The sequence below is a fragment of the Mesorhizobium sp. M0088 genome (genome assembly GCF_040322895.1).
Lineage (GTDB): Bacteria > Pseudomonadota > Alphaproteobacteria > Rhizobiales > Rhizobiaceae > Mesorhizobium.
Genome location: NZ_JAMYUI010000023.1, coordinates 1 through 53,243, shown reverse-complemented (window position 1 = coordinate 53,243; position 53,243 = coordinate 1). Strand labels below are relative to the sequence as shown.

63 protein-coding genes (1 of these 63 running past the window's edge) are annotated in these 53,243 nt (G+C 62.5%); 30 read left to right on the top strand and 33 right to left on the bottom strand.

Translation table 11 applies throughout. From position 1 onward, the window contains the following. The 4 genes from NKJ67_RS25290 to NKJ67_RS25275 form a co-directional block, all read right to left on the bottom strand. Nucleotides 1-469, bottom strand: the 5' portion of a protein-coding gene (locus tag NKJ67_RS25290) for a hypothetical protein (protein ID WP_352583814.1). The gene continues 86 nt to the left of window position 1, outside the view; 469 of the gene's 555 nt are visible here — the first part of the coding sequence; the start codon lies at nt 467-469; its stop codon lies off the left edge, out of view. A 138-nt stretch (nt 470-607) separates the two neighbouring features. Beyond that, nucleotides 608-1,573: a DUF3592 domain-containing protein gene (locus NKJ67_RS25285; protein WP_352583812.1), complete on the bottom strand. Its 966-nt coding sequence runs from the start codon at nt 1,571-1,573 to the stop codon at nt 608-610. A gap of 119 nt (nt 1,574-1,692) precedes the next feature. After that, entirely contained in the window at nt 1,693-2,301 is a 609-nt protein-coding gene (locus NKJ67_RS25280; RefSeq protein ID WP_352583810.1) for a class I SAM-dependent DNA methyltransferase, read from the bottom strand. Between the two features lie 154 nt (nt 2,302-2,455). Next, on the bottom strand, nt 2,456-3,472 hold the full coding sequence (locus tag NKJ67_RS25275; RefSeq protein ID WP_502905240.1) for a glycoside hydrolase family 25 protein: 1,017 nt from the start codon (nt 3,470-3,472) through the stop codon (nt 2,456-2,458). Here NKJ67_RS25275 and NKJ67_RS25270 point away from each other — a divergent pair. Then, the gene (locus NKJ67_RS25270; protein ID WP_352583806.1) at nt 3,354-3,629 is read left to right on the top strand and encodes a hypothetical protein; all 276 of its coding nucleotides are present in this window, start codon (nt 3,354-3,356) and stop codon (nt 3,627-3,629) included. The genes NKJ67_RS25275 and NKJ67_RS25270 overlap by 119 nt on opposite strands. 72 nt (nt 3,630-3,701) lie before the next feature. Here NKJ67_RS25270 and NKJ67_RS25265 read toward each other — a convergent pair whose 3' ends face one another. The 6 genes from NKJ67_RS25265 to NKJ67_RS25235 form a co-directional block, all read right to left on the bottom strand. Continuing rightward, complete coding sequence (locus NKJ67_RS25265) at nt 3,702-4,490, bottom strand: phosphodiester glycosidase family protein (RefSeq protein ID WP_352583804.1); 789 nt, start codon at nt 4,488-4,490, stop codon at nt 3,702-3,704. Nucleotides 4,491-4,561: 71 nt separating this feature from the next. Further along, complete coding sequence (locus NKJ67_RS25260; RefSeq protein WP_352583802.1) at nt 4,562-5,434, bottom strand: undecaprenyl-diphosphate phosphatase; 873 nt, start codon at nt 5,432-5,434, stop codon at nt 4,562-4,564. A gap of 187 nt (nt 5,435-5,621) precedes the next feature. Beyond that, nucleotides 5,622-5,819 carry a hypothetical protein gene (locus NKJ67_RS25255; protein ID WP_013532087.1) on the bottom strand — a complete coding sequence of 66 codons (198 nt, stop codon included), beginning with the start codon at nt 5,817-5,819 and terminating at the stop codon, nt 5,622-5,624. A gap of 390 nt (nt 5,820-6,209) precedes the next feature. Then, complete coding sequence (locus NKJ67_RS25245) at nt 6,210-7,166, bottom strand: alpha/beta fold hydrolase (protein WP_352583800.1); 957 nt, start codon at nt 7,164-7,166, stop codon at nt 6,210-6,212. A 43-nt stretch (nt 7,167-7,209) separates the two neighbouring features. Continuing rightward, nucleotides 7,210-7,695: an SRPBCC family protein gene (locus NKJ67_RS25240; protein ID WP_352583798.1), complete on the bottom strand. Its 486-nt coding sequence runs from the start codon at nt 7,693-7,695 to the stop codon at nt 7,210-7,212. A 373-nt stretch (nt 7,696-8,068) separates the two neighbouring features. After that, on the bottom strand, nt 8,069-8,317 hold the full coding sequence (locus tag NKJ67_RS25235) for a ParB N-terminal domain-containing protein (protein WP_127269873.1): 249 nt from the start codon (nt 8,315-8,317) through the stop codon (nt 8,069-8,071). A gap of 155 nt (nt 8,318-8,472) precedes the next feature. Here NKJ67_RS25235 and NKJ67_RS25230 point away from each other — a divergent pair, with 155 nt between their 5' ends. From NKJ67_RS25230 to NKJ67_RS25210, 5 genes are all read left to right on the top strand, one after another. Further along, nucleotides 8,473-10,116: a N,N-dimethylformamidase beta subunit family domain-containing protein gene (locus NKJ67_RS25230; RefSeq protein ID WP_352583796.1), complete on the top strand. Its 1,644-nt coding sequence runs from the start codon at nt 8,473-8,475 to the stop codon at nt 10,114-10,116. Between the two features lies 1 nt (nt 10,117). Next, a complete protein-coding gene (locus tag NKJ67_RS25225; protein WP_352583794.1) occupies nt 10,118-11,497 on the top strand; it encodes an aminotransferase family protein in 1,380 nt (459 codons plus the stop codon). A 4-nt stretch (nt 11,498-11,501) separates the two neighbouring features. Further along, on the top strand, nt 11,502-12,431 hold the full coding sequence (gene kce / locus NKJ67_RS25220; RefSeq protein ID WP_352583792.1) for a 3,5-dioxohexanoate:acetyl-CoA acetone transferase: 930 nt from the start codon (nt 11,502-11,504) through the stop codon (nt 12,429-12,431). A 206-nt stretch (nt 12,432-12,637) separates the two neighbouring features. Continuing rightward, a complete protein-coding gene (locus NKJ67_RS25215; RefSeq protein WP_352583790.1) occupies nt 12,638-13,150 on the top strand; it encodes a GNAT family N-acetyltransferase in 513 nt (170 codons plus the stop codon). Continuing rightward, the gene (locus NKJ67_RS25210) at nt 13,147-14,175 is read left to right on the top strand and encodes a histone deacetylase family protein (RefSeq protein WP_352583788.1); all 1,029 of its coding nucleotides are present in this window, start codon (nt 13,147-13,149) and stop codon (nt 14,173-14,175) included. Before NKJ67_RS25215 ends, NKJ67_RS25210 begins: the two co-directional genes overlap by 4 nt. An 18-nt stretch (nt 14,176-14,193) precedes the next feature. Here NKJ67_RS25210 and NKJ67_RS25205 read toward each other — a convergent pair whose 3' ends face one another. The 3 genes from NKJ67_RS25205 to NKJ67_RS25195 all read right to left on the bottom strand — a co-directional run bounded on the left by NKJ67_RS25205 (nt 14,194) and on the right by NKJ67_RS25195 (nt 17,166). Next, complete coding sequence (locus tag NKJ67_RS25205) at nt 14,194-15,462, bottom strand: cysteine desulfurase-like protein (protein ID WP_352583786.1); 1,269 nt, start codon at nt 15,460-15,462, stop codon at nt 14,194-14,196. A 46-nt stretch (nt 15,463-15,508) separates the two neighbouring features. Further along, complete coding sequence (locus NKJ67_RS25200; RefSeq protein WP_352583784.1) at nt 15,509-16,576, bottom strand: aldo/keto reductase; 1,068 nt, start codon at nt 16,574-16,576, stop codon at nt 15,509-15,511. A gap of 119 nt (nt 16,577-16,695) precedes the next feature. Next, nucleotides 16,696-17,166 carry a hypothetical protein gene (locus NKJ67_RS25195; RefSeq protein ID WP_352583782.1) on the bottom strand — a complete coding sequence of 157 codons (471 nt, stop codon included), beginning with the start codon at nt 17,164-17,166 and terminating at the stop codon, nt 16,696-16,698. Nucleotides 17,167-17,565: 399 nt separating this feature from the next. Here NKJ67_RS25195 and NKJ67_RS25190 point away from each other — a divergent pair, with 399 nt between their 5' ends. Further along, nucleotides 17,566-17,730 carry a hypothetical protein gene (locus NKJ67_RS25190; RefSeq protein ID WP_352583780.1) on the top strand — a complete coding sequence of 55 codons (165 nt, stop codon included), beginning with the start codon at nt 17,566-17,568 and terminating at the stop codon, nt 17,728-17,730. A gap of 74 nt (nt 17,731-17,804) precedes the next feature. On the opposite strand, the gene NKJ67_RS25185 is transcribed toward NKJ67_RS25190, so the two are convergent. Further along, complete coding sequence (locus tag NKJ67_RS25185) at nt 17,805-18,311, bottom strand: DUF1993 domain-containing protein (RefSeq protein WP_352583778.1); 507 nt, start codon at nt 18,309-18,311, stop codon at nt 17,805-17,807. A 137-nt stretch (nt 18,312-18,448) separates the two neighbouring features. Here NKJ67_RS25185 and NKJ67_RS25180 point away from each other — a divergent pair, with 137 nt between their 5' ends. After that, entirely contained in the window at nt 18,449-19,501 is a 1,053-nt protein-coding gene (locus NKJ67_RS25180; protein ID WP_352583776.1) for a DUF1176 domain-containing protein, read from the top strand. A gap of 34 nt (nt 19,502-19,535) precedes the next feature. On the opposite strand, the gene NKJ67_RS25175 is transcribed toward NKJ67_RS25180, so the two are convergent. The 7 genes from NKJ67_RS25175 to NKJ67_RS25145 form a co-directional block, all read right to left on the bottom strand. Then, nucleotides 19,536-20,387 carry an alpha/beta hydrolase gene (locus tag NKJ67_RS25175; RefSeq protein WP_352583774.1) on the bottom strand — a complete coding sequence of 284 codons (852 nt, stop codon included), beginning with the start codon at nt 20,385-20,387 and terminating at the stop codon, nt 19,536-19,538. Nucleotides 20,388-20,635: 248 nt separating this feature from the next. After that, the gene (locus NKJ67_RS25170) at nt 20,636-22,246 is read right to left on the bottom strand and encodes an NTP transferase domain-containing protein (RefSeq protein WP_352583772.1); all 1,611 of its coding nucleotides are present in this window, start codon (nt 22,244-22,246) and stop codon (nt 20,636-20,638) included. Continuing rightward, nucleotides 22,243-22,947: an XdhC family protein gene (locus NKJ67_RS25165; RefSeq protein ID WP_352583770.1), complete on the bottom strand. Its 705-nt coding sequence runs from the start codon at nt 22,945-22,947 to the stop codon at nt 22,243-22,245. Before NKJ67_RS25165 ends, NKJ67_RS25170 begins: the two co-directional genes overlap by 4 nt. A 6-nt stretch (nt 22,948-22,953) precedes the next feature. Beyond that, on the bottom strand, nt 22,954-23,292 hold the full coding sequence (locus NKJ67_RS25160; protein WP_263786710.1) for an XdhC family protein: 339 nt from the start codon (nt 23,290-23,292) through the stop codon (nt 22,954-22,956). Nucleotides 23,293-23,353: 61 nt separating this feature from the next. Further along, a complete protein-coding gene (locus NKJ67_RS25155) occupies nt 23,354-24,598 on the bottom strand; it encodes a vWA domain-containing protein (protein ID WP_352583768.1) in 1,245 nt (414 codons plus the stop codon). A gap of 3 nt (nt 24,599-24,601) precedes the next feature. Then, nucleotides 24,602-25,531, bottom strand: a complete 930-nt coding sequence (locus tag NKJ67_RS25150) for an AAA family ATPase (RefSeq protein WP_352583766.1) — start codon at nt 25,529-25,531, stop codon at nt 24,602-24,604. Further along, on the bottom strand, nt 25,528-26,055 hold the full coding sequence (locus NKJ67_RS25145; protein WP_352583764.1) for a flavin reductase: 528 nt from the start codon (nt 26,053-26,055) through the stop codon (nt 25,528-25,530). Before NKJ67_RS25145 ends, NKJ67_RS25150 begins: the two co-directional genes overlap by 4 nt. Nucleotides 26,056-26,234: 179 nt before the next feature. Between NKJ67_RS25145 and NKJ67_RS25140 the strand changes: the two genes are divergently transcribed. Both NKJ67_RS25140 and NKJ67_RS25135 read left to right on the top strand, forming a co-directional pair. Next, nucleotides 26,235-27,308 carry a branched-chain amino acid ABC transporter substrate-binding protein gene (locus tag NKJ67_RS25140; RefSeq protein ID WP_352583762.1) on the top strand — a complete coding sequence of 358 codons (1,074 nt, stop codon included), beginning with the start codon at nt 26,235-26,237 and terminating at the stop codon, nt 27,306-27,308. Beyond that, nucleotides 27,308-28,333 (top strand): P1 family peptidase, encoded by a 1,026-nt coding sequence (locus tag NKJ67_RS25135; protein ID WP_352583760.1) that lies wholly within the window; start codon nt 27,308-27,310, stop codon nt 28,331-28,333. Before NKJ67_RS25140 ends, NKJ67_RS25135 begins: the two co-directional genes overlap by 1 nt. A gap of 8 nt (nt 28,334-28,341) precedes the next feature. Here the strand turns inward: NKJ67_RS25135 and NKJ67_RS25130 are convergent, their stop codons facing one another. Next, on the bottom strand, nt 28,342-28,596 hold the full coding sequence (locus NKJ67_RS25130) for a DUF2171 domain-containing protein (RefSeq protein WP_127269889.1): 255 nt from the start codon (nt 28,594-28,596) through the stop codon (nt 28,342-28,344). 127 nt (nt 28,597-28,723) lie between these two features. Between NKJ67_RS25130 and NKJ67_RS25125 the strand changes: the two genes are divergently transcribed. The 3 genes from NKJ67_RS25125 to purB are packed head-to-tail and all read left to right on the top strand — an operon-like array spanning nt 28,724 to nt 31,337. Beyond that, on the top strand, nt 28,724-29,449 hold the full coding sequence (locus tag NKJ67_RS25125; RefSeq protein ID WP_352583758.1) for a DUF2259 domain-containing protein: 726 nt from the start codon (nt 28,724-28,726) through the stop codon (nt 29,447-29,449). Continuing rightward, complete coding sequence (locus NKJ67_RS25120; protein WP_352583756.1) at nt 29,446-29,970, top strand: hypothetical protein; 525 nt, start codon at nt 29,446-29,448, stop codon at nt 29,968-29,970. Before NKJ67_RS25125 ends, NKJ67_RS25120 begins: the two co-directional genes overlap by 4 nt. A gap of 59 nt (nt 29,971-30,029) precedes the next feature. Beyond that, a complete protein-coding gene (gene purB, locus NKJ67_RS25115) occupies nt 30,030-31,337 on the top strand; it encodes an adenylosuccinate lyase (RefSeq protein ID WP_292137962.1) in 1,308 nt (435 codons plus the stop codon). A gap of 176 nt (nt 31,338-31,513) precedes the next feature. Here the strand turns inward: purB and NKJ67_RS25110 are convergent, their stop codons facing one another. After that, the gene (locus tag NKJ67_RS25110) at nt 31,514-32,326 is read right to left on the bottom strand and encodes a VOC family protein (RefSeq protein WP_352583754.1); all 813 of its coding nucleotides are present in this window, start codon (nt 32,324-32,326) and stop codon (nt 31,514-31,516) included. 249 nt (nt 32,327-32,575) lie between these two features. On the opposite strand from NKJ67_RS25110, the gene NKJ67_RS25105 reads away from it, so the two are divergent. After that, the gene (locus NKJ67_RS25105) at nt 32,576-33,130 is read left to right on the top strand and encodes an RBBP9/YdeN family alpha/beta hydrolase (protein WP_352583752.1); all 555 of its coding nucleotides are present in this window, start codon (nt 32,576-32,578) and stop codon (nt 33,128-33,130) included. A 6-nt stretch (nt 33,131-33,136) separates the two neighbouring features. Here the strand turns inward: NKJ67_RS25105 and NKJ67_RS25100 are convergent, their stop codons facing one another. Together NKJ67_RS25100 and NKJ67_RS25095 are read right to left on the bottom strand one after the other, a co-directional pair. Then, nucleotides 33,137-33,910, bottom strand: a complete 774-nt coding sequence (locus tag NKJ67_RS25100) for an HpcH/HpaI aldolase family protein (protein ID WP_127322704.1) — start codon at nt 33,908-33,910, stop codon at nt 33,137-33,139. Nucleotides 33,911-34,036: 126 nt separating this feature from the next. Beyond that, nucleotides 34,037-34,357, bottom strand: coding sequence for a DUF1476 domain-containing protein (locus tag NKJ67_RS25095; protein ID WP_127322703.1), 321 nt, complete (start codon nt 34,355-34,357; stop codon nt 34,037-34,039). Between the two features lie 275 nt (nt 34,358-34,632). Here NKJ67_RS25095 and purC point away from each other — a divergent pair, with 275 nt between their 5' ends. The 6 genes from purC (at nt 34,633) to NKJ67_RS25065 (ending at nt 38,167) form a co-directional block, all read left to right on the top strand. Then, nucleotides 34,633-35,427 (top strand): phosphoribosylaminoimidazolesuccinocarboxamide synthase, encoded by a 795-nt coding sequence (gene purC, locus NKJ67_RS25090; RefSeq protein WP_013532127.1) that lies wholly within the window; start codon nt 34,633-34,635, stop codon nt 35,425-35,427. 28 nt (nt 35,428-35,455) lie between these two features. Next, the gene (gene purS / locus NKJ67_RS25085) at nt 35,456-35,698 is read left to right on the top strand and encodes a phosphoribosylformylglycinamidine synthase subunit PurS (RefSeq protein ID WP_023810342.1); all 243 of its coding nucleotides are present in this window, start codon (nt 35,456-35,458) and stop codon (nt 35,696-35,698) included. 1 nt (nt 35,699) lies between these two features. Next, nucleotides 35,700-36,368, top strand: coding sequence for a phosphoribosylformylglycinamidine synthase subunit PurQ (purQ, locus tag NKJ67_RS25080; protein ID WP_352583750.1), 669 nt, complete (start codon nt 35,700-35,702; stop codon nt 36,366-36,368). A gap of 84 nt (nt 36,369-36,452) precedes the next feature. Then, a complete protein-coding gene (locus NKJ67_RS25075) occupies nt 36,453-37,118 on the top strand; it encodes a glutathione S-transferase family protein (protein WP_352583748.1) in 666 nt (221 codons plus the stop codon). Next, the gene (locus NKJ67_RS25070; RefSeq protein WP_023810339.1) at nt 37,115-37,522 is read left to right on the top strand and encodes a hypothetical protein; all 408 of its coding nucleotides are present in this window, start codon (nt 37,115-37,117) and stop codon (nt 37,520-37,522) included. Before NKJ67_RS25075 ends, NKJ67_RS25070 begins: the two co-directional genes overlap by 4 nt. A gap of 3 nt (nt 37,523-37,525) precedes the next feature. After that, nucleotides 37,526-38,167 carry a Pr6Pr family membrane protein gene (locus NKJ67_RS25065; RefSeq protein ID WP_352583746.1) on the top strand — a complete coding sequence of 214 codons (642 nt, stop codon included), beginning with the start codon at nt 37,526-37,528 and terminating at the stop codon, nt 38,165-38,167. Between the two features lie 76 nt (nt 38,168-38,243). Here NKJ67_RS25065 and NKJ67_RS35190 read toward each other — a convergent pair whose 3' ends face one another. Continuing rightward, complete coding sequence (locus NKJ67_RS35190) at nt 38,244-38,495, bottom strand: DUF1127 domain-containing protein (protein WP_502905239.1); 252 nt, start codon at nt 38,493-38,495, stop codon at nt 38,244-38,246. Nucleotides 38,496-38,588: 93 nt separating this feature from the next. Here NKJ67_RS35190 and NKJ67_RS25055 point away from each other — a divergent pair, with 93 nt between their 5' ends. From NKJ67_RS25055 to NKJ67_RS25030, 6 genes are all read left to right on the top strand, one after another. Further along, nucleotides 38,589-39,998, top strand: a complete 1,410-nt coding sequence (locus tag NKJ67_RS25055) for an aminotransferase-like domain-containing protein (RefSeq protein ID WP_352583744.1) — start codon at nt 38,589-38,591, stop codon at nt 39,996-39,998. A gap of 119 nt (nt 39,999-40,117) precedes the next feature. Then, nucleotides 40,118-42,349 (top strand): phosphoribosylformylglycinamidine synthase subunit PurL, encoded by a 2,232-nt coding sequence (gene purL / locus NKJ67_RS25050; RefSeq protein WP_352583742.1) that lies wholly within the window; start codon nt 40,118-40,120, stop codon nt 42,347-42,349. Between the two features lie 45 nt (nt 42,350-42,394). Then, nucleotides 42,395-42,916 (top strand): hypothetical protein, encoded by a 522-nt coding sequence (locus NKJ67_RS25045; RefSeq protein ID WP_352583740.1) that lies wholly within the window; start codon nt 42,395-42,397, stop codon nt 42,914-42,916. A gap of 132 nt (nt 42,917-43,048) precedes the next feature. Next, entirely contained in the window at nt 43,049-43,282 is a 234-nt protein-coding gene (locus tag NKJ67_RS25040; RefSeq protein WP_010909092.1) for a BolA/IbaG family iron-sulfur metabolism protein, read from the top strand. A gap of 141 nt (nt 43,283-43,423) precedes the next feature. After that, complete coding sequence (gene grxD / locus NKJ67_RS25035) at nt 43,424-43,759, top strand: Grx4 family monothiol glutaredoxin (protein WP_006332883.1); 336 nt, start codon at nt 43,424-43,426, stop codon at nt 43,757-43,759. A 164-nt stretch (nt 43,760-43,923) separates the two neighbouring features. Beyond that, nucleotides 43,924-45,192 (top strand): multidrug effflux MFS transporter, encoded by a 1,269-nt coding sequence (locus tag NKJ67_RS25030; protein WP_127269497.1) that lies wholly within the window; start codon nt 43,924-43,926, stop codon nt 45,190-45,192. Here NKJ67_RS25030 and NKJ67_RS35185 read toward each other — a convergent pair. The 4 genes from NKJ67_RS35185 to rpsD form a co-directional block, all read right to left on the bottom strand. Continuing rightward, nucleotides 45,189-45,596 (bottom strand): UCP034077 family protein, encoded by a 408-nt coding sequence (locus NKJ67_RS35185; protein ID WP_127269496.1) that lies wholly within the window; start codon nt 45,594-45,596, stop codon nt 45,189-45,191. The genes NKJ67_RS25030 and NKJ67_RS35185 overlap by 4 nt on opposite strands. Nucleotides 45,597-45,657: 61 nt before the next feature. Then, a complete protein-coding gene (locus tag NKJ67_RS25020) occupies nt 45,658-46,485 on the bottom strand; it encodes an inositol monophosphatase family protein (protein WP_352583738.1) in 828 nt (275 codons plus the stop codon). Continuing rightward, on the bottom strand, nt 46,475-47,359 hold the full coding sequence (gene ttcA / locus NKJ67_RS25015; RefSeq protein WP_292700039.1) for a tRNA 2-thiocytidine(32) synthetase TtcA: 885 nt from the start codon (nt 47,357-47,359) through the stop codon (nt 46,475-46,477). The genes NKJ67_RS25020 and ttcA overlap by 11 nt, the downstream gene beginning before the upstream one ends. Nucleotides 47,360-47,467: 108 nt before the next feature. Next, nucleotides 47,468-48,085: a 30S ribosomal protein S4 gene (rpsD, locus tag NKJ67_RS25010; RefSeq protein ID WP_023759539.1), complete on the bottom strand. Its 618-nt coding sequence runs from the start codon at nt 48,083-48,085 to the stop codon at nt 47,468-47,470. 375 nt (nt 48,086-48,460) lie between these two features. Here rpsD and NKJ67_RS25005 point away from each other — a divergent pair, with 375 nt between their 5' ends. After that, nucleotides 48,461-48,670, top strand: coding sequence for a hypothetical protein (locus NKJ67_RS25005; protein WP_127271832.1), 210 nt, complete (start codon nt 48,461-48,463; stop codon nt 48,668-48,670). An 84-nt stretch (nt 48,671-48,754) separates the two neighbouring features. Here NKJ67_RS25005 and NKJ67_RS25000 read toward each other — a convergent pair whose 3' ends face one another. From NKJ67_RS25000 to NKJ67_RS24990, 3 genes are all read right to left on the bottom strand, one after another. After that, entirely contained in the window at nt 48,755-48,943 is a 189-nt protein-coding gene (locus NKJ67_RS25000) for a DUF3008 family protein (protein ID WP_023810328.1), read from the bottom strand. Nucleotides 48,944-49,007: 64 nt separating this feature from the next. Continuing rightward, a complete protein-coding gene (murI, locus tag NKJ67_RS24995; protein ID WP_127810652.1) occupies nt 49,008-49,808 on the bottom strand; it encodes a glutamate racemase in 801 nt (266 codons plus the stop codon). After that, entirely contained in the window at nt 49,801-50,715 is a 915-nt protein-coding gene (locus NKJ67_RS24990) for an RNA methyltransferase (RefSeq protein ID WP_352583735.1), read from the bottom strand. The genes murI and NKJ67_RS24990 overlap by 8 nt, the downstream gene beginning before the upstream one ends. A 214-nt stretch (nt 50,716-50,929) precedes the next feature. Between NKJ67_RS24990 and NKJ67_RS24985 the strand changes: the two genes are divergently transcribed. The 3 genes from NKJ67_RS24985 (at nt 50,930) to NKJ67_RS24975 (ending at nt 53,129) form a co-directional block, all read left to right on the top strand. Next, nucleotides 50,930-52,141: an NADP-dependent isocitrate dehydrogenase gene (locus NKJ67_RS24985; RefSeq protein WP_352583733.1), complete on the top strand. Its 1,212-nt coding sequence runs from the start codon at nt 50,930-50,932 to the stop codon at nt 52,139-52,141. Nucleotides 52,142-52,289: 148 nt separating this feature from the next. Beyond that, nucleotides 52,290-52,472 (top strand): hypothetical protein, encoded by a 183-nt coding sequence (locus NKJ67_RS24980; protein ID WP_128308299.1) that lies wholly within the window; start codon nt 52,290-52,292, stop codon nt 52,470-52,472. 12 nt (nt 52,473-52,484) lie between these two features. Next, the gene (locus NKJ67_RS24975; RefSeq protein WP_292659824.1) at nt 52,485-53,129 is read left to right on the top strand and encodes a glutathione S-transferase family protein; all 645 of its coding nucleotides are present in this window, start codon (nt 52,485-52,487) and stop codon (nt 53,127-53,129) included. Nucleotides 53,130-53,243 lie beyond the last annotated feature (114 nt).

Genomic DNA, 53,243 nt, shown 5'->3' with positions numbered 1-53,243 from the left:
CACCTGCCGGCACCTCGAAATACTGGATGCCGTCAGGCATTTCGCCCCAGACGCCGCAGGGTGGTTCGGGAACTTCGTCGGAACTGGCAAGCGCTTTCAGTTCTTCCGCATAGGCGGCGTCAGGGCCGAATGTGTAGCGCTTGACGCCAGCAGGCTCCGTGCCCTGCGTATAAGGCGTCAGCACACAGCGGGCGCTGACGGCCTTTTCGGTCTTTTCCAGGAAGAGGCGGCGCAAGGCAGCCTCTGCAGTTTCACCCGATATGATGTCGAACAGTTCAACGAGAGGATCGGCCGCGCCGCCATCACTGTATTTGACGGCGAGTGCATTGCCGGCGAATTCGAAATGGATCTGGCGAAAGCCGAAGTCGCAGCGTTGCGCCCAGGCGGCCAGCCCGACAGTTTTGTCCGTCAGTCTTTCCCAGACGCATTTGTCGATGGGTGGGCGCGACGGCGCCGGTTCGTCCGCCACGGCGCATATCGTCCCGGATGCAAGCAGGGCACTGGCCCCAATGATCGATCGCACGCTATTCATCGCTGCATCCTGTCAAGGTAAAGGCATCCCATCAGGAGCCGTCTGGATTGGCATTGGCGAAGTCGGCTGGCACGCTCAAACCAGCCCGAGCAGAAAGGCCGCGCCGCCGAGAAAGCCTGCCGAGCAGATCCACAGCAGCCAGAGCCCTCGTACCCGGCATTCGAGCACCGCTGAGCCGGGGTTGGCGGGGTCATAGTGCACGTCGACTTCGCTGTCTTCGACATACTGCCGTGCCTGGCCGCCGACGAGGCCGGGCAACGAAGCCGTTACGGTTCCGCCGAAGGTCACACGATCGGCGCTGTAGCGCTGGCCGGCTACGTCATAGGAGTAGACGATGCGGGATTTGAAGACGGTGCGCCAGCGGCCATAGCCTGAATGGTTTCGGAGCGCCTGCAGACCTGAAGTGTCGATGCGGCCAACCACGATCGGCCATTTTGCCGCCTGCTCCGCCAACGCTTTCTGGGCGAAACTCATGCTCAGGATGAACAAGCCCATAAAAAGCAGCAATGCCGCGGCACCGAGATTCTGCGGCTTGGGCAAATGCGGCCCGATTGCCTCCAAAACACCGCCGACGGAAAACACCAGCACAACCGCACCGATCACCAATCCTGCCGAGAGTTGGACCATGAACCTGAAGGCGCCGTCCGGCAGGGTGCGCTCGATCACCGCTTTGCTCGGATCGGCCGGATTGTAGAAGACAGTCACCTCCGCGCCACGGGGAAACTGGGCAAGGGTTTCAGCGACTTCGAAATTTCCCAAATTCTCCTTCACGCTGTAGCGCGAGCTTTGAAATTTCTTGCCGCCGACCTTGTATTCGAAGGTGATCGCCGGAAAATTGCGCATTTCGGTGGTATCGGTGCTGTCCGAACCAACGCCCGAGTTTCTCACTTCACGTGCTTCGACGCGCGAGGAAATGATTTTTCCCGGCGTCGGCAGCCAGCGGCTGAGCGCTTTCACCTCTCGCCATTTCATGAAGGTGATGAACGACAGCGCGCCCGCGACCACGCAGGCAAAGCCGACAAGCATGATCTTGAGTTCCAACTCGTCTCCCCCCAGGAGTGCAGGAACCCGCACATAGACAGCATGGCGGCGGCAATGTCTTGCTTATTCGCGAAATCTGAAAAGGCTGAGCAGCGCAAACGGCAACAGCCCACGCCGCGTCATGCAGGCTTCACGGCCAGGAACGTGTTCCATTCCTCGCTATTGCGGCCGACGTTGAAATCGTCCCTGATGAGGACCAGCCCGGCGCCTTCGAGACGGGCCGCGAAGTCGTCCCTGCGCCAGTAGACCATGTGATATTCGCCTGAAGTCTCGCCGTCGCCATTGCGCATCGAGACGAGGAAGGCGCCGCCCGGGCGCAGCGACCCGGCTATCTTGGCAAGCACCTGGTCGGTCTCGTCGTGAGGCACATGGATGAGGACGCATAGGGCCAGGACCGCGTCGTAGGGGCCGCCGAGATCATCGGTGATGAGATCGAGCAACTCGCCATGCTTGCCACGCGCGGCCTGCAGTTCCAGAAACCGTTTGGTCGCGTCGGTGCGCCGCACCGTGACGCCCAAAGTCTCCAGAAAATCCGCGTCGTATCCAGCTCCGGATCCGACTTCCAAAATCCGGCCGCCTGCACCGGCGATTGCCACCAGGCGCTTCAGCGATGCCTGCTCTCTCTCATTGGGAACATGGCGCACGATGGCATCATATTGTTCCGCATAATCCTCGTAAGCGCTGATCGTTTGACGGTTCTGTGCCAGAGCCTCCGATGACACACCCATCTTTTCCTCCCATGCGTCCTTGTCGGTCAAAGAGCCGGACACTTTGCTCAGCGAATGCTGCCGGCGGAAGCGTGTCCATCGAGCGGTCCGATATCGCGCTTGCCCAGACCGCGGGCATCAGGCAGAGCGAAGCGCGCCGGGACTGACGACTGTCTCAGTTGGCGTCGGCTACCGTCTGCCCGCCGCCGGCCCAGGCGCGCCATTGCCGTTCGTCGCCTTGGAAGACATTGAGGTCTATACGGCCGGTGACGCCGTGCGACAGGCCGGAGCCGGAATACTGCCAGAACAGCCATTTGCGGCCGGGATAGACCTTTGACGGATGCTGGGCCACGGCACGCAGCCAGAACGGGTAATCGAGGAATTCGCCCCTGAGATTGTCGCGGTAGAAATCGGGCGCGGTGTAGATGATGGGACGTTGGCCGTAATGCCGCTCCAGCTTGTCCATGAACACCTGCATCTTTTCCAGCACCTTTTCGCGCGATGGCCGCCGCTTGCAGCTTGACTCGCCGTTCCACTCGACGTCGATCACCGGCGGCAGTGCGCCTTCGACCCTGGGCACGTTGCGGATAAACCAGTCCGCCTGCTCGCCGGCCGTGCGGCACCAGTAGAAGAAATGGTAGGCGCCGCGCTTCAAGCCGGCGGCGTCGGCGTTGCGCCAGTTTTTCATGAACATCGGATCGAGGTGGTCGCCGCCGTCGGTCGCCTTGATGTAGGCGAAGTTGGCGCCCTGGGCGCGCAATTTGTCCCAGTTCACGTTGCCTTGCCAACGCGAGACGTCGACGCCGTGCACGGCAAGGCGGCGAGGCGAAGCCTTGCCGAAATTGATCGGCTTGGCATCACGAAAACCGTAACGGGTGAGCGGCCCGGCAAGCATGGCCGGTGCCGCGCGGGTCAACAGCTTGGGCGGCGACACCAAGGCTGCCGGCTCGACCGGCAGCCCGCCGACATCAGGCACTTGGGGATCAGGCACATCAGGTGCGGCAAACACCCCCGTCTCTTCCTCCTCCGCCAAACCAAACGGGCGCGTTTTTTCCCCCGGACCGTTGTCAGACATGGGAGCCAATCCGGCCCTTGCCGCCCTGTTACCCCTTGCCTCCGGCACAGCGGCGATCGGTGCCGGCGGCCGGATCACGGAACTGGTGGTCTCGTTGGACGGTTTCTGTAAATCCAGCGCGTCGACGCCTGATGTCGACGAGCAGCCGGCAAGGCATAGCGACACGATCAAGAAACTGACGACGCCCGGAATCCGCATCTGGACCTGTACTCAAAACACAACAGACCGAGGGCAAAACGACAGCCGACGGACAAACCGGATCAGTTATGAATGAGAAATTACCAATAAAGTTTGAATCAAGTTTTTTTCGCCCATACCGCGTGCGGGTAAGCGCGATGGAAACCGGCTAGGATTTTTTGAAAACGCCGATCATCGGCCCGAGATTCCAGTAGTCGTCTTTGCGGCCGATGCCAGGCGCAAACAAGCTTGATATCGTGCCGTCGAGGAACAGCGCGTTGTCGCAGCCGAGCGCATCGCGGAACAGACGGGCGAAGGCATGGAAGGTCACCGTGCCATTCGAAATCGCAAAGACCGCGACGCCATCCTTTCGCACCCCGACACCGTCGCGGGTCTTTCGCGAGGTGCCGTCGGCCTGGAATTTCGGATGCAGCTTGCCGTCGATCACCAGCATCGGCCCCGATTGCGTCGCATAGTCGACGCTCGGGCGTCTCTTCACGAAATCCCGAGTGGCACGGACCGCGGCCTTGCCGTCGCGCATGTAGAAAATGCCGTTCGGCTGCAGGGAAAAATTGCCGCTTCCCGAACCCGTTTTCACCGAGGCCATCTCCTGGCCACGCTCGACATAGAGGCCGACCGGCGCGAGGTTCGGGTGATACATGCCGGCATTGATGCCGAACAACATCGTGCGCCCGATCGCCTGTTGCGCGGCATGCAGATTGTGCAGCGACTGAAACGGCTTGCCCGCCGCATCCTTCCAGAACAGCTCGAGCTGATATCGTTTTGGATCGACCTCGCAAACGAGATAGCTGGTCGCCTCGAAGGTGAAGTCCCGGCATGGCGGCAGTGAAGCGGCCCACTGGCCAAATCCCATGCCAAATGCCGCCACCGACGGCAGTGCGCCCTTGGCCAACGCCAGCAGCAACGGCAGTGATTGCAGGAGGGTCAAAAAATCCATGTGCGTACCGGAATCGAAGTTCGAGGTCCGGTACGGATATAGCCCGTTTCAAGCGATACTGTGGAACTGCCTTAGACGAGCCATCCCATCGCCACGCCCAGCAGCAGGACGACACCGAGCAGGCCCCGATAGATGACGAACGGCCAGGCCGAGAAACGCTCCAGCACGTGCATCAGCCCCCATATGGCGAAGAAGGCGGACATCGAGGCGACGACCAGCCCGACGGCAAGGACCGACCAGCCATGGGCGTCGAGATGGACCTTGTGCAGTTCCCAGAGTTCCTTGAGGCCGGCGAGTGCGATCGCCGGCAAACCGAGCAGGAACGAGAAGCGCGCCGCCTCGGCCCGCTTGAAGCCGAGCCCCAGTGCCGCCGTCAGGGTCGAGCCCGAGCGCGAGACGCCGGGGACAAGCGCACCGATCTGGGCGACGCCGACGAGCAGCGCATCGGTCAGCGACGCACCGCCCATGCTGCGCCGATGACTGGCAAAGATCTCGGCCAGCGCCAGCAGGATCGCCATGGCGATGCAGGCCCAGCCGATCACCGTCAGGCTGCGTAGCGGCGAATTGCAGGCGTTGAGCACGCCCGATAACGCAACGCCGGCGATGACGATGGGGATCGTCGCCAGCACGATCCAGAGCGCCAGCTTGAAATGACGGTCGGCGAAATCGCGTCGCGCCACAGCGTCGAGCGACCCAAACAGGATATCCCTGACGTCGCTCCAGAAATAGCTGACCACCGCGGCAAGGGCAGCAAGCTGCATGGCGGCGGAGAAGGCGGAGCCGGGATCCTGCCAGCCGAGAACGGCCGGCACGATGCGCATATGGGCGGTCGAGGAAATCGGCAACAGTTCGGTGATGCCTTGCACCACGCCGAGGAACGCCACCTTGGCGAATCCCAGGCCGACGAAGCCCGTATCCAGGCCTTGTGTGCAGATATCGGCCAAAATCGAATTCCGTGCATGAGAGATCGGAGTTGCGTGGACCGACCAACGGTCAATCCCGGGCAAGCCTTATCGTCATGGGCCGGATAATCAATTTACGGATTTGTAAGCTGGCACGTCGAGGTGCACGCCTTTCGAAAACCGGCCCACCTTGGGCCGGCTTGAGGTACACAGTGAAATCGCCAAGCGACTACGGGCAGAGCCAGAGTTTCTGGCATGTCCTGGCGATCACATGCGCCGGCGGCACTTCGGGCTCATCGGTCGAAGGCCGGCGAGCCCGTTCGAGCAGCATACGCACCTGTTCGGGGCGCACACGATCGCGCTCCATCACAAGCAGGACCATCGGATCGCTCAAAAGCTCGTCCAGGGTGCTGATGCTGTCGTTCATCCGTCGTCTCCTCGAATGCCGTACCCGCGACCCTTAAATAGGACGACAAAGATGGCTCGCCAATGACGCTTTGCCGGCTATCTCGTGTCGATTTGGATTAAATTTTGGCCATGCTTGCGCTCTTCCTTCTCTCCCTGGCGCAGCGCGTCGATCCACCTTCTTCCACAATAAGGGGCGAAGGGAAAAATTAGCCTGGCGGAGGGGCGCCTTCGTATTTCGGCAGGCTGTCATCGAGCACCACCCAGGGCTGCTTCGAGGCCGTGAAAATATGCATTTGCGGCTTGAAAACCGTGGGATCGTCAGCGAACCGGTGGTGAAGCCATGACGCCGAAAGCCGTCATGGCTGCCATGGAATGCCGGCGGCCTGCCAACAGCCGGCGGCTTTGGCGTTCACTCCGTTTCGCCGACGACCTCGTCCCAGGTCTTGACCTTGGTCTGGCCGTTGAGGAACGGCAGCGCTGCGGCCGTCAGCTCCGGCGCGAAGAAGGTATCGTAGTGGGTGCGGTTGGGCAGGATCGCCAGGCGGTTCTGCGACAGGTTCTCGCGCATCCAGCCGGCGTCCTTCAGCCCGCCGCCGAGCATCTGATAGAACTTGATCTCGTGTTCGGGCTTGTACATATCGCTGTCGCCATAGACCAGCATGACCGGCATCTTCAGCTTGGCGACGTCGGCCGAGTAATCGCGGTTCTGACGCATGAAGCCGCCCAGCGCATCGAGGAGCTTCGGGAACTCCTCAGGATGCGGCGCCACGGCGACGTAGGATTTGTACATCGGCGTGTCCTTCATGAACTCAGCCGCGGCCGCGCTCACCTGTGCCTGCTGGGGACGCATCTCGTCATAGAAGCCGTCCGTGGCGTAGCCCGTCGATACCAGGACGAGGCGGCGTACCGCTTCGGGATGCTGGACGGCCATGCGGAAGGCGACGCCGCCGCCCAGCGAGTAGCCCATGAGATCGACCTGATCGTAACCGAGCGCCTTGACGATGGCGGCCATGTCGTCGCCCATCGCCTCCACGGTGAATGGGCGGTCGCCCAGCGCGGTGCGACCGTGACCCTGCAGGTCGACGCCGATGACGGTGCGGTTTTCGGCAAGTTTCGGCAGGATCGGCGCGAACATATTCGTGGTGCCGAGACCGCCATGCAGCAGAAGCAGCGGCTCGCCCTTGCCATAGATGGCATAATAATAATTCAGGCCGTTGATCGGCAGCAGGCCGGACTTTTCCGGCTTCGGCAGTGCGTTCGTCTCAGTCGTCATGGCGGGTTTTGTCTCCTCCGCATTGGTGGTGCCTGGGCAGCCAACGAGCGCTGCAACCGAAGCAAGAATGGCGAAAAACAGGGTTTTGGACATATCGATCTCCTCTCGTCATGCCGGTATCAGAGCGTCATGCGGATCAAAGCGTTTTGGCGAGTTCTTCGAGCTGGTCGGCGCACTGTCCCCAACCCTCGTGGAAACCCATCTTCTCATGCTGTTCGCGGTCGGCGACGCTCCAGTGCCTGACCCGAGCGATGTAGCGGGTCTTGCCGTTGCCCTCGTCCTCGAAGGTCAGCGCGACGGTCATGAACGGCTTTTCCGAAGGCTGCCAAGCCTCTGTGTAGGCGTCGGTGAGGACGATCTTCCTGCCGGGAACGACTTCGAGGAAGACACCCGGGTTGGGGAATTCGTTGCCGTCCGGGCTAGCCATGATGACAAGGCTCGAGCCGCCGGTGCGCACATCCATCTCGGCGCGCGGCGTCGTCCACGGCTTTGGCGAGAACCACTGCGTCACCAGGTTCGGGTCGGTCCAGCAGCGATAGACGTTCTCGCGCGGTGCATCGATGATGCGGGCGAGAACCAGTTCACGGTCATTGGTGGGGGCGATGTCGAGCTTGATGGTCATGATGGCGTCCTGCGTTTGATCTGGCTTCCGTCCCAAGGACGAGCCGATGAACCGCAAACCGACATCGGCCAGTGAAAAAATGTCGGCACCGTCTCGATGGGCCCAAGGCGTTCCCCACCTTCGTCATCCACGGGCGGAGCAGGAGCGGAGCTCCGTCGCGGAGACCCGAGGATCCATGCCGCGACCGTTGTCGAGGAATGCAGCGGAGCAAGAATTCCGCACCGTCGTGACGCGTTGGAGTCGCGGCATGGATCCTCGGGTCTGCGCCGCGTCGCTGCGCTCCTTGCTCCGCCCGTGGATGACGAAGCGATCAGGGTTCGAGCCAATCGCCAAGGCATTCGATAAAAACTTCTGCGCCGAGAAACTCGATGCGTCAGTGGCGCTTGGCTTGCACCAGATAAGCCTCGATCTCGGTCTCGCCGAGCCACCTTGCCGCCTCCAGCCGGTGCAGGCCTTCGACGAGGATGTGGCGCTTGCCGTCATGGCGGACCTGGATCGGCGTCTTCATGCCGTTTTCCAAAATGTCCTCGGCCAGATGGCGAACGGTCTCGGGATGCAGCGTCTTCTTGCGCGCCGTCGGCACGTAGATCTCGTCGACCTTGACCTTTTGCACTCTGAGCATTCCGACCCCCGTGGCGGAAACGCCGCCTCCCCTGAGATAGTCCGTTTGATGGAGGCGGCCAAGGGTGCGGCTAGCGAATGCTGGCCCGATCGTTTCTATTTGACGCGTGACCGGCAGATCGCCGAAATGGCGGCCCTCGACCTTTTCAGGTGTTCATGACCCATCTGCCGACCGAATTCCCCGATTTCGGACTGACGCCGGAGCAGCGCCGCCACGCGGTGCGTGGCCATTATTACGAATGGCCGGGGATGGATGGCGAGCGCGGCGAGATCTGGTGCTACAGCGACCGGTTTTCCTATCGCGCCGGCGAAACGGTGGCGTTGCATGTCAGTTCGACAGCTCCGAACTTCGGCATGACAATCACCCGGGATGGCGGCAGCGAGACCAAAGTGTTCGAAAAATCGGGCATCGCGGCACGCCGGCAGGACACACCCGACCAGTGTTCGGCTGAAGGCTGCGGCTGGGACGCATCCTTCGAATTTCGCGTCGGGGCGGACTGGCCGTCCTGCGCCTATCGGGTCACGCTGACCGCCGACGGGCGCGACGGCAAGCCGATCCAATGCCACCATATTTTTATCGTCAGCCCGCAGCCGGGCCGTAAACCCGGCCGTGTGCTGCAGGTGGCGGCGACGGGCACCTGGCTGGCCTACAACACCTGGGGCGGTTCCAACCACTACCAGGGCATTACCGGGCCGGACCGCAACCAATACTCGCCCATCGTGTCGACACAGCGCCCCTGGTGCCGTGGCTTCGTCGTGCTGCCGAAAGATGCGCCGCGCGTGCCGCTGGAAGTCGCCGTACCGCCCAAGACGATCCCGCGCTATCCGCACATGGAATGGGCGCTCGCCACAGGCCATTCGAAAAAGTACGCCTCGTCGGGTTGGGCCAGCTATGACAGCCATTTCTTCCGCTTTGCCGAGCGAGCCGGCTATCAAGTCGATCTCGCCAGCCAGCACGATCTGCATTTTTCGCCGGAAATTCTCGACGGCTACGACTGCGCCGTCTTCGTCGGCCACGACGAATATTGGACCTGGGAAATGCGCGATGCCGTCGACGCCTATGTCGAGCGCGGTGGTCATGCGGCGCGCTTTGCCGGCAATTTCATGTGGCAGACGCGGCTGGAAGACGAGGCCCGCCGGCAGGTCTGCTACAAATATCGCTCGCGTGCCGAAGACCCCGCCTATCTCCCAGGCGGCGACATCACCCGCGCCACCAACTCCTGGGAAGCGCCGGAAATCGGCCGACCGGGTTCGGCGACCTTCGGGCTCAACGCCACGCGCGGGGTCTATACCGGTTGGGGCGGCTGCGCGCCGCGCGGCGTGCGTGGTTTTCCGGTCTACCGTCCCGAGCACTGGGCCTTTGCCGGCACCGGCATCTACTATGGTGACCTGTTGGGGGCCGACAGCCATGTCTATGGCTATGAGGTCGACGGGCTCGACTTCGAGATACTCGGCGGCCTGCCCTACCCGACCGCTACCAGCGGCGCGCCAGACGGCTTGCAGGTTCTCGCCGTCGGCATGGCATCCCAGGTTGAGGAAAGCGCCGATATCCCGATCGAGGACCAGTTCCTCACCGACGAGGACGGCCGCTTCACCGCCGAGACGCTGTTCGGCGAGGCGAGCGACGCCAATCTGGAAAAGGTCAAACGCGGCAACGGCATGATCGTCAATTTCCCGCGCGGCAAGGGCGAGGTGTTCCACGCCGGAAGCTGCGAATGGGTCGCCGGCCTGCTAAGACAGGACCCGATGGTCGAACGCGTCACCAAAAATGTCCTCGATCGTTATCTCGGAAAGCCCTGACATGTCGAAAGTCCAGACCGCCGCGCAAGCCACCGACGCCCGGCGAGACTCGCATCTGTTCTATCTGTCCAGCCTGCGCCGGCCGCTGATCGACCGCGCCGAGGGCATCTATATGTGGACGCAGGACGGCCGCCGCTTCATCGACGGCTCGAGCGGCCCGATGGTCGCCAATATCGGCCACTCCAACCGCAACGTGCTCGATGCCATGAAGCGGCAGATGGACCGCGCCACCTTTGCCTATCGGCTGCATTTCGAGAACCAGCCGGCCGAGGAACTGGCACGCGAACTGGCCGGCAAGCTGCCGGAAGGCATGGACCGCATCTTCTTCGTCTCGGGCGGCTCGGAAGCGACGGAATCCTGCATCAAGCTGGCGCGGCAATGGGCCGTCGCCACCGGCCAGGCCAGCCGCTGGAAGGTGATCACCCGCTTCCCCTCCTATCATGGCGGCACGCTGGGTTCGCTCTCGGTCACCGGCGACGATGCGCTGGCCGAAACGTTCGAGCCGATGATGCGGGCTATGCCGACCGTGCCGGCGCCGAATGCCTGGCGCGACCGCGACAATCTCTCGATGGAACAGCGCGGCATCCGCTATGCCGACATGCTGGAGGAGAAGATTCTTGCGGAAGGTCCAGACAGCGTGGTCGCTTTCATCATGGAGCCGATCGGCGGTGCGGCGACCGCGGCACTGGTCGCGCCGGACAGCTATTATCCGCGCATCCGCGAGATCTGCGACCGCTACGGCATCCTGCTCATCCACGACGAGGTGATGAGCGGCGCCGGCCGCACCGGCAAATTCCTCGGCGGCGACCACTGGAACTGCAAGCCCGACATCGTCGCGCTGTCGAAGGGGCTGGGTTCGGGCTATGCGCCGCTTGGCGCGCTCGCCGCCCCGATGCGGCTGGTGCAGCCGCTGCTTGACTCCGGCGGCTTCCAGCACGGCCACACCTATGCCGGCAATCCGCTGGCCTGCGCCGCCGGGCTTGCCGTGCTCGGTGAAATGGACCGGCTTGGCCTGATCGCCAATGCGGCCGCCATGGGCGACGTGCTGATGGACGGACTGAAGGGGCTGGCGAAGCGGTTTCCGTTCATCGCCGACGTGCGCGGCAAGGGCCTGCTCACCGGCGCCCAGATGGTCGCCGATCCAGAGACCCTGAGGCCGATCGACCAGAACAAGAAAGCCACGCAGCGGCTGCTCGACCTCGCCTATGAACGTGGGCTGATCATCTATGGCCGCAGGGTCAAGGGCGGCGTCGACGGCGACAATTTCATGGTCGCGCCGCCGATGATCGTCACCAGGGAACAAGTCGGCGAGATCGTCTCCATCATCGGCGACTCGCTGGAGGTTCTCGCCTCCGAGCTCGACCTGCCGGTCGAAGGGTAAAAGAATGGGCCCGAGAAAAGTCATCATCACCTGCGCCGTCACCGGCTCGGTGCACACGCCGTCGATGTCGCCCTATCTGCCGGTGACGCCGGACGAGATCGCCGCCGACGCGATCGCGGCCGCCGAAGCTGGTGCTTCGATCCTGCATCTGCACGCCCGCGACCCGAGGGATGGCCGCCCGACCGCCGATCCGGACGTCTACATGCAGTTCCTGCCGCGCATCAAACAGGCGACCGATGCGGTGATCAACATCACCACCGGCGGCTCGTCGCTGATGACGCTGGATCAGCGGCTGGCAGCACCGCTGCGGGCCGAACCCGAAATGTGCTCGCTCAACATGGGTTCGATGAATTTCGCGCTGTTTCCCATGCTCGACAAGCCAAGGGAGTGGCAGCACGAATGGGAGCCGAAGCTGCTGGAAGCGACGCGGGACACCATCTTCAAGAACACCTTCGCCGATATGGAAGGCGTGCTGGAAAGACTGGGCAAGGGCTGCGGCACGCGCTTCGAATTCGAATGCTACGATGTCGGCCATCTCTACTCGCTGGCGCATTTCCGCGACCGCGGACTGGTGTCGGGGCCGCTGTTCATCCAGTTCGTGCTGGGCATATTGGGCGGCATCGGCGCCGACCCGGACAATCTCGTCCATATGAAGCGCATCGCCGACAAGCTGTTCGGCGACAGCTACCAGTTCTCGGTGCTGGCCGCCGGCCGCCAGCAGATGCCGCTGATCTCGATCGCCGCGGCCATGGGCGGCAATGTTCGCGTCGGGCTGGAAGACAGTCTCCATGACGGCCGCCAGCTGGCGAAATCCAATGCCGACCAGGTGCGCCGTATCCGTGGCATTCTCGACGGGCTCTCGCTGGAGGTTGCCACGCCCACCGAAGCGCGCGACATGCTGGCGCTGAAGGGTGGCGACCGGGTGGCGTTTTGAGATGTGATTGAGATGGTAGCGTCCAGTCCCACCCCCCTCTGTCCTGCCGGACATCTCCCCCTCCAGGGGGGAGATTGGCAGCTTCTATCTCGCCGTCCATCCTACAACGCAGATGATTGGCGAAAGCCGTGGCAATATCCGATCTCCCCCCTTGAGGGGGAGATGGCCGGCAGGCCAGAGGGGCGCGCCCGGGCGCCGGACCTCCAATGATTGCCTCGCCCAAAATCCGCCTCCGTCCCGGCACCATCGAAGACGTCGAAACGATCCACGCGGCCATCCTGAAACTCGGCACCCACATCGGCGCGCCAGAGGAGATCATCTCGACTCCAGACGACCTCCGCACCTACGGCTTTGGCGAGAAACCCGCTTTCTCGACCCTGATCGCCGAAGTCGGCGGCGAATTTGCCGGTCTCTGCCTGCATTTCCCGATCTTTTCGACTTGGATGGGTCGGCCTGGCGTCTATGTGCAGGACCTCTATGTCGAGGATCGTTTTCGCGGCCGCAAGATTGGCGAGCGGCTGCTGCGGCACGTCGCGGCGCAGTGCCGGAGAGAAGGCGGCGTTTATCTCCGACTATCCGTCGACACCGACAATGAGGGCGCCAAGGCGTTTTATGAAAGGCTGGGTATCGCCTGGTCGAGCTATGAGCAGACGCAGAAGATCATCAGCGAGGCCTTTTTTGCGTTCGCCGATGCGCCGGAAAACGGGGATCAGGAATGAAAGCCTTCTATGCCGAGGAACAGAAGCGCCATGACCCCAAGGCCTTTCTTTCGAGCGGTGCTGCACAGCCCAATCCGGAAAAACCGGAGCGCGTCGAAAGATTGTTAGCCGGCGCAAAATCTGCCGGCTGCACGATCGAGCGACCGCGCAATCATGGGCTCGGCCCGGTCGCGGCGGTGCACACGCCCGAATATCTCGATTTCCTCGAGCACATCTACACGCGTTGGCAGCGCATCGACGGCGCGTCGGCTGAAGTGATCCCCAACATCCATCCGATCGCCCGCACCGGCTCCTATCCGGCCTCGGCGGTCGGCCAGGCCGGCTATCATATGGCCGACACCGCTTGCCCGATCTCGGGCGAAACATGGCAGAGCGCGCTGTGGAGCGCCTGGAGCGCGGTCGAAGCGGCCGAGGCGGTGATGTCAGGCGCGCGGACCGCCTACGCGCTGTGCCGCCCGCCCGGCCACCATGCCTTTGCCGATGTCGCCGGCGGCTTCTGCTTCATCAACAATTCGGCGGTCGCCGCACAGACCTTGCGCAGGACGGCGTCGCGAGTGGCGATCCTCGATGTCGACCTGCATCACGGCAATGGCACGCAAGGCATCTTTTATGCCCGTCCGGATGTGCTGACCGTCTCGCTGCATGCCGATCCCGTGCGCTTCTATCCGTTCTTCTGGGGCCACGCCGACGAGCGCGGCGAAGGGCCTGGCCTCGGCTACAATTTCAATCTGCCCCTGCCGCGCAAATCCGCCGACGCGGCGTTTCTAGAAGCACTCGAGGTGGCGTTCCAGCGCATCCGTGCCTTTTCGCCCGACGCGCTGGTCGTGGCGCTAGGCCTCGACGCGTTCGAGGGCGATCCGTTCGGCGGACTTTCAGTGACGACGCCTGGCTTCTCGCGCATCGGCGAGGCCATCGCAAAGCTCGGCCTGCCGACGGTCATCGTCCAGGAGGGCGGCTATCTCTGCGACGAACTCGGCGACAATCTCACCGCGTTCCTCACCGGCTTCGGCGGCAAGACGCGGTGATGTCGTTGTAACAGCGCGTCAGGAGCGCTGCTGCCTGAGCATGGCGATGACCCGATGCACGCTCTCCAGCGTCTCGTCGATTTCGGCAGAGGTGTTGTAGTGGGCGATGCCGATGCGCACGACGCCATGCTCGGCCAGAATGCCGAGCTGGTGGACGATCTCCCAGGCGTAGTTGTGGCCTGACCACAGGAAGATGTTTTCGGCGTTCATCTGCCGCACTATCGTTTCCGGCACGATGCCGTCGACGGTGAAGGACACAGTCGGCACGCGCTCGCTAACCCGCTTCGGATCCGTGATGCCATGGATGGTCAGGCCCGGAATGTCCGACAGGCCGTCGATCAACCTTTGCGCCAGCGGGTTTTCGTAGGCGATCGACACCTCGAACGCCTTGGCAATCTTCCGCCTTCTTGAACCGCCCTCGCCCGCCGCGGCGCCGAGGTCGGCAAAGTAGTCGACCGCGGCCGTGAGACCGGCCATCAACTCGATCTGCGGCGTGCCCAGTTCGAACCGCTCCGGCAGCCCATTCGACGAACAGCGGCATTTGTAGGGGTTCAGGCCATCGATGACGTCGCGCCGGCCCCACAAAATGCCCATATGCGGGCCGAAGAATTTGTAGGCCGAGCAGATCAGGAAATCGCAGCCAAGCTCCTGCACGTCGATCAAGCCGTGCGGCGCGAACTGCACGGCATCGACATAGACCAGGGCACCGGCATTGCTGGCGATCGCAGTCAGCGCCTTCACCCGGTTGATCGAGCCGGTCAGGTTGCTGGCATAGTTCAACGCGACCAGTCGCGTCTTGTCCGAAAGCAGGCTAGCCAGCGTCGCCTCTTCGACCTGCCAGCTCTTTTCGTCGAACGGCAGCCAGCGCACGACGAGCCCGAGGTCCTCGGCCAGTTGCAGCCAGGGCGAGACGTTGCCCTCGTGGTCCATGCGGGTGAGGATGATCTCGTCGCCCGGCTGCATCGTACGGCCGAGCGTGCGCGACATGTGATAGGTCAGCGTCGTCATATTGGCGCCGATGATGATTTCCTCGGGGCTCGCGGCGCCAAGGAAATCGGCCATTGCTTGATGCGCCTCATCGACGACGGCCTGCGCGGCAATCGTCGTTTCGAAATAGCCGCCAAGGTTGGCGTTGGTGGTCAAAAGGCAGCGCGACACGGCGTCCGCGACGGCTTGAGGCACCTGCGTGCCGGCCGGATTGTCGAGATAGATGCGCCGCCGCTCCTTGTCGGTCAGGGAGAGAGCCGGAAACCTTCCACGCACTGCCTCAATCGGGAAATCCACCATTGTCTCCACCCCTCTGTTATTCCTGGGTAATTCTGCCCCAAACCAATCAAGGACAGGGATTGCCGACCCGTTGATGGATCGCATCCACCGCTTTCTGCATCTCTTCGGTCCAGACAACTTCCACGGAAGACAGCGCTAGGTCGAGTTGCGAAATGGTCGTCGCGCCGATGATGTTCGAGGTGACGAAGGGCCGGCTTGAGACATACGCATTGGCAAACAATGCCGGCTCCAGGCCAAAGGAGCGCGCCAGCTCATTGTATTCGAGCTGCACTTGCGCCGCGTTGGGCGTCTCATAGCGCTGGCCACGATTGAACAGCTGCGAGCGCGACCCTTGCGGGCGCGCGCCATGATCGTATTTGCCGGTCAGATAACCCTGTGCCAGCGGCGAATAGGGGAGCAACGACACCTGCTCGCGCTCGCAGACTTCGGCGAGGTTCACCTCGAAGGTGCGGTTGACGAGGTTGTAGGCGTTCTGGATCGACGCGACGCGGGGGCCAATACCCTTGTCAGCCTCGGCAAGGAAACGCATCACGCCCCAGGAACTCTCGTTCGACAGCCCAAAATGGCGGATCTTTCCCGCCTTCACCAGTTCGTCGAACACGGCAAGTGTCTCGGCGATCGGTGTTTCGTCGGCCGGTGCGCCGACAGAATCGGCGCGCGGCGATACAGCACCGACGCGCGTCGGATTGGCGCCCCAGGGAATGTCCCGTTCCGGCCAGTGGATCTGGTAGAGGTCGAGATAGTCGGTGCCGAGCTTGGCCAGCGACTTGTCGATGGCGTCAAAGATATCGGCGCGCACCAGTTGCGACGGCCTGTCGCCGCGAAACCAGCTGTTGGCCGTACGCCCGACGACCTTGGAGGCCAGGATCACCTTGTCACGATTGCGGTTGACCTTCATCCAGCTGCCGATGATCTTTTCGGTCCGCCCTTGCGTCTCCGCCTTGGGCGGGATCGGGTAGAGTTCGGCGGTGTCGATGAAATTGACGCCGCGCGAGAAGGCGAGGTCCATCTGGGCGTGGCCCTCCGCCTCGGTGTTCTGCTGGCCCCAGGTCATGGAGCCCAGGCAGATCTGGGTAACAAGAAGATCGGTCCGACCGAGACGGCGTTTGTGCATGGAATTCTGCTCCGGAGGGAAAGCGTGCGCGGCTGCGTGGGAAGGAGGCCGCATCTATAGGGAAAGCAGAGCCGCTCTCCAAGCCTCGCCAGACCGACTTTTGCGTGAACCAGCGGCGTTTAGCGGCGAGCGCCGGCCACCGCGCGCCGCTTGGCCTCGTCGATCAGCATGTTGGCCACCTGCATGCGGATCATGGCGCGCTGGCGCAGATGCGGGGCGACACGGTCGGGATGGTTGGCAAAGGCAAAGCTGCGGCGCATGCGGCCGAAATCGGCGATTTGCTTGGGCTGATTGAGGCCAAGTTCGACCGCGATGGATTCCGGATCGATCGGCGGCAGCTTTTCCTCGGGCTTTGGCTCCTCGCCGGCCAGAGCCAGTTTGGCATGATCGAGCAAGGCGGCGAATTCGGTCGCCAGATCGGCGCCAGCCTCGCGATATTCGGTGGCGGAAACCTTGATGCGTCCGGAATGGAGTTCATCGACCACCGAGAGATAGTCGAACGGGATGGATGGACGAGCGCTAGCCTCCTCAATCCCGTCTCCCCCAATTCCGTCACCCTTGTCGGGAGCGACGAAGAGGTCGTCGAGCAACGAAGCGAAATCCCGCTTGGCGCCAGTAGCGATGTCAGCCTCCCCCTTGCCCGACCGTGCAAGCTTCAGAGCATAGAACCGGCTCGTTAAAAATGCATGCCACCGATCTTAACGAATTTAGCCGTTGGGCGGGTTCGCCGCTTCAACCTCCTCAACCCCAAAACAAAAAGCCGGACTGCACTTTCATGCAGTCCGGAATTCGCCAGGAGTGGCGAGGAAAAACCGGCCATGTGGCCAGCATTCGAGCCTACGGTCCGCGCCGCGCAAAAGTTTCACCCGGTTGCAGAAATATGGCCGAGGAAATCGACAGGACATGGCAGGCATGCAAATGCTGCACTGCACAATTGTCACGATTCACTTATATTGGCTGGCGTGGAGGACCAATCTGGAGCCTGAATCATGGGTTTCTTCACTGAAATGTTCGCCCGGCCGCGCCCGCAGGAACATCTGAAATATCGTGCGGCGCTCGCATTGCTTCATTCGATGAGCAATGCCGACCGCGCCGATATCGGTATCAAGCCCGCCGACTTTCCACGCATTGCCCGCGAAATGTCCATTCGTTAGGCGTATACCGTCCGTTAGGCGTGTACCGTCGCGAGATGTCCCGGCCTCTACGGGACATCTCGAAAACTCAATCCTCAACGCGCTCCTAGGAACGTCGCCTTGCCCAGCGGCACGCCATTGTGGCGAAGGATGTCGTAGGCGGTGGTGAGGTGGAAATAGAAGTTGGGCATGGCCACATGCAGCAGATACTGCATGCCCGGCATCGAGCTTTCGCGTCCGCCAAGCTTCAGCTCGATGATCTTGTCATCCGAACCGTCGAACTCGTCAGCCGAAAATGTCGCCAGAAGGTCCAGGGTCTTCGTGATGCGCGCCTGGACATCGGCGAAACTCGCCTCGTTGTCCTCGTATCTCGGCACCTCACGTCCGGCGAGCCGTGACGGCGCGCCCTTGGCATGGTCGGTGGCGATCTGCACCTGCCGGATCAGAGCATACATGTCTGGCGCTAGCCGCGACGTCAGAAACACCTGCGGATCGATCTTGCGGTCAAGCGCATTCTGTTCGGCGGTCGCGAGCACATTGGAAAGCGCTTTCAGCCTGACTGAGAACACAGGCACGGATGCTTCATACATCGATATCGTCACGTTAAATCTCCTGCCCGGCCGAACGCCGGCTGACGCGACGTAGCGCCTTCGCGCACGATTCTTCAAGACCGCCGACGCTGCGTCACCACGTTGCCGCAATCGCCATAGTAGAATCTCCTATCGAGCGGAGATTCCCGATGAGACGCGCCCTTTTCGCAGCGACTGCCTTTCTCTCCCTTGCCCCGATCGGCCAGACGGCATTGGCCGCCGACGACACCCCCGAAGCGCCCTATATCGATAATCGGTCGAGCGCTGATGCGGTTGTCCGCTCGCTCTACAGCGCCATCGGCCGGCACGAGTTCGCCCGCGCCTGGGGGTATTTCGGCGATACAAAGCCGGCAAAGGATTTCGATAGTTTTGTCAAGGGCTATGACGGCACCGACAAGGTCGAGGTCGCGACCGGTGCGGTTGCAGATGAAGGCGCGGCCGGCAGCATTTTCTACAACGTCCCCGTCGCCATCCGCGCCACCGACAAGAGCGGCGGCGAGAAGGTGTTTGCCGGCTGCTATACGCTGCGCCAGGTGAATGCCCAGATCCAGGCGGCGCCGCCCTTCGATCCGATCCACATCGAAAAAGGGGCGCTGAAACCCTCCACCGCCGATTTCGAGGAGGCGTTGCCGCCAAGCTGCGGCGATGGCCCGCCACCGCCGAAGAAAGACGCGTCACTGGAGCAAGCCAAGAAGGCCTTCCTGGCGACCTATGGCGACCAGTGCGACAAGCAGTTCCTGGCCGATGAGCCGACCGTTTTTTCGATCAAATACAAAGACAAGGATGCGCAGCCCGGCGATCCAGACAAGGAAACACGCCTGTTCCATTTTTCCTGTTCGGCCGCGGCCTACAATGAAAGCTCGATCTACTACATGACCGACGAGGTATCGGGCGTGCAGCAGTTGCAGTTCGCCGAACCCAAGATGGACATCCGCTACGAGAACAATGATAGCGAAGGCAAATTGCTGGGCATGACCATCGTCGGTTTCCAGACGTCCGGCTGGGCCGTCAATTCCGACTATGACGAGGCTGCCCACACGATCACAACGTTCAACAAGTGGCGCGGCATCGGCGATGCGTCCGACGCGGGGACGTATCTGTTTCGGAATGGCAATTTCTCGCTGGTCCAGTTCGACGTCGATGCGTCCTATGACGGCGAGGAAAATCCGCAGACTGTCGTCGACTACAACACCCCGCCCTGAGCCTGGACGGGCTTCTTTCAGCGGCGATCGGCGATCAAGGCGCCTTCGACAGCATCCAGTTGAGCGTGCCGCGCCAGTCGATCATGCGGATCGGCGTGCCATGGGTGCCGGTCTCGAAACGGACGAAACGCGTCGGATAGGTCTTCGACTTGGCCAGGATCGAGCGAAAGAAGGCTTCCTGCTTTTCCACCGGGAAAACCACATCATGGCTACCCTGGCCGAAGAAGACCGGTACGCGGCGCTTGAAGGCTGCACTAGCGAAAAAGCTCTCGTCCCACAGCGAGCCGAGCAGCAGTAAGCCATTGATACGGCCGCCGGTGTCTTTGCGGGCAGCAAGCTTCCAGCACAGGGCGCCGCCCATCGAGCCGCAGGCGACGAAGATTTTCGCGCCCGGCGCTTGTTCGGCATAGTGATTGATCAGGGCCGCGACCTGCGCTGCACCGGTGTCGCCGAAATCGGAAAAATCCGGGCTGAGATAGAGGCCGCCATTGCCGGCCATCAGGTTCTTGAGCCGGTTGAAATTACCGCCGAAGGTGAAGTCGTCGATGCCCTGCTTACGGCTGCCGCCCTGCCCGTGCAGATAAAGCACGATGATGCCGGCACCCTCTGTCTTGCCAACGGCGACATGCCTGACATCGCCGGCGTCGGTCTTCAGCAGCAGATCCTGCTGCACCTTGCGAACGCCGGTGTCGGTGTATTGAGCGTGCACCCGGCGCTCCGGCACGTCGTCACGCTGGTTGATGTCGCGCATCTCGCGGTAGTCGATGACGGTGTAGGCGCCATTGGTGTCGGACGACAGCGTTGCCGGATAGGCGAAGAGATCGTCCTTGAAGGGTTTTAGGGACAACGTGTCGGCGTTGGCGGCCGAAGAAAACAAGAAAAGCATCGCTGTGAGGACAGCGCGGCACGCCCCCCTCTGGCCTGCCGGCCATCTCCCCCTCAAGGGGGGAGATTGGATGCGCCTTCGGCTTTCGCCAATCTCCAAAGTTGCAGATCGAGCACCATCGGCGAAACTGCCGATCTCCCCCCTTGAGGGGGAGATGGCCGGTAGGCCAGAGGGGGGTAAATGCGCAAACGCAGAGGGAAAGAAACGAATAGCCATGCCCAAGGCATGCGTAATTCGGCTTGGGTTTGTCAATCCTGCAGCACGCCGCCGGCGCCTTCCAGCGCCTCGCGTGTGTCGACATCGACAGACGCCGCCGCGCCGATCTCCACATCGATGACATCGAGCCCTTCGGTTTCGACCAGATGGCGTGCGCCGGTGTCGCCTTCCAGATGGGCAATCGCCGGAAACAGCGAACGCGGCAAAAGCACCGGGTTGCCGCGCTTGCCGTCATGCGAGGCGCGGACCACCGAATTGCCGCCGGCTTTGCGGAAGGTATCGATCAACCTGTCGAGGTCGTCGGACGCGACACCCGGCATGTCGCCGAGAACGATCATTACACCGGCGGAGTCTTCCGGCAGATAGGCAATGCCGGCTTTCAGCGAGGTGGACAGGCCTTCGCTAAAATCGGGATTGTCGGCGAAGGTCACGTCGAGACCCGCCAGCGCGGCGCGCACCCGCTCGCGCTGGTGGCCGGTGACGACAATCGTGCTAGAGGCCTTCGAGCCGAGCGCCCGTTCGGCGGTGCGGCGCACCAGCGGCTTGCCGTCGAACAACGCCAAGAGTTTGTTCGGCCCACCCATGCGGCTCGACCGGCCGGCCGCCAGCAGCACGATGCCGACTTTGAGCTGACTTTTGGCCGGCAGCGGTTCGCGCGGCTGCGGCCGTGTCGGGATTTCCATCAACAGCCCGCCGACCCCCATGCCGGCGATGTCGCGTGCCGTGACGTCGAGACCGGCGATCAGCCGATCCAGCACCCAGTCGAAGCCGTTCTCCTTGGGGCTGCGGGCGCAGCCGGGTGCGCCGATGACGCGCTTGCCATCGAGCGTACCGAGCACCAGCAGATTGCCGGGATCGACAGGCATGCCCGCGCGGATGACAGTCCCACCCGCCTTCTCGATCGCCGCTGGAACGACATCGGCGAAATCGCTCATCGCCGAGGCGCCGAAGATCACCACCATGTCATTGTCGCGCGCCAGGGAGGCCGCGGCTTCCGCCACCGGTGCGATCTCATGCGGCGTGCGACGCTCCGCCGTCAGCCTGCCGCCCGTGCGCGCCAGCCGGGCTTCGGTGACACGCAGCGTCTTGTCGAGCACGGAAGGCTTGATGCCAGGCAGAACCGTCTGGATGACGCCGACACGGACCTGCTGGTAGGCATTGACGGCAAAAATCTCGCCACCGGCGCAGATTTTTGTCGCGGCTTCGACCAGTGCCGAACTGACCGCGAAGGGGATGATCTTCACGGTCGCGACCATTTGGCCTTTCTCGACCGGCGCATGCTGCGCCAGCGTGGCGATGGTGATGGCGGGATCGATGGCATTGATAGCGTCGATGACAGCGGCATCGACCGTGAAGATGCCCGATGCGTTGGCATGGAGATTGACCCGCCCGGTCGCGGCCGACCTGGCCTCGATGCCGCGAAAGGCCATGCTCTCAGCGATCGTCTGCGCGGCGGCATCCTCGCCGAGGTCGTCGGCAGCCAGGACAGCCGCAACGATCTCAGAAATGCCGGCGGCCCGCAGCAGCGCCACATCTTCGGCGCTCAGCCTGTGCGCTTTGCGGAAGCGCCGTTCACCAGCCGTGGTGGAGTGCGCCAGCACTGCCCCTTCGGCCGAGTCGATCGGGATAGGCCCGAATTTCACGCGACGGCGCCCTTAGTTTCCAAACCGCGCGAGCGAAAGGCGTGGATGGCTTGCGCCAGCACCGCAACGGCGATTTCGGCCGGGCTGGCAGCACCAATATCAAGCCCGATCGGCGCATGAATACGGGCGATCTGGTCGGCGCTTGCGCCCAACGCCAGCAGTCGCTCAACGCGTTTGGCGTGCGTCTTGCGGCTGCCAAGCGCCCCGACATAGAAGCAGTTGGCATCGAGCGCGGCTTTCAGCGCGAAATCATCGACCTTCGGGTCATGGGTGACTGCGGCAAGTGCGGTGTAGCTGTCGAGCGGCTGGCGCTTCAGCACATTCTCCGGCCATTCGGCGTGGAGCGCCACGTCGGGAAAGCGGTCCGGCGTGGCGAAGGCGGTGCGAGGGTCGATGATCTCCACGGGATAGCCGGCGATTTTCGCCATCGGCGCCAGCGCCTGGCTGATATGGACAGCGCCAATCACGACCAGACGCGGCTGCGGCAGGTGTGCATTGAGAAAGAAGGTTCGCCCCTCGGCCTCGACCGAGCCGGAATTACCGGTGCGGAACGCTTTTGCGATTGCGGCGCCGAGATCGCCGGCGACCTGATCGCCCTCGCGCACGATGCGGTCGCGGCCGTCATCAAGGTCGGTAACAAGAATCGCCGCGCGGCGGGCACGGCGTTCGGCATTCAAAGTTTTTAAGGCGTAGGGATCCATCCGAGATCAGCCTAACCGTTCGACATAGACTTTTATCCGGCCGCCACAGGACAGGCCGACCTGCCAGGCGGTTTCGTCGGCAACACCGAACTCCAGCATTTTTGCCTTGCCGCTGTCGATGACGTCGATAGCCTCGGTGACAACAGCGCCTTCGACGCAGCCTCCCGACACAGAGCCGTGGAAATTGCCGTCCGCGTCGATGACCAGGTGGCTGCCAACGGGTCGGGGCGCCGAACCCCAGGTCTCGACCACTGTCGCGATGGCCACGTCCTTGCCGTCCTTCATCCAGCCCTCCGCAATGATCAGGGGATCGCGGGCCTCATCCAGATAAATGCTGTTTTCCATGACCGTTTCTCTAGGAGTCTGTTTTTCTCGAGGATCTGTTTTTCGAATGGGAAAGATATGGTTATGCGGCGTGCCTCGCGCCAGCCTCCAGCCATCGGCGCGGATCGACGGATTGTGCCGACTTCTTGTCCAGCGACGCGCAGAGATCGGCCAGCGCGTCGAGATTGTGCACCGAGCGGAACTCGTCGACATGCGGCAGCATTGCCTTGACGCCACGGGCGCGCGCTTGAAAACCGTCAAAGCGCAGCAATGGGTTCAGCCAGATCAGACGCCGGCAGGATTTGTGCAGGCGCTCCATTTCCTCCGACAGGCCGGCGACATCGTCACGCTCCAGCCCGTCGGTGATCAAGAGCACGACCGCACCCTGCCCCAACACGCGACGCGACCATATCAGGTTGAACTCGGCCAGCGTGTCGCCGATGCGGGTGCCGCCAGACCAGTCCTTGACGGCCGCCGAGCAATCGGCAAGGGCGGCATCGGGATCGCGGTGGCGCATCTGCCGGGTCAGGTTGGTCAGCCTTGTGCCAAAGACAAACGTGTGCACGCGCCGGCGCTTTTCCGTCAGCGCATGCAGGAAATGCAGGAAGATGCGCGTGTACTGGCTCATCGAGCCGGAAATGTCGGCCAGCACCACCAGTGGCGGATGAACCTCGCGGGCGGAGCGGAATTTCGGCAGGATCAGCTCGCCGCCGGTGCGCGCGGCTGAACGCATCATGGCACGCGGATCGATGCGACGGCCCTGCGCATCAGCTTTGAAGCGCCGCATCCGCACCATGTCGAAAGGCAGCCGCAGTTGCGCGATCGCCTTCTTGGCGTCGGCCATCTCGGCGGCATTCATCTGGGCAAAGTCCTTGCCGCGCAGCACCTCGTTGCCGGAGAAGGTGAAGCGAGCGTCGACCTCGATCTCGGGGATTTCTTGGCGAGGCTGGTTCTTCTGGTGGCCTTCGAACATCGCCTGGCTGACACGGTTTTCGGCCGCGCGGGGTTTTTGCTTTTCCCTGTTGTCGGGCGCCACCGGCGAAAACATCGCCAGCATCTTTTCGATCAGTTCGCGCGACTTCCAGAACAGCCGGAAGGCTTCGTCGAAAATGGCGTGATCCTCGTGCCGCGACACCAGCACGGCATGCAGCGTCCAGTAGAAATCGTCGCGCGAACCGATGCCGGCGACCAGCACCGCCTCGATGGCATCCTTGACCGAAGCCGGTCCGACCCGCATGCCTGCCTTGCGCAAGGTGCGGGCGAAATAGACGATGTTGTCGGCGATCCGGCCGTCCGCTGTCGCCTCTTTCGGTTCGGGGCGCGGCATCGCCTACTCCGCCGCCGAAAGCTCGGCCTTCACCTCGTTGAGGATGCGCCGGCCTTCGCCCTGTTCGATGCGGGCAATGTCGTCCTGATATTTCAGCAGCACGCCGATCGTGTCGGAGACGGTTTCAGGATCGAGCGCCACCTTGTCGAGTTCGGTCAGCGCGCCGGCCCAGTCGATGGTTTCGGCAACGCCCGGCACCTTGAACAGCTCGATCTGACGCAGTTTCTGGATGAACGAAACCACTTCGGCCGAAAGCCGCTGGTTGGCCTGCGGCACCTTGCGGCGCACGATCTCCAGTTCGCGCTCGGCATTGGGATAGTCGACCCAGTGATAGAGGCAGCGCCGCTTCAGCGCATCGTGGATCTCGCGAGTGCGGTTGGTGGTGATGATGACGATCGGCGGCTCTTCCGCCTTGATGGTGCCGAGTTCAGGCACCGTCACCTGGAAGTCGGACAGGATTTCGAGCAGGAAGGCTTCGAAAGCCTCGTCGGTGCGGTCGAGCTCGTCGATCAGGAAGACCGGGGCAGCACCCGCCTTGCCGGTCAGCGCATCGAGCACCGGGCGGCGGATCAGGTATTTTTCGGAGAAGACATTGCGCTCCATGGCGGAGCGCTCGACCTTGCCGGCCGCCTCCTCCATGCGGATCTCGATCATCTGCGCGGCGTAGTTCCACTCATAGACGGCGGACGAAACGTCGAGGCCTTCATAGCATTGCAGGCGGATGAGCCGGCGGCCAAGCGCCTGCGCCAACACCTTGGCGATCTCGGTCTTGCCGACGCCGGCCTCGCCCTCGAGGAACAGCGGCCGCCTCATGCGCAACGACAGGAACAGCACGGTCGCCAGCGACCGGTCCGCCACATAATCCGCGCCGGTCAGGAGATCGAGCGTCTCGTCGATCGTCCGCGGCGCGGCGCGCGGTTTCAGCTCGGTCATTCTTTCTCCGTGAACGCCGGCGCTCCGCTTTCCAGAACGTGGTAGCCGCGGGCGTGGTAGATCAGCGGCCGCAAATTATCGCCCATGCGAAGGCCTGTCACCTTGCCAAAAAGCACACGATGGGTGGCCAGGTCCTTGGTGTCGATCAATTCGCAGTCGAACACGGCGAGCGCACCCTTCAGCGTCGGCGCGCCGGTCGAGATCACATCCCATTCGCCGAGCGCAAAACGCTCCTCGACCGGCAGGCCGGTGATGCCGGAAAACCCGATCGACAGCGGCTCCTGGTGAGAGGCCAGCGTGTTCAAGGCAAACCTGCCGTTTTTCACGAACGGCTCATTCTTGGGATTTTCACGGTTGAGACAGACCAGAATGGTCGGTGGAGTATCCGACACGGAACAGGCCGCGATCACCGTCGCGCCGCGCTTGCCGGCCGGCCCGTCGGTGGTGACCACATGGACGTGGCCGGCAAAGTGGCTCATCGCGTCGCGATAGGCCTGCGGCCCAATGTCGTTCTTCTTCAGCACCGTATTTTTTCCATGGTCAGGATCCTACCGACATATATGGCCAGATATAGCCCGCCACAAGCGAAGTGCTTGAGCCATATTCCGAAATTCCCGTGTTGCACCAAGGCCGGGCAGCCTTTAGGTCTTGGCGGCAATAGTGCCAGGAGCATAGAGCCGGCACGGAGGGACCCATCGCTCGAATGCGACCCAGGACAAGAACAATAGCGGCGCTGTTCTGGCTGTTTCTGGCCAGTGCCGCGGATGCCCAGACGCTGCTCGTCGGCGTCGCGGCACCGCTATCGGGACCATCTGCCATTCTCGGCAAGCAGATCGAGGCCGGCACCGGCCTGGCGGCCGAAGCGAACGGCATCGAACTCAAGACCGTGGATGACGCCTGCACCGCCGATGGCGGCGCTACTGCTGCCAGGGATTTCGCCGCTGCCAAGGTCAATGTCGTGGTCGGCTTTCTCTGCACCGAGGCGATCGAGGCGGCGATGCCGATCCTGAAGGACGCCGGCATTCCGGTCATCACCATTGGCGTGCGGACCGAAAGCCTGACCGACCGCCGCGCCAAGACCGGCTGGCCGGTCTATCGCCTCGGGCCGCGCGGCGACGATGAGCGCAACGCCATCGCGTCCGCCCTCACCCATCTATGGCAGAACGAGCTGTTCGCCATTATCGACGACGGCACCATCTACGGACGTGAGATCGCCGAGACGTTGCGGGCAGCGGCCGAACAGGCAGCGCTGAAACCGGTATTCGTCGACACGTTCCGGCCACAGCTCGACAACCAGATCGGCATGATCGGCCGGCTGAAGAAGGCTGGCGCGACGCATGTCTTTGCCGGTGGCGACGGCGACGACATCGCCATCATGGGCCGCGATGCCGCACAGCTTCAGGCGGGCATCGTCTTTGCCGGCGGCGAAAATCTCCGCACACCGCCGGGCGATGTACCCTATGCCGTGGGCACGCTGATGATCGCACTGCCTGAATGGGCCGATGTCGCCGATCCAAAAGTGCTGGCGGCATTTGACGCTAAGAAGATCGTGCCTGACGGCTATGCGCTGCCGGCCTTTGCGGCGGTCGAAATCGCCAAGGCAGCATCAGGCTTGTCCGAAAGCTCGGGCAAGCCGCTGACGGTGGCCCTGACCGGACAGGATTTCACCACGGCGATCGGGCCGATCCGCTTCGATGCGAAAGGCGACCTCAGCCAGAGCCCTTACCGCGTCTTCCGTTTCGACGGCACGCGCTTCGCGCCCTTGGAAAGCAACTGATGTTTCGCACCGGCCCACGCAACCTGATCACCGACGTTGCCGGCCTGCGCGTCGGCAATGCGTCCGACGCCAGCCTGAAGTCCGGCGTCACGACCGTGCTTTGCGACACGCCGACAGTGGCCGGCGTTCAGATCCTCGGCGGTGCGCCGGGCACCCGCGAGACCGACCTGCTCGAACCGCACAATTCCGTCGATGTGGTGCACGCAGTGGTGCTTTCGGGCGGCTCGGCTTTCGGCCTCGACGCGGCATCCGGCGTGCAGGCGGCGCTGCGTGAACGCGGCATCGGCCTCGAGGTCGGTGGCTTTCGCGTGCCGATCGTGCCGTCGGCGATCCTGTTCGACCTGCGCAATGGCGGCGACAAGGATTGGGGCCGTTATCCGCCCTATCGCGAGTTTGGCTATGAGGCCGCGCAAACTGCCGCCGCCGATTTCCAGCTTGGCACGATTGGGGCCGGCACCGGCGCGCTGACCTCGGGGCTGAAAGGCGGCCTCGGCTCCGCCTCGACGCTGCTGGATAGCGGCGTCACCGTCGGTGCGCTGGCCGCCGTCAACCCGACCGGATCGGTGACCACAGGCCGAACCCGCCATTTCTGGGCAGCACCGTTCGAAATCGGCAACGAATTCGGCGGGCTTGGTTATCCCTCGCCGATGCCGGACGATGCGAAACGGATTCTTTTGAAACACCGCGACAAGCATGTTGGCAGGCAGATGGAGACCGGCGGCAACACCACCATCGCCGTCATTGCCACCGATGCGGTGCTCACAAAAGCTGCCGCCAAGCGCCTGGCGATATCGGCGCATGACGGGTTCGTGCGCGCGATATGGCCGACGCACACACCGGCCGATGGCGACCTTGTGTTCGCGCTGGCGACCGGCACGAGCGGTATCGAACTCTCCGCCGATGCGGCGATCGATCTCTACGCCGCAGCCGGCGCCACCATGGCGCGCGCCATCAGCCGCGGTGTCTATGCGGCAACGCCTGCCGAAAACGATCTGTTTCCGGTCTGGTCGTCACGCCTGAGGTGAAGCGATAATCAGACCCGATCGGACTTTTCTTCCTCGAACGTCACCGCGACATCGGAATTCGCCGACAGCCAGACCTTCTTGCCGTCGACTTCGGCAATCAGGCTCAGGGGAATATAGTGATGATGGCCCTTGTGAGCGCCCTCGCCGCTATCGGCCTTGGTCAGCTTGATGCGCTGGCCATCGACCTTGTCGACAGTGCCGACATGCACGCCGTCGGCGCCGACGACTTCCATATGCTCGCGAATTTTGCTGGTGTCGGTCATGGTGGTCTCCATTGGGACTGCCGACGATAACAAATGACGGGCCGATTGGATGCATCGGCTTTCGCACCGCACGACGTTTTGATTTCGGCGTGCTAGGGGATTGAGACGATCACGGGGGTGAAGACCGATGCGAATGCTCTTTCTGTTTGCCGTTGGCCTGCTTGCACAGTTTGCCACCTCGATCGCGGCTCATGCCGGCGATGTCGCCGAACTTGAAATCCTCGGCTTCACCAAGGACGGCAGCGTCTTTGCTTTCGAGGAATATGGCGTGCAGGATGGATCGGGTTTTCCCTATGCCAACCGCTACTACATCGACACCAGCACCGACAGCTTTCTCAAGGGCACGCCGATCCGGGTCCGGCTTGAGGACGAGAATGCCAAACTGGATGCGGCGCGCCTTCAGGCCCGGCAAAAAGGCGAAGCCATTGTCAGTCAGGCCGAGTTGGACGCCAATCGCGGCATCACCGCCGGCTTCAACCCGGTGACCGAACTTTCGGCCGATCCGCACCGGATGGCAGTCAACCCGCGCCCGTTCTTTTCGCCGGTCGACCCACCGCTCGAGTTTCGGCTCGACGATCTCGGCATGAACAACACCGAGGGCTGCGAGAGCCAGGGCGAGATCAACGGCTTCCGGCTGCTGCGTATCGAGGCGCAGGATGGCGGCACGACCAAGCTGCTGCACGAGGACAAGTCGATACCGAAAAGCCGGGGTTGCCCGAACGGCTACCGCATCGGCGCTGTGCAGACCTTTTCGATGGACAGTCTCAGCGCCTATGCCGTGCTGATCGCGGTGCGCCAATACGGCTTTGAAGGCCCGGACTTTCGCTGGATCGCGGTGACCGGCCGCCTGTGACACCGCTTGTCCCACCCGCCCCGCGCGATCGTTCGCTGAACCGCCTTCGCCGCGCGATACCGACGCCGCGCACTGCGTTTTATGGCGCCTTGCTATGGGCCACGACGATGGGCGCCAGCGCGCTCGTCAGCCTGTCGTTGGACGACTGGGAGACGCCGGCGAAAATCCGCATTGTCACCGCGCTGTTTGCGGTGGGAGCTGCGCTGGCTTTTCCCATCGGCCTGTTCGCGGCGCGGCTGGTCTCGCAGGGAAGACGCTGGGAAGTCGCCTTTGCCGCGGCCTTCGTGTGCCTAGCCGCGGCGACGATCGGCCTGACCGCCGGGCTCTTTGCCCTGCAGTACCGCTCCTACTACGCCGAGTGGCACGCCCCTGCTTTCACCCGCACCTGGGTCCTCCAGTTCGTCTTCACGACGCTGATTGCGCTCTACCAGTTCGTGGTGCTGGGCATCCGGCTCTATTTTCCAGTTGGTTTCATCGCTCTGTTTGCCGCGGGCGTCTGGTTTGCGCGCCAGCAGCGTTGAGCATTTTGCTCGCCTCTGTTAGGACGCGGGCAAACTTCTCGATATGTCAGGACTGACCGATGATCCCTCGCTATTCCCGGCCGGAAATGGTCGCCATCTGGTCGCCAGAAACCCGGTTCCGCATCTGGTTCGAGATCGAAGCCTATGCATGCGACGCGCTGGCCGAACTCGGCGTCATCCCCAGGGAAGCGGCAAAAACCATCTGGGAAAAGGGCGGGGCGGCAAAATTCGATGTCGAGGCGATCGACGAGATCGAGCGCGTCACCAAGCATGACGTCATCGCCTTCCTGACCCATCTTGCCGAATTCGTCGGACCGGACGCCCGCTTCATCCACCAGGGGATGACCTCGTCCGATGTTCTCGACACCTGCTTTGCGGTGCAGCTTACCCGCGCCAGCGACATCCTGCTCGCCGACATCGATGGCTTGCTTGCAGCGCTTAAGCGCCGCGCCTTCGAGCACAAGGACACCGTCACCATCGGCCGCAGCCATGGCATCCATGCCGAGCCGACGACCTTTGGCGTCAAGCTGGCGCAGGCCTATGCCGAATTCTCGCGCTGCCGCGAGCGGTTGGTGCACGCGCGCGAAGACATCGCCACCTGCGCGATTTCGGGCGCGGTCGGCACCTTCGCCAACATCGACCCCTATGTCGAGGAACACGTCGCGGCGAAGCTCGGCCTGAAGCCCGAGCCGGTGTCGACGCAAGTGATCCCGCGCGACCGCCACGCCATGTTCTTTGCCACGCTCGGCGTCATCGCGTCGTCGGTCGAGCGGCTGTCGATCGAAATCCGGCATTTGCAGCGCACCGAAGTGCTGGAGGCGGAAGAGTATTTTTCGCCGGGCCAGAAGGGCTCGTCGGCCATGCCGCACAAGCGCAACCCGGTGCTGACCGAAAACCTCACCGGCCTCGCCCGCATGGTGCGGTCGATGGCGCTACCGGCGATGGAGAATGTGGCGCTCTGGCACGAGCGCGACATCTCGCACTCCTCGGTCGAGCGCATGATCGGCCCGGATGCCACCGTGACGCTCGATTTCGCGCTGTCGCGGCTGACCGGCGTCATCGACAAGCTGCTCGTCTATCCCGACAACATGCTGAAGAACATGAACAAGTTCCGCGGCCTCGTGCATTCGCAGCGCGTCATGCTGGCGCTGACCCAAGCCGGCCTGTCGCGCGAAGACTCCTACCGGCTGGTGCAGCGCAACGCCATGAGAGTGTGGGAGCAAGGCGCTGATTTCCTTGAGGAACTTTTGGCCGACAAGGAAGTGACCGCAGCGCTGCCGGAAGCCGAAATCCGCGAAAAATTCGACCTGGGCTATCACACCAAGCATGTCGACACGATCTTCAAGCGGGTGTTTGGGGAAGCCTGAGCTTCCTTCTCCCCGTCACTATACGGGGAGAAGGTGCCGGCAGGCGGATGAGGGGCGGTGCCGACTTCGGCGACGATCGCAACCATTCACGCTTTGACAAATTCACGACTTTGGCGCTGCCCCTCATTTCCCTGCCGGGCATTTCTCCCCGTATAGTGACGGGGAGAAAGACGCTCTCAAGCCTTGGCGGGAACAGTCCTGATCACCGTGCCCCACGGATCTTCGCGGGTTGCCGGGCTCGTCACCTTGTCCGAACGCATCTCGACCCAGGCAAGGCCCGACCGGCTCGAATCGCGGCGGCCGGCGCCTGAACTCTGCCAGGCGTTGGCGCCGATGTGGTGGTGATAGCCGCCCGACGACAGGAACACCGCCTGGCCACCGTATTTGGCCATGGTGTCGAAGCCGAATTCCTGGTTCCACCAGGCTTCGGCTTCTTCCGGCCTGCCGACGCGAAGGTGGACATGGCCGACGACGCTGTTTTCCGGCGCGCCCTGCCAGCCGGCGTCACCCGCAGGCACTTCGGCAACGACGGACGGAATGTTCATCCGCTCGGTCGCCATCGCCACCTTGTCGCCATTCCACTTCCAGTCCTTTGGAAGGCGGTCGGCGTAGATCTCGATACCGTTGCCCTCCGGGTCGGTCAGGTACAATGCTTCGCTGACCAGATGGTCGGAAGCGCCATCGATGGCGATCTTGTTTGATATGGCGTGGTTGATCCAGCGGCCGAGATCGGCACGGCTGGGGAGCAGGAAGGCTGTGTGGAACAGGCCGGCGCTGCGCGGATCATCCGGCTTGGCCGAAGGATCGGCCTCGATGACCAGCAACGGACGGTTGGCGGCGCCCAGCGTTATCGCACCATCGGCGCGGCTCAGTTCCTGCAGACCGACGACGCTGCGATAATAGGCGGCAAGGCTTTCCGCGTCGCGCGCCTTCAGCCCGACACAGGCAATGCTGACCGGGGTGGTGGCGGCAAAAGGCAACTCGCTCATCGAATGCTCCGTTCGACCGGCCTGCGATGAAGCTCCCAAGGCGAGAAGCCCCACTCCGCCGATCATTGTACGTCGTGTCAGTTCCAAAGTCAGGGTTCCCGCGCACGGCTGTTTCTTTTCCTGACCACAGATCGTCCATCGGCATCGTTCACACAAGACGCGAAGAAGCGAACATGGTGTTCACTATTGTGATCAAAAGCGGCGTTCCTGCCGGTTGCACGAAGCGATGCCGCTCGCTATCTCAGCGCCATGAAGGTCAAGGGAGCAGATATTCTCATCGTACCGGGCTACACCAATTCCGGCCCCGACCATTGGCAGAGCCGCTGGCAGTCGAAACTGTCGACGGCGCGCCGCGTCGAACAGGCCGAGTGGTCGAAGCCGGTTCGCGAGGACTGGACGGCGAGCGTCGCCAAGGCGGTCAACGAGGCCGAGCGGCCGGTCGTCCTGGTGGCGCACTCGCTCGGTGTCGCCGCTGCAGTGCAAGCCATTCCGCAATTCCGCAAGCCGGTCGCCGGGGCCTTCTTCGTGGCACCTCCCGACGTCGCCAATCCCGAGATCAGGCCCAGGCACCTGATGACCTTCGGCCCCTATCCGCGTGAGCCGCTGCCCTTTCCTTCGATCGTGATCGCCAGCCGCAACGATCCGTTCTGCGCCTTCGATGTCGCCGAAGACATTGCCGGTGCATGGGGCTCGCTGTTCATCGATGCCGGCGAGACCGGTCATCTGAACGCGGATTCAGGCTTCGGGCCGTGGCCCGAAGGTTCAATGACCTTCGCCAAATTCCTGACGGATTTGAAACCCTGAGTTTCTTCAGGACCCGATCGAATCGCGGACGCTCTTGATCAGCGTTTTTGCGCCAAGCCCGATCAGCGAATGCTCGGAGCCCATGGCCAGCAGGCGATAGCCCATCGACACGACCCGGCCGGCAATTGCCGGCTCGACAACGTAGATCGCAGCATGTTTGCCGGCCTTGCGGGTGCGCTCGGCAACCGATGCCACAGTCTCCATCATGCTTTCCAGCGTCGAATTGACGGTCGCACCATTGCTCCAGGCGATCGAGAAATCCGACGGGCCGAGGAAGATGCCGTCGATGCCGGGCGTGTCGAGAATGCCGTCGAGCGCATCGAGGGCGGCGCGCGTCTCGACCATGGCGAAGGCCATTGTGCGCTGGTTGGTGTCGCGCAGCCATTCGGCCTGGTCGCCTTTGCCGTGGCGTGGAAAAGCGTAGGTCGGACCCCAGGAGCGCTCGCCGAGCGGCGGGTATTTCATGGCGGCGGCGAACAGTTTTGCATCGGCAACCGAATTCACCATCGGCGCGATGACTGCCTCGGCGCCGAAATCGAGCGCGCGGCTTGCCATGTCGAAACGGCCAACGGGAATGCGCACCAGCGCCGGCTTGCCGGCAGCCAGCACCGGCACCAGGCCACGCAGCACGCTGTCTTCGTGATGGCCGCCATGCTGCATGTCGAGCGTGACGGCATCAAAGCCCTGCTTGGCGACGATCTCGACGGTCAAGGCATCCGGCACGCCGGACCATGCGGTGAACAGCGTTTCGTCGGCCGCGAGGCGGGACTTCAGGGACATGGATACTTTCCTTGTTAACTCCGGCAGTTTCAGCCGGAAATCGTGACAAAGGCAAAGAAAAACCGCCCGGATAGGCCGGGCGGTCGATTGGTCCAGCGTATGGCCGGCATCAGCGCATGGCCCGGATCAGGTGTTCTTGATCTGCTCGATCGCCTGCGCCATCAGCTCGTCCATGGTGCGACGGATCTGGTGGTCCGACTGCTCGACGCCGGCCGCGTCGAAATCCCCGCGGATTTTGCGGAACACGTCGTGGTCGCCGGCTTCCTCGATGTCGGAGACAACCACTTCCTTGGCATAGGCGTCGGCATCAGCGCCGGACTTTCCGAGCTTTTCGGCGGCCCACAGGCCGAGCGCCTTGTTGCGGCGCGCCGAGGCCTTGAACCGAAGCTCCTCGTCGAATGCGAATTTACGCTCAAAGCCCTCTTCGCGGTCTTTCATGCTGCTCATGGCGTCCCTCCGGTCAAATTCGATTCGTTGGCGGTGAATATGTGCGTTGCCAAAGCACAAACCAAAAGGTCGCGGGCCGGTCAATACGCTTCATCGCATGCTGCGCTGCGGCATTTCAGTCCCGAAAGCGGTTGATTGGAAGGATTTGCCGATTGAGCAAACGATGTGATTGGGATAGACCCGGCATTGAACCCTACCGTAGCCGCACTATTTCAGGCAGACGGACAGGAAATGGTCTGATACCGCCCTGTCCGGAACCCCAGAGAAAAATCCAGATGAAAAATCGCCGCCGCATTTATGAAGGCAAGGCCAAGATACTCTATGAGGGACCCGAACCGGGCACGCTTATCCAGTTCTTCAAGGATGACGCCACCGCGTTCAACAAGAAGAAGCACGAGGTCATCGACGGCAAGGGCGTCCTCAACAACCGCATTTCCGAGTACATTTTCAACCATTTGAACCGCATGGGCATTCCGACCCATTTCATCCGCCGGCTGAACATGCGCGAGCAGCTGATCAAGGAAGTCGAGATTATTCCGCTCGAAGTGGTGGTGCGCAATGTCGCCGCCGGTTCGCTGTCCAAGCGGCTCGGCATCGAGGAAGGCACCGTTCTGCCGCGCTCGATCATCGAATTCTATTACAAGGCCGACGCGCTCGACGATCCGATGGTGTCGGAAGAGCACATCACGGCGTTCGGCTGGGCGAGCCCGCAGGAGATCGACGACGTCATGGCGCTGGCCATCCGCGTCAACGACTTTCTCTCCGGCCTGTTCATGGGCGTCGGCATCCAGCTCGTCGACTTCAAGATCGAATGCGGCCGGCTGTTCGAGGGCGACATGATGCGCATTGTCGTCGCCGACGAGATCTCGCCGGATTCCTGCCGCCTGTGGGACGTGGCGACGCAGGACAAGCTCGACAAGGATCGTTTCCGCCGCGACATGGGCGGCCTTGTCGAGGCCTACCAGGAAGTTGCCCGCCGCCTCGGCATCATGAACGAGAACGAGCCGCCGCGCCCGACCGGCCCGGTGCTTGTCGCCTCGACCGACGGCCTCAAAGGCAAGCCGCACTAACCCGGATTCGAACAGGAGCATGTCCAGCGTGATCAAGGCCCGCATTACCGTCACCCTCAAGAACGGCGTGCTCGACCCGCAGGGCAAAGCGATAGAACACGCATTGTCGGGCCTTGGCTTCGGCGGCGTCGGCGCGGTGCGGCAGGGCAAGGTTTTCGACGTCGAGTTGGCCGAAAGTGACAAGGCCAAGGCCGAAGCGGACCTCAAGGCCATGTGCGACAAGCTGCTGGCGAATACGGTGATTGAGAATTACGCGGTGGAGATTGCCTAAATTGAAATCAGCCGTCGTCCTTCTGCCTGGCCTCAACCGCGACCGCGACATGATCGCGGCGTTGACCAAGATTTCGGGAACACCGCCGGTCACCGTCTGGCAAACCGACACCGAAATCCCCGATGTCGACCTGATCGCCATTCCGGGCGGCTTTTCCTTCGGCGACTACCTGCGCTGCGGCGCGATCGCGGCGCGCATGCCGGTCATGCGGGCGGTGGCCGAAAAAGCGGCCGCCGGCGTTACGGTCATCGGCGTCTGCAACGGTTTCCAGATCCTAGTCGAGGCCGGCCTGTTGCCGGGCGCCTTGATGCGCAACACCTCGCTGAAATTCGTCTGCCGGCAGGTGAAGCTCGAGATCAGCAATGCCAACACCATGTTCACGCGCCGCTATCAGCCGGGCCAGATCATCCGCTCGCCGGTCGCGCATCATGACGGCAATTATTTCGCCGACGCCGACACGCTTGCCCGTATCGAAGGCGAAGGCCAGGTGGTGTTCCGCTATGCCGAGGGCACCAACCCCAACGGCTCGATCAACGACATTGCCGGCATCGTCAACAGCCAAGGCAATGTGCTCGGGCTGATGCCGCACCCGGAAAACCTGATCGAAGCAGCCCATGGCGGCACCGACGGCCGCGGACTGTTCGAGAGCGCCCTCGGCATCGCCGCCTGACGATATCGAAGCGAACAGCTTGAAAACAGCCGGACATTCCTGTCTCTTTGGAGCAAGTCTGGTTCATTGGGGAGAGAGACGGTCATGAAACTCTATTCGCGGCCGTTGTCGCCCTACTCGTCGATCGTGCGGGCATTGGCCTACATCAAGGACGTACCGCTCAAGATCATCGCGCCGCCGCCCGGTTTTCCCATCCCGGAAGAGTTTCGCGCCATCTCGCCGATGAACCGGGTTCCGGTGCTGATCACCGGCTCGGGCGAGACGATCGTCGAATCGGTGGTCATCGCCGAATATCTCGAGGAACGGTTTCCGGAGCCGGCGCTGCTGCCGCCCGATTCCAAGGACCGGGCACTGGTGCGCATGTTCGCCCGCATCACCGATCTCGACGTGCTGACCCCAACGATGAAGCTTTTCGAGCTCCATTTCGTGCCGAAGCGCAACAATGTCGAGATCGACGCCCAATTTGCCCGCCTGCATCATGGACTGGCGGCGATCGAGGCGCGCATGGCGCAAGGGCCCTTCGCACTCGGCGACGACATCAGCTTCGCCGATGCCTGGCTGACGCCGACACGGTTCATCTTCAACAATTTCCGCGCCATGACGGGACGCCACGACCTGCTCGACGCCTATCCGAAATTCGACGCCTACCAGCAGATCGCCTCGCAACACCCGGCATTGTCGCGGGTGTGGGGCGAGATGACCGATGGTTTGAAGATTTTTCTGTCCGAGCTTGAGATGGGTGCCGCTTGATCAAGTCGAAGACGATCGCGCTGGTCGCCGCGGCGGGCTTTGTGCTGGCATCCTGCCAGTCGACGCCAAAGAGCACGCCTGTTCCCTCAGGCAAAAGTGCTGCGCTGCTGGCCATGGAACAAGTGGCGATCGCTGCCCACAAATGCTGGATCGCCAGCAAGGACCCAGCCTTCAAACCGTACCAGATGGCCAATGAGCTGAATTCGTTCAGCGGCACGCCGCGTTTCCTGCTGGTGCCGGCCAAGCACTATGGCGGCAAACCTTTGCTGGTCGTGCAAGCGCAAGGCAATTCTAGCCGCGTCGACGTCTTCGGACCGCTGATGAACGATCCGCTCGGCGCCCGCATCGGCTCGGACATCGCCCGTTGGCAGGCCGGCAATCCGGCCTGCGCCGCGACGGCCTAGCCCATGGGCCGGTTCCTGCAGATCGCGGGTCTGGTCATCGGTCTGGCCGGGCTCATCCTGCAGTTCTGCATCAGCATTCCGGCATCGATGGAAGCCGGCCGCAGCCTGCTTGGCTCAATCATTTTCGTCTCCAGCTTCTTCACCATCCTGACCAACATCGGCGCGGTGCTGGTGTACACGTCGCTGCTGTCACCCACCTTCTATGCCTGGCTGCCGGCCTTTGCAGGCGCGCGGATGCGGGCCGGCGTTGCGGTTTCGATCGCGCTGGTCTTCATCATCTACGCAACGGTCCTGGCACAACTCTGGCAGCCGCAGGGGCTGTTCCTGCTCTGCGACGTCCTGCTGCATTATGTGACGCCGGTGCTCTTCGTGCTGTGGTGGTTGATATCGGGCGCTGACGGCAGGACGCGCTGGAGCGACATTTCCTGGTGGGTGATCTATCCCATCGCTTATCTGGTCTATGCGCTGGTGCGGGCGCCGTTTGCCGGCGAGGTGCCCTACCCTTTCCTGGACATCGCCAAGAACGGCGCGACCGGCGTCGCCATCTCGGCCGCAGCCATCACCGGACTTTTCCTCGTGCTGTGCGTGGTCGCCGTCCTTGCGGACCATGCCGTTGCACGCACCAGGGCATCGAGCGTCCGTTAGAACTGTGCGGACGTCCTGTCCGCATTTCCCGGGACCATCATCTTTCCCAAACCGGTTCCCACTTTTGGGATCAGGGTCAGTCCCAGAACGGCCTGATGCCCTCGCGGTGGGCGTCGCAGCGCGTGACGCCGATATCCTTGAGCTGGTCGTCGGTCATCTCCAGCAGCGCAAACCGGCTGCGGCGGCGATCCAGCAGGTTGTCGATCCATCTTGCCATCGACCTCAGCACGCGCACAAGACGGCTGACAAAACCGCGCTGAGACGATGGGCGTGTGGATTGGCCTGATAATGCAGCGCTCGAATGACGTATTGTCGCGATTGTATTCATTTTCTTTCTGCCAACGTTCTAGATTGTACCCTTTTTTGCACGCGATTGATATGTATTGACTCATCCCTCGGTGCAATATAGAAAATTGTCACCATGACAACTTGGCTTCCCGATCTCACCACCGGCTCCGGGCCGCTGTATCAGCGCCTGGCGGATTCCATCGAGACGGACATCGATCGGGGCGTGATCGATGCCGGCGCAAAGCTGCCGCCGCAACGCGACCTCGCCTACGACATCGGCACCACCGTCGGCACGGTCGGCCGGGCCTATCAATTGCTGCGCGAGCGTGGGCTGGTGAGCGGCGAAGTCGGGCGTGGAACCTATGTGCTCGGCCAGCGCGCGAAGCCGGATTTTCCGGCTCCGGACGTCGGCGGCGAAGGCACGCGCTATATCGATGCGCCTAAGGGCAAGCTGCGTTTCGACAGCACCGCAGCACCTGATATCGGCCAGGGCGACATTGTCGCCGGTGTCCTGTCGCGCACGGCGCAGGACCATCCGCATGAGATTTCGAGCTACACGCGGGACTTCCCCGACCGATGGTACGAAGCCGGCGCCCGCTGGTTGGCGCGCAATTCGTTTCGTCCGAGTGCCGACACCATCGTTCCCACGCTCGGCACCCATGCGGCGGTGATGGCGGCGATCGCGGCGCTCACCATGCCTGGCGACTATATTGCCTTCGAGCACCTCACCTACTCGCAGATTTCCCGCAGCGCCGGCCTGATCGGCAGGCGCACCGCGCTGGTGGCATCGGACGAGGAAGGCATCGATCCGCAGGATTTCGAGCGCGTCTGCGCGCAAAAGCATCCCAAGATGATCTTCCTGATGCCGACGGCGCAGAATCCGACGCTGGCCACCTTGTCGGCGGCGCGCCGCGAGGCGATCGCCCATGTCGCACGCGAATACAACGTCGTCCTCATCGAGGACGATCTCTATGGCAATCTGACCGATGATCCGACACCATTGCTGGCCGAGTATGCGCCTGAACGCACCATTGTCGCCGGCGGCCTGTCGAAGTCGGTCGCAGCCGGTGTGCGCGGCGGCTGGCTTTCCTGCCCGCCCGCCTACCGCCACCGCATCCGTGTCGCCCACAAGATGATGACCGGCGGCATGCCCTTCCTGCTGGCGGAGGTGAATACAAGGCTGGTGCTGTCAGGTCAGGCGGATGAGATACGCAAGCGCAGCATCGCCGAAATCGGCGCCCGCATCGCCATCGTGCGCGAGACTTTGGCCGGCTTCGCGTTCAAGTCGCATGACAGGGTGCCCTTTGTCTGGCTGACCCTGCCCGACCCCTGGCTTTCCGGCACCTTCAAGAACGCCTGCCTGGAGCACGGCGTGCTGATCGACGACGAGGACGAATTCAAGGCCGGCCGTTCCGAGCAGGTTTTCCATGGTGTCCGCTTTGGCGTTTCGCAGCCGAGACAGCGCGGGGATATCGCTGAAGGCGTCGCGGCGATCCGGCGACTTCTCGATGAAGGCCGCGCCGGCTACGACAGCTTTTCCTGACACTGCGTGGCTTTGTCCGGTTTTGCGTCGTTTTTCGTCAATCCATGGGTGTATCGGCCGCAAGGCTTGCGATAAGACGGGACTCAAAATCCCAATGTCCCGGATATAAATCGCCGCCCATGACCATTTCCAATTCCGTGCCGATCACCCCCGAGCTCATTGCCTCACACGGGCTCAAGCCCGACGAGTATCAGCGCATCCTCGATCTTGTCGGGCGCGAGCCGAGCTTCACCGAACTCGGCATCTTCTCGGCGATGTGGAATGAGCACTGCTCCTACAAATCCTCGAAGAAGTGGCTGCGCACGCTGCCTACCACTGGTCCGCAGGTCATCCAGGGGCCGGGCGAGAATGCCGGCGTGGTCGACATCGGCGATGGCGACTGCGTCGTCTTCAAGATGGAGAGCCACAACCACCCGTCCTATATCGAGCCCTACCAGGGCGCGGCGACCGGCGTCGGCGGCATATTGCGCGACGTCTTCACCATGGGCGCGCGGCCGATCGCGGCGATGAATGCGCTGCGCTTCGGCGCGCCTGACCATCCCAAGACCCGGCACCTCGTTTCAGGCGTGGTTTCCGGCGTCGGCGGCTATGGCAACGCCTTCGGCGTGCCGACGGTCGGCGGCGAGGTCAATTTCGACGCCCGCTACAATGGCAACATCCTGGTCAACGCCTTTGCGGCGGGCCTTGCCAAGACCGATGCGATCTTCCTGTCGGAAGCCAAGGGTGTCGGCCTGCCGGTCGTCTATCTCGGCGCCAAGACTGGCCGCGACGGTGTCGGCGGCGCCACCATGGCCTCGGCCGAATTCGACGACAAGATCGATGAGAAGCGCCCGACAGTGCAGGTCGGCGATCCCTTCACCGAAAAGTGCCTGCTGGAAGCCAGCCTCGAGCTGATGGCCTCGGGCGCCGTCATCGCCATCCAGGACATGGGTGCCGCCGGCCTCACCTGCTCGGCGGTGGAAATGGGCGCCAAGGGCGACCTCGGCATCGAGCTCGATCTCGACAAGGTGCCGGTGCGCGAAGAGCGCTTGAGCGCCTACGAGATGATGCTGTCGGAAAGCCAAGAGCGCATGCTGATGGTGCTGCGCCCGGAAAAGGAAAAGGAAGCCGAGGCGATCTTCCACAAATGGGGGCTCGACTTCGCCATCGTCGGCAAGACCACCGACGATCTGCGCTTCCGCGTGCTGCACCAGGGGGATCAGGTCGCCGATCTGCCGATCAAGGATCTCGGCGACAAGGCTCCGGAATATGACCGGCCGTGGGTCGAGCCGAAAAAGCCGGCGCCGCTGGCCACCAATGACATTCCGCAAGCCGACGTTGCCGACGCGCTGCTGAAGCTGCTCGGCGGGCCCGACCTGTCTTCGCGCCGCTGGGTCTGGGAGCAGTATGACACGTTGATCCAGGGCAATTCGCTGCAGCTTCCAGGCGGCGATGCCGGCGTGGTGCGGGTCGAAGGCCATGCGACCAAGGCGCTCGCCTTCTCCTCCGACGTGACGCCGCGCTATTGCGAGGCCGACCCTTATGAGGGCGGCAAGCAGGCGGTGGCCGAATGCTGGCGCAACTTGACCGCCACCGGCGCTCTGCCGCTGGCCGCCACCGACAACCTCAATTTCGGCAACCCGGAACGGCCCGAGATCATGGGCCAGCTGGTCGGCGCGGTGAAGGGCATCGGCGACGCCTGCCGCGCGCTTGGCTTCCCGATCGTCTCCGGCAATGTCTCGCTCTACAACGAGACCAACGGCCAGGGCATCCTGCCAACCCCGACCATCGGCGGCGTCGGGCTGATCGCCGACTGGTCGAAGATGGTGCGGACCGGCTTTGCGGCCGAGGGCCAGATGATCCTGCTGGTCGGCGCACCCGCGTCCTGGGGAACGCATCTCGGGCAATCGGTCTATATGCGTGACGTACACGGCCGCACGGATGGCCCGCCGCCGCCGGTCGACCTCGAGCATGAGAAGCGCGTCGGTGACCATGTGCGCGCGCTCATCGCATCCGGCATCGTCACGGCGGCGCACGACGTTTCCGATGGCGGTGTCGCCGTTGCACTTGCCGAGATGGCGATGGCGTCCGGAATCGGCGCCGCCGTTCCCGGTCTTGTCGGCACCGACCCGATCCCGGTCTGGTTCGGCGAGGATCAGGGCCGTTATCTCCTGACGTTGTCGATCGATCCGGATAGTGACGAATGGGACGCCATTCGCAAGCAGCAGAGCGAGCTTGGCATCTTCGCGCCGTGGATCGGCTCCACGGGTGGCAGCGCGCTGAAGCTTGGCGACACCAGGGCAATCCCGGTCAGCGAACTCTCCGCGGCGCACGAAGGCTGGTTCCCCCGCTTTATGGACCAGGCCAGTTGACGAGAGCATGATCCCGAAAAGTGGGAACGGTTTTTCGGGAAACTCATGATCAATCACAGGAAACTGGCTGCCCGGGCGCTGCTTGCAGTCGTTTTCTGGCCGTCGCTGTTCTTCTTCTGGTTCCTGGGACCGTTCTTCTTTTTCCTGCTGTCGACGACCTCGAGCGAGGTTTGTATGCGGCTGGAAACACGTGCGGAGTTCCTTGCCGCGGCCAACGGCGCCATCCCGATGCTGGCGCTGCAGAACCTCCTCTATGCAATTCCGATCATCTGCCTGGTGCTTTGGGGCCGCCTTGCGCCGGATCCGGCACGGGCAAGGCATATCGTCACCTGCGTCAAGCTTTTCGCCGGCGCGGTGGTCGTCGGCGCGTTATGGGAGTACGGCTCGTCGCTCATCTGCGACGGCTATGGCCAGGGGTTCTTCTCGCCAGCTTGGCAAATGACGAGCTATCTTCCCATTGTCAGCCTCGTGCTCAACGTGCCGCTCTATGTACTGGCCTTCAGCCTTGGCCGCGCTTTCTCGACACGTGACGACGTTGCCGAGGATGAAGCAAGCCCACCGGCCTAGTCTTTCTCTGAAGCCGTCTGGCCTCTTGGTGTTGGTTGGACAGAACGGCTTCAATCCGGACCGGAAAGGCTTTAGGCTCGCCCGACTCTCATCTTATGGCCTGACACCGGCCGCTCGAAACAGGATTTTGCCATGGCAATGGATGCCCACGACATCGAAAAACTGATCAAGGACGGCATTCCGGACGCCAAGGTGACGATCCGCGATCTCGCCGGCGACGGCGACCACTATGCGGCCGAGGTGGTGGCCGAGAGCTTTCGAGGGAAAAGCCGCGTCCAGCAGCACCAGATGGTCTATGACGCGCTGAAAGGGAATATGGGCGGCGTGCTGCACGCACTCGCCTTGCAGACCAGCGTTCCGGACTGACCCTTAGCGCTTGGCCCAACACGGCCCATCCTTTGCGCCATTTCAGCCGCGGCGCGGCTAACGTCTTGTTTCGAGCAATCGTTGGGTTTATTTGAAGGGTATGTTTCGAGCCTGACTCCCACAGGCGGGAAAGGATATTCCATGAGCGGTATCAACGACTACATCGACAATGAAGTGAAGGGCAACGACGTCGTCCTTTTCATGAAGGGCACGCCCGGTTTCCCGCAATGCGGATTTTCCGGCCAGGTCGTCCAGATCCTCGACTATATCGGCGCCGACTACAAAGGCGTGAACGTTCTGGACTCCGCCGAACTGCGCCAGGGCATCAAGGAATACTCCAACTGGCCGACGATCCCGCAGCTCTACGTCAAGGGTGAATTCGTCGGTGGCTGCGATATCATCCGCGAGATGTTCCAGGCCGGTGAGTTGCAGACATTCCTCGTCGAGAAGGGCGTCAGCGTCAAAGGCGCCGCCTGATTTCTGTTTTGTGCATGCCCGAAAATCGACGTTGATTTTGGGCATCGAGCACCAGGCACCCGGGGCAGCCCCACCTCGGCAATTTTCATGTCCTGAACCCAGGACCAGGACGAGCCAATGCGCCGGCCCGCCGGCGCATTTTCGTTTGAAAGATCGGACTTGCCGTGGACCAGCCAAAACCAGCGCCGCAATCGGCAAGCAAACTGCCCATTCCGCGCTGGGAGTTCATCGCCCTGTGCGCGGCGCTGATGGCGCTGAACTCGCTGGCCATCGACATCATGCTGCCGGCGCTGCAGCAGATCGGCGCCACGCTCGGCGTCGAAAATGAAAACCACCGGCAGTACGTCATAACGGCCTACATTCTGGGCTTCGGCGGCGGACAGTTGTTCTTCGGGCCGATCTCGGATCGCTTCGGGCGTCGCGCACCACTGGTCGCCGGGCTGGTGATCTATGTCGCCGCGGCCGCGGCTGCCGCCATTGCGCCAAGCTTTGAGACACTTCTGCTGTGCCGGGCCGTGCAAGGCATTGGTGCGGCCGCCACCCGCGTCATCGCCGTATCGATCGTGCGCGATACGTTCGACGGCCGGCGCATGGCCGAGGTGATGTCGCTGATCTTCATGGTGTTCATGGCGATACCGGTCATTGCTCCCGGCATCGGCCAGTTCATCATGCTGTTTGCGACCTGGCATTGGATCTTCGTCACCATGGCCGTCGGTGCGCTCCTCGTCTCGGCCTGGTCGCTGCTGCGCCTTCCTGAAACGCTGCATCCCGAACATCGCCGGCCGTTGACACTCAACTCCATTGTCGGCGGGTTTCGCATCGTGCTCACCAACCGCATTGCGATCTGCTATGCCTTCGCCAGCACCTTCATCTTCGGCGCCATGTTCGGCTTCATCGCTTCGGCGCAGCAGATCTATGTCGACATCTTCCATGTCGGCGAGATGTTCCCGGTCATCTTCGCAGGCGTCGCGGGCGTGCTCGCCTTCTCCAACTTTCTGAATTCGCGCCTTGTCGGCCGCATCGGCATGCGCCGCCTGTCGCAGAGCGCGCTGCTGCTGTTCCTGGTCATCAGCCTTGCCTGGCTGATCGTTTCGCTGGAAATGAAGATGCCGCTCTGGCTGTTCATCACCTTCTTTGCCTGCGCCATGCTTCCGTTCGGTGCGCTGGGCGCGAACTTCAACGCGCTGGCCATGGAGCCGCTCGGGCAACTGGCCGGCACGGCGTCGTCGATCCTCGGTTTCATGCAGACGTTTCTCGGCGGCATTCTCGGCACGCTGATCGGCCAGGCCTTCAATGGCACGGTGACGCCGCTGGCCGCCGGCTTCTGCAGCGTGTCGATCGCGGCGCTGCTGATGATCTTCATCGCCGAGCGCGGCAAGATGTTCCAGCCGCAGAACGCGCCCGTTTCAGGGCACATCACCGACTTGCATTAGGATGCACCCTCAAGGGCTGCCGTGAACCGAGGGGCGAGCATACGCCCCGCGATTGCTTCACCCATGCTGTCCGAAAAGGGCAATGGCAGAGCATCATCGAGTGCCCTGAGAATGGATGCCACGAAGGCACGGCTGCGCTGGGCATCGGTTCCCAGATCGGCATATGTGGCGCGAGGCTTGCCGATCAGTGTGCCGTTGCGGCGAAGCGAGAACCGCAGGGTCAGGGACATGCCCGCGGTTCCGGGTGGCGGTTTCCAGCAGGCATAGATAGCGTCCGACATCTCCCTTATCGTATCGACAGGATCGGAACTGCGACAACTGCGCTCCTGCGATCTTGCTTCCTGGGAACTGGTAGACAGAGCGGCGGCAAGAGCCGCGGCGACAAATGCGAACCGGGGTTTCATTCGAGAGCCTCCGGATTTGCGTGAAATTGCACCGCTCCTTCGGCTAACGCAGGAATCGTTCCTATTGCGCCCAAAGCTCGCGACGCAATTCGTGCCAGCTTTCCTGGTCTGGCGCGACAAGCAGGCCGCCGCCGAGATGCGAGGGCAGATAGGTGCTGCCGTCGAAGCGCGCGGCATGGCCGCCGGCCTCGGCATGGATCAGCACGCCGGCCAGATGATCCCACGGCATCAGCTTGTTGTAGACCACGAAGTGGGCATGGCCGCTCGCCAGCAGGCGGTATTCGTGCGCGGCGCAGCGATAGGCGAATTGCGACAGGATCTTCGTCTGGTTGCGCGCCAGCCGCGACCGCTCCGGTTCGGGCATATATTGCCAGGAGACCGAGCCGGTCATTTCCGAGATCGGCGCGGGTGCCGCGACATGCACCTTCTCCAGGCTGCCATGCGCATGCCGGATATGGCTGCCGGCGCCCCTGGCACCAATCAGCCAGTCCTTGCCGACGGGATCGTGGATGATGCCGGCAACCGTCTCGCCCTGGACCACGACCGCCAGCATGACGCCGAACAGCGGCACGCCGGAGGCGAAGTTGAAGGTGCCGTCGACCGGATCGATGACGAAGGCCAGATCGGCATCGCCCAGACCATCGAGCAGTGCCGGATTGTCGGAACAGGCCTCCTCGCCGACGATCATCGCCTGGGGATAGCGCTCGCGCAGCCGCGCGGTGATGAGCCGCTCGGCATTGACGTCGGCTTCGGTCACAAGGTCGGCGGCCGAGGTCTTCTGCCTGACATCGCCATCGCCCAGCCGGCGAAAGCGCGGCATGATCTCGGTCAGCGCCGCCTCGGACAGAATGCCGGCCAGCCAATCGATCGCGGTATCGTCAAATGTCATCGGAAAGGTCTTGCCTTGTGGTGAGGGTGTCGTTGAGGGCAGCGAAGTCGAACAGTTTCCTGTCGAGCAGGTGCGATGGCCTGCTGTTCGACAGCGCGCGCAGCATCGTATCCTTGCGGCCCGGCATACGCTTTTCCAAATCCTCGAGCATCGCCTTCATGGCGTTGCGCTGAAGACCTTCCTGGCTGCCGCAGAGATCGCAGGGAATGATCGGGAATTGCATGGCGGCAGCGAATTTTTCCAGATCGGCCTCGGCGCAGTAGCTCAATGGCCGCAGCACCATGACGTCGCCGTCGTCGTTGAGCAGTTTTGGCGGCATGGCGGCGAGACGGCCGCCATGGAAGAGGTTCATGAAGAAGGTTTCGAGAATATCCTCACGATGGTGGCCGAGCACCAGCGCCGAGCACCCCTCCTCGCGCGCAATGCGGTAGAGATGACCGCGCCTTAGGCGCGAGCAGAGCGAGCAATAGGTGCTGCCCGCCGGCAGCTTGTCGGTGACGACGGAATAGGTGTCCTGATACACGATCCGGTGCGCAATGCCGTGGCTGTCGAGATAGTCCGGGAGGATATGTTTGGGGAAATTCGGCTGGCCCTGGTCGAGATTGCAGGCCAGAAGATCGACCGGCAAGAGCCCGCGCCATTTGAGGTCGAGCAGCACCGCGAGCAGTCCGTAGGAATCCTTGCCGCCAGACAAGGCAACGAGCCAGCGCTGGCCGGGCTTCAACATCGTGAAATCGTCGATCGCCTGCCGGGTCAGCCGCAGCAGCCGCTTGCGCAACTTGTTGAATTCGACCGAGGACGGGACGTCGGCGAACAACGGGTGGAAGCCGCCTTCGCTGTCGGCGATCGGTTCGATGTCTGGAAGCATATTCATGGCATGTCGCTTTCAGTGGCCCAGAGCGCCGGATTAGCGGACATGACCGACAAAGAAAAGGCCGCCTCGACGGGCGGCCTTTGCTTGGTATCGCAGAACGCGCTCGTTTTAGCGCGAATAGAATTCAACGACCAGGTTCGGTTCCATCTGCACGGCGAACGGAACGTCCGCCAGGCCGGGAATGCGCGAGAAGGTCGCGACCATCTTGTTGTGATCGGCTTCGATGTAGTCCGGCACGTCGCGCTCGGCGAGACCGACCGCTTCCAGAACGATGACCAGCTGCTTCGACTTTTCGCGCACTTCGACGACATCGCCCGGCTTGCAGCGATACGAGCCGATGTTGACGCGCTTGCCGTTGACGTTGACGTGGCCGTGGTTGACGAACTGACGGGCGGCGAAAATGGTCGGCACGAACTTGGCGCGGTAGACGACCGCGTCGAGACGCGATTCGAGCAGGCCGATCAGGTTCTCCGAGGTGTCGCCCTTGCGGCGGTCAGCCTCTTCATAAACCTTGCGGAACTGCTTTTCCGAAACGTCGCCATAGTGACCCTTCAGCTTCTGCTTGGCGCGCAGCTGCAGGCCGAAATCGGAAAGCTTGCCCTTGCGGCGCTGGCCATGCTGGCCGGGACCGTATTCACGCTTGTTGACCGGGGACTTCGGGCGGCCCCAGATGTTTTCGCCGAGACGACGGTCGATCTTGTACTTCGCGGATTCGCGCTTGCTCATCGCATTCCCTTTTCAAAACAATACACCCGGAACCTCATGGTCCGGGTGAAGGAAACGCGCCCTCCTCTGGCCTCCGTTTTCGAGACCTGACAGGGTTTTCCCACGCAACGCGGCGGAAAACCCACGGGACACGTCAGTTCAAACAAGATAGTAGAATTGGATTTCCACGCATCTTGCGCACATAAAGAAAACCACCGGGCATTGCGGCCCGGTGTTGGTGCGCTGATTAAACGGAGATTTAACCGGTGTCAAGCTTGTGGCTGGCGCAGGCCATGGCGACGATATAGCGTCTCTGGGTTGAGTACAGTGCCGGATGTGGCGGGAGGTTGCGCCAGCGGCATCAGGAAGGGACCGGAGCAGAGGAGCTACAATCGCATGAAGAAATTCTTCCTTACCCTGACAGGAGCCGCTGTGTTGGCGGGATCCATGGCGGTCCTGACACCGGAGCCGGCGGAGGCCAGGCATTGGCACGGACACCGACATCACCAGGCTTGTCGCATCGTGATCAAGAAGAAGGTTATCTGGCGGCACGGCCACAAGAAGGTCATACGCTACAAGATCAAGCGCTGCAGCGGGCGCTGGTAGGCTCCTATCCGGTCTCAGGCGGCCGACATCGATTCAAAGCCCGCGGTTTTGGCCGCGGGCTCTTTGATTCCGGATGCTTAATCCTTAGTCTTTCGACTTCTTCTCCGGCAGGCCCTTGCGCTTCGTCTCGGCGAATTCCTCGAGCTGCTTTTCGCTCATCGATTCGTACATTCCCTTAGAAGCGCCCTGCAGTTCGCTCTTCTTGGTCTCGCCGCGCTTGGCCGACAGAGCCGCGCCGGCGGCTTTCTGCTGGGCTTTCGAGGTGGCTGGCATGGTTCTTTCTCCCGTTAGAATCCGGAGAAAAACGCAACGACTACCGTGATGTTCCGCTTCGCAATCACGACATTGCCAGCCCGAAGCCCTGTATCAGGCGACGGGTCGGGAAATCGGCTCTTTTCGATGTGAAGACGGCAAGGTCGGGGCCTTCAGGCAGCATCTCGCCACGACCGCTCGGATCGATGTCGGCGAGAAGCGACAGCGCCCGGCGCGCAATCGCTTCAGCGGGGTCGAGCCAATCGACCGGCCAGGGCGCCGTCTTGCGCATGCGATTGGCCAGAAAGGGGTAGTGTGTGCAGGCGAGCACGACGATATCCGTACGCAGCGCATCATGTTCGACGAAGCACGGCGTGATCTCGGTGCGTACGGCCTCCTCATCGACGAAGCCCTCACGCATGTAGATCTCAGCCAGTCCCGCCAGCCTGTCGCTGCCGACCAGGCGGACATGGCATTTCTGCGCCCATTTGCTGATCAGGTCGCGGGTGTATTGGCGCTTGACGGTGCCAGGCGTCGCCAGCACCGAAACCAGCCCTGAGCGCGTACGTTCCGCCGCTGGCTTGATCGCAGGCACCATGCCGACGAAAGGATGCGCGGGAAATCTATCGCGCAGCGCATCGATCACCAACGTCGAGGCGGTGTTGCAGGCGATGACGGAAATGGCCGGCGCAAAGCGCTCAAGCAATTTGCCGAACAATTCGAGTATATGCGCCCTCAGCGCCGGCTCTTCCCAAGCGCCGTAGGGAAACGCAGCGTCGTCGGCGACATAGATGAAGCGGCGATCGGGCATCAGCACGCGCGCCTCGCGCAGCACGGTAAGCCCGCCGATGCCCGAATCGAACATCAGGATCGGCCGCTCAGTCATTGTCGGTTCCTTTTCCGCCAAGCGGCGGTATGTCATCGTCCTTGCCGGTGTCGGCAAGGCGCGCCGCTTCCGCCTTGCGGGCCCGCGCGGCGGCCGCGGGCAAGCGCCGCGGATCGTCGCCAGGGGACCCGTCGCCGCGCGGCATCGCCGGCGAAAACCTGTCGAGCGACGAGATGATGCCGCGCAGCACCTTGAGCTCCGGTTCGGCAAAGCCAGGGCGTGTCAGCACCGCACGCAGATTGTCGACCATTTTCGGCTTCTTCGGTGCCGGCCGGAAATAGCCGCGCGCTTCCAGCGCGCCTTCGAGATAGGCGAACAGGCCGTGCAATTCTTCCTTGCTTGCCGGTTTCATGTCCGGGCCGGAAAAATTGGTCTTGGTCTCGTCCTCCAGGCCGGACTTCATCCATTCGTAGGACATCAGAAGTGCTGCCTGGGCGATGTTGAGCGAGGAGAAATCGGGATCGACCGGGAAAGTGACGATCTCGTCGGCAAGGCCGACCTCGTCATTGTAGAGGCCGAAGCGTTCGCGTCCGAACAGGATGCCGGTGCGCTGGCCCATCACGTGGCGCGCCCGCAGCAGCCTGCCCGCCTCCACCGGCCCGCGCACGGATTTGAAGCCGTCGCGCTGCCTGGCCGTGGTGGCGAAGACAAAGTTCAGGTCGGCGAGCGCCGAGGCCAGATCGTCGAAGACGGTGACAGCGTCGATGACATGATCGGCGCGGCTGGCCGCAGCGCGCGCCTTCTCGCTCGGCCAACCATCACGCGGGTTGACCAGGCGCAGCTCCGACAGGCCGAAATTGGCCATGGCGCGCGCGACCATGCCAATGTTCTCGCCAAGCTGAGGCTCGACGAGGATGATCGCCGGGCCGGCGACTGCAATGCTATCGGGATCTTTGATGACGGGCATGATTGTCAATGAACTGCTGTTTGCGGCATTTCAGCGTCCCTGCCACATTCGGCCGGGAAAATGAAGCATTCGCAAATGACGACGGCTCTGGCCTCCAATTCGTGACCGATCGCCGTTTGCGTGGCCAAAAGCGCTTTGATATACGGGCGACATCTCCCGGCCCAACGCCGCGCGGGCAAGGCCGTCCCATATCCAGCAACGAGGCATTCTTTCCATGGCGAAGATCAAGGTGGCGAACCCGGTCGTCGAACTCGACGGCGACGAGATGACCCGCATCATCTGGCAGTTCATCAAGGACAAGCTGATCCACCCTTATCTCGACCTCAAGCTTGAATATTACGACCTCGGCATCGAGCACCGCGACGCCACCAACGACCAGGTGACCATCGATTCGGCCAACGCCATCAAAAAACACGGGGTCGGCGTGAAATGCGCGACGATCACCCCCGACGAACAGCGCGTCGAGGAGTTCAAGCTGAAGAAGATGTGGAAGTCGCCGAACGGCACCATCCGCAACATCCTCGGCGGCACCATCTTCCGCGAGCCGATCATCATGAAGAACGTGCCGCGCCTGGTGCCCGGCTGGACCAAGCCGATCATCGTCGGCCGCCATGCCTTCGGCGACCAGTACCGCGCCACCGATTTCCGCTTCCCCGGCAAGGGCAAGCTGACCATCAAATTCGTCGGCGAGGGCGGCCAGGTGATAGAGCACGATGTGTACGACGCGCCCGGCGCCGGTGTCGCCATGGCCATGTACAATCTCGACGACTCGATCCGCGAGTTCGCCCGCGCCTCGCTGAACTACGGCTTGCTGCGCAACTATCCGGTCTATCTGTCGACCAAGAACACCATCCTCAAGGCCTATGACGGTCGCTTCAAGGACATCTTCCAGGAGGTCTACGAGGCCGAGTTCGAGGCCGAGTTCAAGTCGAAGAAGCTGTGGTACGAGCACCGCCTGATCGACGACATGGTGGCCTCTGCCCTGAAATGGTCGGGCGGCTATGTCTGGGCCTGCAAGAACTATGACGGTGACGTGCAGTCCGACACGGTTGCGCAGGGTTTTGGGTCGCTCGGCCTGATGACCTCGGTGCTGATGACACCGGACGGCAAGACGGTGGAAGCCGAAGCCGCGCACGGCACCGTCACCCGCCACTACCGCCAGCACCAGAAAGGCGAGGAAACCTCGACCAACTCGATCGCCTCGATCTTCGCCTGGACGCGTGGCCTCGCGCACCGCGCCAAGCTCGACGACAATGCCGACCTGAAGCGTTTTTCCGAAACGCTGGAAAAGGTCTGCATCCAGACGGTCGAGTCCGGCTTCATGACCAAGGATCTGTCGCTCTTGATCGGCCCCGACCAGCCCTGGCTGTCGACCACCGGTTTCCTCGACAAGATCGACGAGAACCTGCAGAAGGCGATGGCGTAAAACATGTCGCCCAAAAGCCTACCCTCGATCTTGATCTGAGTGTGCGACAGTATTAGCTAACGACAACGACTTGAGGCGTGTCGAATTGCAAACCTGTCTTCCATGGATGCGCTGCATTTCAAGATCTAAGCCAAACAGGTAGATGTAAATGGCTATGTGGTTCGATCAGCAAGAACGACTAAAGAGTGCCAAGGGCAAAGAGCTTTTGGACTCCATGCCGAAGTATGAGGGGCAAGCCGCCAATGTCGCTCCCGCGCCAGCGGACCTTGGAGGCAAGATCACGCTCGTGATTGGGGAAGATGGCAAGCCCGTTGCAAAGATAAAAGAGTAGATCGTTATCCGCATCGGTCATAGGTTCAACACCACATCGTCGAGCAAGCCCATCGTCTACGGGGCGGACTACAGCGTCTATGTACGCATCGTCCGCCTCGTGCTCGCGGAAAAAGGCATCGACTACGAGCTTGTGCCGGTCGATGTCTTTGCCGCCGAGGGGATTCCCGCCTGGTATTTCGAGCATCATCCGTTCGGCCGCATCCCGGCCTTCTGTTATGACGGGTTTCGCCTCTTCGAGACCAATGCGATTGCCCGCTATATCGACGAGGCCTTCGAAGGACCGGCGCTGCAGCCTGCCGACGCGCGCGGCCGCGCCAGGATGGGCCAGATCATCGGCATGCTCGACGCCTATGGCTATCGCGCCATGGTTTGGGATGTTGCCGTCGAGCGGCTGGAGGAGGCTGAGCCGGATGAGGAATTGATCGCCGGCGGCCTTGCTCAGGCTGAGACGGTGCTGAGATCGCTGAAGCCACAAGGTCCGTGGCTGCTTGGCGACCGGCTGACGCTGGCGGACCTGCACGCCGCGCCGATCATCGCCTATTTCGTCAAGGTCACGCAAGGGCGCGATCTGTTGGCGCGGTTCGCGGATATTCGGGACTGGTATGCGCGCGTCGCTGATCGTGCGAGCTTTACGCGGACTGAAAAGGTCGCTTAGGCCGAGTGAACTTCCTCAACGCCGGCGCCGCCCCTTGTATCTGCACGAGATGATTATGTGCGATGGAAGCGATTGAGCCTCGGGCCGGATGGCCATCCGGCCCGAGGCTTGGCG

Bases quoted from the DNA above. Each gene is read 5' to 3' on its own strand.
- NKJ67_RS25280 (WP_352583810.1), bottom strand. From the start codon at position 2,301: ATGGGTGTGTCATCGGAGGCTCTGGCACAGAACCGTCAAACGATCAGC.
- NKJ67_RS25270 (WP_352583806.1), top strand. From the start codon at position 3,354: ATGGGAGCCAATCCGGCCCTTGCCGCCCTGTTACCCCTTGCCTCCGGC.
- NKJ67_RS25265 (WP_352583804.1), bottom strand. From the start codon at position 4,490: ATGGATTTTTTGACCCTCCTGCAATCACTGCCGTTGCTGCTGGCGTTG.
- NKJ67_RS25255 (WP_013532087.1), bottom strand. From the start codon at position 5,819: ATGAACGACAGCATCAGCACCCTGGACGAGCTTTTGAGCGATCCGATG.
- NKJ67_RS25245 (WP_352583800.1), bottom strand. From the start codon at position 7,166: ATGTCCAAAACCCTGTTTTTCGCCATTCTTGCTTCGGTTGCAGCGCTC.
- NKJ67_RS25240 (WP_352583798.1), bottom strand. From the start codon at position 7,695: ATGACCATCAAGCTCGACATCGCCCCCACCAATGACCGTGAACTGGTT.
- NKJ67_RS25235 (WP_127269873.1), bottom strand. From the start codon at position 8,317: ATGCTCAGAGTGCAAAAGGTCAAGGTCGACGAGATCTACGTGCCGACG.
- NKJ67_RS25230 (WP_352583796.1), top strand. From the start codon at position 8,473: ATGACCCATCTGCCGACCGAATTCCCCGATTTCGGACTGACGCCGGAG.
- NKJ67_RS25225 (WP_352583794.1), top strand. From the start codon at position 10,118: ATGTCGAAAGTCCAGACCGCCGCGCAAGCCACCGACGCCCGGCGAGAC.
- kce (WP_352583792.1), top strand. From the start codon at position 11,502: ATGGGCCCGAGAAAAGTCATCATCACCTGCGCCGTCACCGGCTCGGTG.
- NKJ67_RS25215 (WP_352583790.1), top strand. From the start codon at position 12,638: ATGATTGCCTCGCCCAAAATCCGCCTCCGTCCCGGCACCATCGAAGAC.
- NKJ67_RS25210 (WP_352583788.1), top strand. From the start codon at position 13,147: ATGAAAGCCTTCTATGCCGAGGAACAGAAGCGCCATGACCCCAAGGCC.
- NKJ67_RS25205 (WP_352583786.1), bottom strand. From the start codon at position 15,462: ATGGTGGATTTCCCGATTGAGGCAGTGCGTGGAAGGTTTCCGGCTCTC.
- NKJ67_RS25200 (WP_352583784.1), bottom strand. From the start codon at position 16,576: ATGCACAAACGCCGTCTCGGTCGGACCGATCTTCTTGTTACCCAGATC.
- NKJ67_RS25190 (WP_352583780.1), top strand. From the start codon at position 17,566: ATGGGTTTCTTCACTGAAATGTTCGCCCGGCCGCGCCCGCAGGAACAT.
- NKJ67_RS25180 (WP_352583776.1), top strand. From the start codon at position 18,449: ATGAGACGCGCCCTTTTCGCAGCGACTGCCTTTCTCTCCCTTGCCCCG.
- NKJ67_RS25175 (WP_352583774.1), bottom strand. From the start codon at position 20,387: ATGCTTTTCTTGTTTTCTTCGGCCGCCAACGCCGACACGTTGTCCCTA.
- NKJ67_RS25165 (WP_352583770.1), bottom strand. From the start codon at position 22,947: ATGGATCCCTACGCCTTAAAAACTTTGAATGCCGAACGCCGTGCCCGC.
- NKJ67_RS25160 (WP_263786710.1), bottom strand. From the start codon at position 23,292: ATGGAAAACAGCATTTATCTGGATGAGGCCCGCGATCCCCTGATCATT.
- NKJ67_RS25155 (WP_352583768.1), bottom strand. From the start codon at position 24,598: ATGCCGCGCCCCGAACCGAAAGAGGCGACAGCGGACGGCCGGATCGCC.
- NKJ67_RS25150 (WP_352583766.1), bottom strand. From the start codon at position 25,531: ATGACCGAGCTGAAACCGCGCGCCGCGCCGCGGACGATCGACGAGACG.
- NKJ67_RS25140 (WP_352583762.1), top strand. From the start codon at position 26,235: ATGCGACCCAGGACAAGAACAATAGCGGCGCTGTTCTGGCTGTTTCTG.
- NKJ67_RS25135 (WP_352583760.1), top strand. From the start codon at position 27,308: ATGTTTCGCACCGGCCCACGCAACCTGATCACCGACGTTGCCGGCCTG.
- NKJ67_RS25130 (WP_127269889.1), bottom strand. From the start codon at position 28,596: ATGACCGACACCAGCAAAATTCGCGAGCATATGGAAGTCGTCGGCGCC.
- NKJ67_RS25125 (WP_352583758.1), top strand. From the start codon at position 28,724: ATGCGAATGCTCTTTCTGTTTGCCGTTGGCCTGCTTGCACAGTTTGCC.
- purB (WP_292137962.1), top strand. From the start codon at position 30,030: ATGATCCCTCGCTATTCCCGGCCGGAAATGGTCGCCATCTGGTCGCCA.
- NKJ67_RS25110 (WP_352583754.1), bottom strand. From the start codon at position 32,326: ATGAGCGAGTTGCCTTTTGCCGCCACCACCCCGGTCAGCATTGCCTGT.
- NKJ67_RS25105 (WP_352583752.1), top strand. From the start codon at position 32,576: ATGAAGGTCAAGGGAGCAGATATTCTCATCGTACCGGGCTACACCAAT.
- NKJ67_RS25100 (WP_127322704.1), bottom strand. From the start codon at position 33,910: ATGTCCCTGAAGTCCCGCCTCGCGGCCGACGAAACGCTGTTCACCGCA.
- NKJ67_RS25095 (WP_127322703.1), bottom strand. From the start codon at position 34,357: ATGAGCAGCATGAAAGACCGCGAAGAGGGCTTTGAGCGTAAATTCGCA.
- purC (WP_013532127.1), top strand. From the start codon at position 34,633: ATGAAAAATCGCCGCCGCATTTATGAAGGCAAGGCCAAGATACTCTAT.
- NKJ67_RS25075 (WP_352583748.1), top strand. From the start codon at position 36,453: ATGAAACTCTATTCGCGGCCGTTGTCGCCCTACTCGTCGATCGTGCGG.
- NKJ67_RS25065 (WP_352583746.1), top strand. From the start codon at position 37,526: ATGGGCCGGTTCCTGCAGATCGCGGGTCTGGTCATCGGTCTGGCCGGG.
- NKJ67_RS35190 (WP_502905239.1), bottom strand. From the start codon at position 38,495: ATGAATACAATCGCGACAATACGTCATTCGAGCGCTGCATTATCAGGC.
- NKJ67_RS25055 (WP_352583744.1), top strand. From the start codon at position 38,589: ATGACAACTTGGCTTCCCGATCTCACCACCGGCTCCGGGCCGCTGTAT.
- purL (WP_352583742.1), top strand. From the start codon at position 40,118: ATGACCATTTCCAATTCCGTGCCGATCACCCCCGAGCTCATTGCCTCA.
- NKJ67_RS25045 (WP_352583740.1), top strand. From the start codon at position 42,395: ATGATCAATCACAGGAAACTGGCTGCCCGGGCGCTGCTTGCAGTCGTT.
- NKJ67_RS25040 (WP_010909092.1), top strand. From the start codon at position 43,049: ATGGCAATGGATGCCCACGACATCGAAAAACTGATCAAGGACGGCATT.
- grxD (WP_006332883.1), top strand. From the start codon at position 43,424: ATGAGCGGTATCAACGACTACATCGACAATGAAGTGAAGGGCAACGAC.
- NKJ67_RS35185 (WP_127269496.1), bottom strand. From the start codon at position 45,596: ATGAAACCCCGGTTCGCATTTGTCGCCGCGGCTCTTGCCGCCGCTCTG.
- NKJ67_RS25020 (WP_352583738.1), bottom strand. From the start codon at position 46,485: ATGACATTTGACGATACCGCGATCGATTGGCTGGCCGGCATTCTGTCC.
- ttcA (WP_292700039.1), bottom strand. From the start codon at position 47,359: ATGAATATGCTTCCAGACATCGAACCGATCGCCGACAGCGAAGGCGGC.
- rpsD (WP_023759539.1), bottom strand. From the start codon at position 48,085: ATGAGCAAGCGCGAATCCGCGAAGTACAAGATCGACCGTCGTCTCGGC.
- NKJ67_RS25005 (WP_127271832.1), top strand. From the start codon at position 48,461: ATGAAGAAATTCTTCCTTACCCTGACAGGAGCCGCTGTGTTGGCGGGA.
- NKJ67_RS25000 (WP_023810328.1), bottom strand. From the start codon at position 48,943: ATGCCAGCCACCTCGAAAGCCCAGCAGAAAGCCGCCGGCGCGGCTCTG.
- murI (WP_127810652.1), bottom strand. From the start codon at position 49,808: ATGACTGAGCGGCCGATCCTGATGTTCGATTCGGGCATCGGCGGGCTT.
- NKJ67_RS24990 (WP_352583735.1), bottom strand. From the start codon at position 50,715: ATGCCCGTCATCAAAGATCCCGATAGCATTGCAGTCGCCGGCCCGGCG.
- NKJ67_RS24985 (WP_352583733.1), top strand. From the start codon at position 50,930: ATGGCGAAGATCAAGGTGGCGAACCCGGTCGTCGAACTCGACGGCGAC.
- NKJ67_RS24980 (WP_128308299.1), top strand. From the start codon at position 52,290: ATGGCTATGTGGTTCGATCAGCAAGAACGACTAAAGAGTGCCAAGGGC.